The organism is Aeromonas sp. 600282 (assembly GCF_049175755.1).
Classification (GTDB): Bacteria; Pseudomonadota; Gammaproteobacteria; order Enterobacterales; family Aeromonadaceae; genus Aeromonas; species Aeromonas veronii_A.
The window spans coordinates 1-57,220 of the sequence record NZ_JAAKVR010000025.1; the positions used below are offsets into that span (position 1 = coordinate 1).

Sequence of the window (57,220 nt, forward strand, 5' to 3'; positions counted from 1 at the left end):
TTGTCGCTCGCCGGGTTGCCCGCCTGGTCGGTCACGTCCGCCTTCACGGTGAACTTGCCATCCGCCAGGCCGCTGGCCCCCAGGTCTACGGTGGTGCTGAACTTGCCGCCGCTCACGGTCGCCTCGAAGGTCACCGACTTGCCGTTCACGTCGGTCACGGTCAGGGTGACCTTCTGGCCATCTTCCACGTTGCTGGTCGTGCCCTTGAGCTCGACCGCCTTGGCTTCATCCACCGACAGGTTGCCATCGCCAATCGCCGCCAGGTCGATGCTCGGCAGGTCAGTATCCACTTCATAACCTTCGCTGTCGGTCGCGGTGGCGCTGTTGCCCGCCACGTCGGTGCTGGTCACGCTGGCATCGATGGTGCGGTCGCCATCGGCCGCCAGATCGCTGCCCGCCACCAGGATGGTGAAGCGGCCATCGGCAGCCACCTTGCCGGTGTATTCGGTGTTGTTGACGGTCAGGGTGACGGTGTCCCCTACCTTGAACTCGCCCGTCACGGTGCCGCTGACCGGGATCTGCTGACCCGCTTCAGCGGCGTTGATGACGTCGTCGGCGGTGATGTCGGCATCCAGGGTGATGGCCAGGTCAGGGGCCTTGCTATCAACACTGCCATCGTCGGTAGCGGTACCTGTGTTGCCAGACGGATCGGTGATGCTGGCCGTCACCTTATAGCTGCCTTCCGCCAGCGGAGTAGTGACATCTACGCTGTAACCACCACCCGGTTGCACGATGGCGGTCAACGTTTGTTGAGTGCCATTGGCATCGGTCACGACCAGAGTGACCGTGCTGCCAGCAGGTGCATCCGTAGTGCCCGTAATGGTCGGGGTGGTGTCATTGGTATTGTCAGGTGCATCAACAGTAATCACCGGAGCGGTTACATCCACACTGCCATCATCGGTCGCGGTGCCGGTGTTGCCGGCCGGATCGGTCACGGAAGCCGTCACCTGATAGCCCCCTTCGGCCAGCGGTGTGGCGACATCCACGGTGAAGGTGCCATTAGGTGTGACAATAGTGGTCAGGGTCTGCTGATTGCCGTTGGCATCGGTCACCACCAGGGTCACCGTGCTGCCAGCAGGCGCATCCGTGGTTCCGGTCAGGGTCGGAGTGGTGTCATTGGTATTGTCTGGCGCTACCACGGAGATGGTTGGAGGCGTAAGGTCAAATACCTCATCTTCTCCTGCAGCATCCAGCGGTGGCTCGCCATTGGTGTTGTAGGTGGTATCGAAGGTCGCTTCGGCAATGGTTGCGGAGCCGGTACGGTCGATGGTGACAAAACCGCCGTTGCCACTGGCTCCGGCGACACCACCAACCCCGCCACCACCGGCAGCAGGTGCACCGCCTGCGGCGGAGGCTTCAAAGGCCTGGGTCGGGTCAGCGCCACCCAAAATGGCTTCTTGCAGGGCACTGATATCATCGGGTGTGCCTGCGGCACTGTTTTGCGCCAGCTGGGGAGCATCTTCCTCTTCGGCAGGCTCACTCTGCTCGCTGGCAGGTTGCACATTGAAAGACTGTCCGCCGCCCATGAAACTGGCGCCATCCGGCGACATGATCACCGCCCCTTTCGGCAGCACATCCCCTTCCACCAGCAACTTGCGGCTACCATCTGCAGCCACCTGATAAACTTGACCTTTGAGCTGGGTGACGGTTACGCCCTGTTCCAGAGTAACGGAATTGGTAATCATGTTCTCTCCTGAATCCTGATTTGCATGCAAAAAGCCACAGCCTACTCTGCACAGAGAGAGAGCAAATAACCAGTTCGAAAATTCGAAAGAATAGACTGATTTGAGGCTGGACCGTTCAGCCAGACAGAAGGGTGATGAGGGGATTACCGAAAAATAAAAACTAAAATTATCAATATATTACATTATAATGGCAGGAGCATGACAAGGCATGCTCCTGTCCGGTTTAACCCTATGCACCGGCCCAGAGGATGATGGCCAGCAGTTGTGGCGAGATGATCCGCAAGAACATCACCAGCGGGTAGACAGTGGCGTATGAGAGCGCACTGGCACCACTGGTCGGGTGCATGGCGTTGGCAAAGGCCAATGCGGGAGGATCCGTCATGGAGCCAGCCAGCAAGCCACAGAGGGTGAGATAGTTCATCTTGCCATAGAGACGCGCCAGCACCCCGACCACCAGCAAGGGGATCAGGGTAATCGCTGCCCCATATAGCATCCAGGAGGGGCCATCACCGTTGATCAGGGTATCAACAAAGCCGGCCCCTGACTTGAAGCCAACCACCGCCAGAAACAGCACGATCCCGATCTCCCGCAGCGCGAGGTTGGCGCTGGGGGGCATGAACCAGTAGAGCTTGCCGATGCTGCCGATCCGCGACAGGATCAGCGCCACCACCAGCGGCCCCCCCGCCAGACCCAATTTGAGAGCGGCCGGGAATCCGGGCAGGTAGAAGGGGATGGAGCCGAGCAATACGCCGAGGCCAATCCCGATAAATACCGGCAACATCTGCACCTGTTGCAGTTTTTGTTGCACGTTGCCGACCACATTGGTCACGGCCTCGATGGCATCGAGACGACCTACCAGGTTGAGGATGTCACCAAACTGCAGACTGGTCTGGCTGGTCGGTACCAGCTCGATACCGGCCCGGTTGAGGCGCGAGATCACCACGTCATAGCGCTGTTTGATGTCAAGATCGCGGATCTTCTTGCCCAGCACCTGCTCGTTGGTCACCACGACCCGCTCCACCCTCAGGTCGGTACCGCGAGTCGATAGGGAGGTGTCGACCTCTTCACCCAGCACCAGCAACACCTTGTGCAGTGCATGGCGCTCACCAACCAGGTGCAGCAGGTCGCCCAGCTCGATACGGGAATCAGGGCGCGGCACCATCAGCTCGTCGCCACGCTTGAGGCGTGAGCAGATGACATCAGACTCGTCGAGACTCGGGATCTCGCTCAGCATCAAGCCATGCATGTTGGGGTTGCGTACCGCGATGTTGATGGTCTGCAAGCTCTCCTTGGTTTTACCTGTCTGCAACTCGAACTGGGCGGCTTCATCGTCGATCTTGATGCGAAAGAAGACCCTGACCAGCCACATGGTGAGCAAAATGCCGCAGATGCCGAATGGATAGGCCACTGCGTATCCCATCCCCATCAGCCCGGTTGAACCATGGGGAGCTCCCAGCTCCGCCAGGATCTGCTGACCCGCACCAAGAGATGGGGTATTGGTCACGGCACCGGAGAAGACCCCGAGGATCACCGGTAGCGGCACATCAAACAGTTGATGAAGTGCCGCCGCAACGATGCACCCCAGGATAACCAGCAAAGCAGCAAAGGCATTGAGCTTGAGTCCGGAGCTGCGCAATGACGAGAAAAAACCGGGGCCGACCTGAATGCCGATGGTATAGACAAACAGGATCAGGCCAAACTCTTGAATAAAATGGAGTGTTTGCTCATCGAGCGCCAGCTCTGACACCCCGGCAAAGTGACCCACTATGATGCCGCCGAACAGCACCCCACCGATCCCTAACCCAACGCCATAGACTCGCCAGTTTCCAAGCCAGAGTCCCAGCACTGCCACCAGCGACAACATGCTGATGGAAAGCGCGATTTCACTCATTTCGTGCATCCTTTGCGAATTGAACTGGCCCTAGCTTGTCAGCAAACGCTGATGCCAACTGTGTGATACCGCACGAATTTATCCTTTTACGCGCTAAAAATACCAATTAAGGGCTAGTTGCAAGACGTTAGGCGACGTAGCCGTAAATGGCCATAAAGTGACAAACGCTGCCACCCAGCACAAAGAGATGCCAGATGGCGTGGTTATAGGGGATCTGCTTGGCCACATAGAAGATGACCCCGAGGCTGTAGATAAGGCCGCCAAGCCCGAGCAGCAGCAGCCCCTCACCGGCCAGATGGATATAGAGCTGGTAGATGACCACCAGCGACAACCAGCCCAACATCAGGTAGGTAAAGAGCGACAACTTCTTGAAGCGGTTGATAAATACCAACTTGAACACCACGCCAGCCAGCGCCAGGGCCCAGATCACCACCATCAACCCCTTTGCCAGCGGCGTGTCGAGTGCAACCAGCAGGAAGGGAGTATAAGTACCGGCAATCAGCAGATAGATGGCACAGTGATCAAACACCTTGCACCAGCGTCTGGCCCGCCCTTCCGCCATGCTGTGGTAGAGGGTCGAGGCAAGATAGAGTAGCACCAGACTGCCGCCATAAAGGCTGTAGCTCACCAGCGCCTGCGTACCCTGCCCCCATCCCTTGATGAGCAACAGCACCAGCCCGACAATCCCCAGCAACAATCCCGCACCGTGACTCAGCCGGTTTGCCAGCTCCTCCCGGGGGGAGTAATCCATCACACCACTCATAACATCGACTCCACAATAACTGTGGCTCACTCTACCCAGCGCCATTTCGGAGTACAAGTGTTCGCTTAAAAAATGGAGTGGCTGTCACCCGCCCCCCTTTGGTGTATGCTCTGCCGCCGATGCCCGACAGAAGCGGCATAGACACCAACACCGGTGACCTGGTCTGGAGAACCTGATGACGTTGACTGAGCTGTTTACACAAGCGGATCCCGCCTTTGGCGAGGCGATGAACACCTTGCTGGAGAGCTTCCACCACTCCGACGACAGTCAGGCTATCTACCAGCGCGACCAGTTCACCCACCAGCTCGCTCAATCCCGAATGCCTGCGGTCGGTCTCTCCATCGATGAGTATCTGGCGCGGCTGGCCACCCTGGTACCCGGCGCATCCCATCTCACCTCGCCACGCTACATGGGTCATATGACAGCACCATTGCCGGCCTTCACTGCCGAGCTGTCGCGCCTGCTGGTGATGCTCAACCAGAATCCGATGAAGATGGAGTCCTCCCGACTGCTCAGCTTTCTGGAGCGGGAGGTGCTGGCCAAGCTGCACCGCCTCATCTATGGCAGGGACGATGCTTTCTACGGCGAGCAGATGCATGCCAAGGATGCCGCCCTCGGCGTCATGACCAGCGGCGGCACCATCGCCAACGTCACGGCGCTGTGGCTAGCCCGCAACCGTGCCTGCGGCGACAACCTGTTCGCCCTCTATGAGCAGGGCTATCGCGGCGCCGTCATTCTGGGCTCCCGGCTGATGCACTACTCCTTCGACAAGGGGATGGATCTGTTGGGACTGGGCGCCCGCAGCGTCTGGCGCCTCGAGACCGACGAACAGAACCGGCTCAGTCTGGCCGCGCTGGAGCAGGCGCTGATCCAGTGCAAAGAGCAGAAATTGAAAGTACTGGCATTGATCGGCGTGGCTGGCAGTACCGACTTTGGCTCCATCGACCCCCTGCCTGAGCTGGCCGCCATCGCCGAGCGCGAGCAGATCCACTTCCACGTGGATGCGGCCTGGGGCGGCCCGACCCTCTTCTCCCCCCGCTATCAAGGTCTGCTGGCCGGAATAGAGCAGGCCGACACAGTCACCCTCGATGGCCACAAACAGCTGCTGGTTCCACTCGGTACCGGCATGCTGCTCTGCCGCCAGCCGGACCTGATGATGGCGGTCAAGCGGGAGGCCCCCTACGCCATTCGAGCCACCTCGTTCGATCAGGGCCGCTTTACTCTGGAGGGCACCCGACCGGCCAATGCCCTCTATCTGGACGCCGCCTTCCAGCTGTTCGGCCAGCAAGGCTATGCCGAGCTTATCGAAGCCAACTACGACCGGGCCCGGCTGATGGCAGAGCTCATCGAAAGCGACCCCGCCTTTGAGTTGATGTCTGCTCCGGTGATGAACCTGCTCTCCTATCGCTGCATCCCGCCCCATCTGCAGGGCAAGGTGCTGGATGAAGCGGCCAACGAACAGATCAACGCCTTCAACGTAGCGCTGCAAAAAGCCCAGCGCGCCGAGGGGCACAGCTTTGTCTCCCGTACCCAGCGGGCCGTGGTGCGCTACGGTGCCCAGCCGCTTACCCTGCTGCGTGCCGTGCTGCTCAATCCCCTGATTGAAGAGCGCCATATCCGCGACCTGCTGGCCGATCAGCAGCGACTGGGGATCTCCATTGCACGTCTACTGTTTGGCGACAGCGCGGAACCGGCGTAAAAATGAGCGGTCTTATTCATTTGCCGTTGTCCGCCATGCAGGTAGACTGGGCGAAATTTGCAGGCCATCTTTGAGGACTAGGCGCCAACAATGAAGCAATTTATTGAATTTATTCCACTTATCGTTTTCTTCGCGGTCTACAAGTTCTACGACATCTACATGGCTACCGGCGCACTGGTAGTGGTCACCGGTCTGCAGCTCGCCTATAGCTGGATCCGCTATCGCAAAGTCGAGAAGATGCAGCTCTTTACCTTCCTGCTGGTCGGCTTCTTTGGCGGCCTCACCGTCTTCTTCCACGATGATACCTTCATCAAGTGGAAAGTGACTGTCATCAACGTACTGTTCGCACTGGGTCTGCTCATCAGCCGCTACGGCTTTGGCAAGAATCTGATCAAACAGATGCTGGCCAAGGAGCTGCAGGCACCCGATAAGGTCTGGGACACAGTCAATCTCGGCTGGGTCGGCTTCTTTACCGTCTGTGGCCTGCTCAACCTCTACGTGGCGTTCAACCTGCCGCAGGAGATGTGGGTCAACTTCAAGGTGTTCGGCCTGCTGGGAATGACGCTGGTCTTTACCCTGCTGAGCGGCGTCTATCTCTATCGCCACATCCCTGCCGAGCAGTTGTCCCAGCAAAAAGACGACCCCAAAGAATAACCCTCATCAGAAAAGGATCCTCTCATGTGGTATCTCATCTACTCCGAAGATGTCCCCGATAGCCTGCCACTGCGCAAGCAGGTTCGCCCTGCCCATCTGGCCCGGCTGCAAGCCCTGCAGGATGAAGGTCGGCTGCTGACCGCCGGTCCTAATCCTGCCATCGATGCAGAGGATCCGGCTGATGCAGGCTTTACCGGCAGCACAGTCATCGCCGAGTTTGCCTCGCAGGCGGATGCCCAAGCTTGGGCCGATGCCGATCCCTATGTGGCAGCTGGCGTCTATGCCAAGGTCACCATCAAGCCGTTCAAGAAAGTCTTTTAAAACTGCGTCAAATACAAAGAGGCCGGAATGGGTGTACAACCCGCTCCGGCCTCTTTTTATTGCGCGATGCTCAGCGCACCAACAAGGTCACGCTCTGGCGACAAACCAGGGATTGAGGATATCGGGCTTGTTGTAGGCAAGGGATGAGCCATCGAGTTGGGTGACGCTGCCCCCCGCCCCCTCCAGCACCGCCTGCGCAGCGCCGGTATCCCACTCGCAGGTGGGGGCGAGGCGTGGATAGAGCTCGGCGCCCCCCTCGGCAATGATACAGAACTTGAGGGAGCTGCCCATGGAGATCAGCTCGATCTCGCCAAAAGGAGCCAAGAAATCGAGGGTCTCCTGCGACAGGTGGTTGCGACTGCCCACCACTCGCCACGCCTCGCCTTCACGATGAGGCCGGGCCTGGATAGGCTCGCGCTTGCCATCGGCGATGCGCCAGGCACCGAGCCCCTTTCCGCCATACCAGAGCTTGTCCAGCACAGGGGCATAGACCAGCCCCCAACGCGGCGCCCCCCCTTCAATCAGCGCAATATTGACGGTGAACTCGCCGTTGCGCGAGACAAACTCCTTGGTGCCGTCGAGGGGATCCACCAGCCAGTAGCGGGACCAGCCGTGGCGCGCCGCCATCACCTCGGACCCCGACTCCTCAGACAGTACGGGAATATCCGGAGTCAGCCGTGCCAACCCCTGAACGATCACCTCATGAGCCCCCTTGTCGGCCGCGGTCAGCGGACTCTCGTCGCTCTTGTACTCCACCGCGAAGGGCTGGCTGTAGATGGCCATGATGGCCGCTCCCGCCGCGCGAGCGACAGGTTCAAGTTCGGTGATATCGGGGTGGTACATAACAGACTCGATCAGTGAGTGAGAAACCCAGTCTATCGCGTTTGTCATCAACCGCTTATAGCTGATTGTACTGGATTATATTGCCCCTACTTCTCCTGCCCCTTGCTACCATCGGCTGGTACCAACAGCACTTCGATACCGGCATTGCGCAGGCCGGAAAGGATATCGGCAGGCACGGCATCGTCGGTGATCAGGGTGTGAATACGCAGGGTATCGATGATCTTGTGCAGGCTACGCCGGCCAAACTTGCTGGAGTCGGTGACCACCACAATCCGCTCGGCCACCTGACACATGCAGCGGTTGAGGCGTGCTTCGTCCTCATGATGGGTGCTGACGCCGCGCTCCAGATCGATGCCATCCACCCCGAGAAACAGCATGTCAAAGTGGTAGTTTTGCAGGGACTGCTCCGCTTGCGCACCGTAGAAGGAGAGCGACTTGCGGCGCAGATGTCCACCCGTCATCAGCAGCTCCACCCCTTCTGCTTCGAGTAGTTCATTCGCCACATTCATGCCGTTGGTCATCACCAGGATCTCCTGATGTTCCTTCAGATGACGCGCCACCTCCAGTGTTGTCGTCCCCGAATCGAGGATAAGGCGACAACCGGAAGGCACCAAGGTCGCCGCCAGCGCGCCGATCCGCTGCTTCACCGGAGTATTGAGCACACTCTTGTCGGCAATGGTGCGCTCCGGCACTGTCTGGCCCGGTTCACACAGCAGGGCGCCGCCGTAGGCGCGCACGGCCACCCCCTGCTTCTCCAGAAAGGCCAGATCGTTGCGGATGGTCACGGTAGAGACCTGATAGTGAGTCGCCAGCTCGTTGACCTGAACGCTGCCATTGCTGCGCAGCTGCTGAATAATCCGCTCCCGCCGCTCGCTGGTTCCGAGCGCACCTTTTTCGCTTGTTTGCATAGTTCTTCTGCCGGAATGCTGTAGTGAAAGATCGCTTTCACTTCGTTACGTTTGCATATTAACGCTCAGCAAAGGTGCCAAATCAAGCCTTCATTACGCTTTACCACTACTCTCCCCATCTTTTTTCATCATTTAAATACTTTCGATGTCTTTCTTTTTGTGATCCCTTTCAAGATCTGACGACTCTTTTGTTTCGTTTTCTTTTGCTCGCCACTACCGTAAAGAAAAGAAATCGAAAGAACCTTTCCATACGCAGCAACCAAGGGACATCAAAATGAAATCCATGCTGGCACTAGTCGAAAGACACAAACAGGGAGAACAGACCGGGATCTACGCCGTCTGCTCCGCTCACCCGCTGGTGCTGGAGGCCGCGCTGCGGCTGGCCGCCGAAGGGGATGAGCTGCTGCTGGTCGAGGCCACATCCAATCAGGTGGATCAGTTTGGCGGCTATACCGGCATGACCCCCGCCGACTTTCGCGATCGCCTCTACGAGCTGGCGGCACAGTGTCACTTTCCGGCGCAGCGCCTCATTCTGGGGGGCGACCATCTGGGCCCCAACCGCTGGCAGGGGGAACCGGCCGAGCAGGCCATAGCCCATGCCAGGGATCTCATCGCCAGCTATGTCGCTGCCGGGTTCAAGAAGATCCACCTCGACTGCAGCATGTCCTGTCAGGGCGATCCCGTTCCCCTGACCGATGAGCTGGTCGCAGAGCGAGCCGCACGGCTGGCGCAGATCGCCGAGCAAACCTGTCTGGCCACTTTTGGCGAGAGCGATCTGGTCTATGTGATTGGCACCGAGGTGCCGGTGCCGGGCGGTGCCCATGAAGATCTTGCCGAGTTGGCGGTCACCACGCCGGAGGCGGCACGCCACACCCTCGAGGCCCATCAACAGGCCTTCAACAAGGCGGGGCTGGCCCATATCTGGCCGAGGGTGATCGGTCTGGTGGTGCAACCCGGCGTCGAGTTTGACCATACCCGCGTCATCGATTACCGGCCCGAAAAAGCGGCCCCTCTTAGCCGGATGATCGAAGCCTATCCCCACATGGTGTTCGAGGCTCACTCCACCGATTACCAGACTCCTGAGGCCTACCGCCAGCTGGTACGCGACCACTTTGCCATTCTCAAGGTCGGCCCTGCCCTCACCTTCGCCCTGCGCGAAGCGCTGTTTGCCCTTGCCGCTATCGAGGAGGAGCTGGTGGTGGCCAAGGCCTGTTCAGGTCTGCGCAAGGTGATGGAAGAGACCATGCTGGAGCGCCCCGACTTCTGGCGCAGCCACTATCAGGGCAGTGCCAACGAGTGCCGGCTGGCCCGTGGCTACAGCTATTCGGATCGCATTCGCTACTACTGGCCCGATAGCCGGGTCGATGAGTGCTACGCCAGATTGCTGGCCAATCTGGCGGCGGAGCCCATCCCGCTCCCCCTGCTGAGCCAGCATCTGCCCCTGCAGTATCGCAAGGTGCGTCAGGGCGCGCTCTCGGCCAATCCCCATGACCTCATTCTCGATCAGGTGCAGGAGGTGCTGCGGCACTACGCCAGCGCCTGCACTGCGGCCTCTCGCCGCCATTCCCAGCTCGACCCTGTTGCATAAGGAGTTGCAGACATGATCCTTGGTTATTCAGAAGAGATGTTGCGCAGTGCCAATGGCCTGGCGACTGCCCGTGAAATTCGCCAGCAACCCGCCACCTGGCGCGAGACCCTCGCCATGGTCGAGGAGTGCCGTCCTGCACTGACCCGTTTTCTGACACCACTGCTGGCCCGGCAAGAGCTGCGCATCATCCTGACCGGGGCTGGCACCTCCGCCTTTGCCGGTCGGGCGCTCGCCCCCTATCTCTCGGCCCACCTGCATGCCCGGGTCGAGGCGATCGCCACCACGGATATCGTCACCGATCCCGCCGAGTATCTGGCCGAAGATTGCCCTACCCTGCTTATCTCCTTTGCCCGCTCCGGCAACAGCCCCGAGAGCGTTGCGGCGGTCGAACTGACCAGCCAGCTGCTCAGCCACTGCCACCATCTGGTACTGACCTGCAACGGTGAAGGGGCGCTCTATCGCCGCTGCCAGCAAGATGCCCACTCTCTAGCCCTGCTGATGCCGCCCCAGACCAATGATCGCAGCTTCGCCATGACCAGCAGCCTGACCAGCATGATGTTGAGCTGTCTGGCTCTCTTCCTGCCAGAGCGGTTCAACAGCCAGCGCTGCGAGCAGCTGGTCGCCACCAGTGACGCCATTCTGGAGCAGGTCGTACAGCACGTACCGGTCTGGAATGAGCCGTTGCCCGAACGGGTCATCTATCTTGGCAGCGGCAGTCTGCAAGGGGTGGCGCAGGAGGCAGCACTCAAGCTGCTGGAGCTGACCGCAGGCCGTCTGGTCGCCATGTTCGACTCCCCTACCGGTTTTCGCCACGGCCCGAAATCGGTCGTCAACGAGCAGACGCTCATCGTGCTGCTCATCTCCAACGACCCTTACACCCGGCACTACGATCTGGATCTGCTGCGCGAGCTGCGAAGCGATGGCAAAGCCGCCCGGGTGATCGCCATCGCCGACCAGCACCATCCTGCCATCGAGGAGGGGGAACATATCTACCTGCCCCACACCCTGCATGGCGACGATGCCCAGCTCGCCTTCTGCTACCTGCTCTATGCCCAGTACTACGCCTTCCATACCTCGCTGGGACTGGGGATCAGCCCGGACAATCCCTGCCCCACCGGTCAGGTCAACCGGGTCGTGCAGGGAGTCAATATCTATCCGTTCCACCAAGAAGGAGTGCTGTGATGCCCAATATCGTATTGAGCCGGATCGATGAGCGTCTGATCCACGGTCAGGTCGGTGTCCAGTGGGTCGGCTTTGCCGGTGCCAATCTGGTGCTGGTTGCCAACGACGAAGTGGCAGAGGACCCCATCCAGCAGAACCTGATGGAGATGGTACTGGCCGAAGGCATTGCGGTGCGGTTCTGGCCGCTCCAGAAGGTGATCGACAACATCCACAAGGCGGCAGATCGCCAGAAGATCCTGCTGGTCTGCAAAACCCCTACCGATTTCAACACCCTGGTTCAGGGAGGTGTCCCCATCTCCCGGATCAACGTCGGCAACATGCATTACGCCGACGGCAAGCGTCAAATCCACAAGACCGTATCCGTGGACGAACAGGACATCACCGCATTTCGCGCCCTGCGGGACGCCCGTGTCGAGTGCTATGTCCAGGGCGTGCCGACCGAACCGGCACAGGACATTTTCAATTTGCTCTGATTAAGGACAATTGTGATGGAAATCAGTTTGTTACAAGGTCTGCTGCTTGGCATCCTGGCGTTTTTCGCCGGACTCGACCTGTTCAACGGTCTGACCCACTTCCACCGTCCCGTGGTGCTGGGGCCGCTGGTTGGCCTCATCCTCGGCGACCTGCCCACCGGTATTTTGGTGGGCGGTACTCTGGAGCTGGTCTGGATGGGGTTGGCCCCGCTAGCGGGGGCGCAACCGCCCAACGTCATTATCGGCACCATAGTCGGCGCCACCTTCGCCATCACCACCGGGGTCAAACCGGATGTGGCGGTCGGGGTTGCCGTTCCCTTCGCCGTTGCCGTGCAGATGGGGATCACCTTCCTGTTCTCGGTGATGTCGGGGGTGATGTCCCGCTGCGATCGCATGGCCGAAGCGGCTGACGTGCGCGGTATCGAGCGGGTCAACTACCTGGCGCTGCTGGCGCTGGGCACCTTCTACTTCCTCTGTGCCTTCCTGCCCACCTACTTCGGGGCCGAACATGCCAAGGCAGCCATCGACGTGCTGCCTGCCCGCCTCATCGACGGCCTCGGCGTTGCTGGCGGCATCATGCCCGCCATCGGTTTTGCCGTGCTGCTCAAGATCATGATGAAGAACGTCTATATCCCCTACTTCATCCTCGGTTTCGTCGCTGCCGCCTGGCTCCAGTTGCCTGTGCTGGCCATCGCCGCCGCCGCGCTGGCCATGGCCCTGATCGACTTCATGCGCACCACCACCCCGCAAGCTCGTCCTGTTCAGGAGGAAACCGAAGATGGCATCTAACAACACAGCTGCGCGGATCATCTCCAGCGCCGAACCGCACAATACCTGGCCACAATCCGACGACACCTATGAAGATCAGCAGCTTGGCGCAGAGCTGACCAAGCAGGATATCAACCGCTTTGCCTGGCGCTCCCTGCTGCTGCAGGCCTCCTTCAACTATGAGCGGATGCAGGCCTCCGGCTGGCTCTATGGTTTGCTGCCCGCACTGCAGAAGATCCACACCAATCCGCGGGATCTCTCTCGGGCCATGAAAGGGCACATGGGTTTCTTCAACACCCACCCCTTCCTGGTCACCTTCGTGATGGGGATCGTGCTGGCGATGGAGCGCTCCAAGCAGAACGTCAACAGCATCCAGAGCACCAAAATTGCCGTCGGTGCACCGCTCGGCGGGATCGGCGATGCCATGTTCTGGCTCACCCTGCTCCCCATCTGTGGCGGCATAGGGGCAGATCTGGCGCTGCAAGGCTCCATCATGGGGGCCGTGGTCTTCTTCCTGCTGTTCAACGTGGTGCACTTCGGCCTGCGTTTTGGTCTGGCGCACTACGCCTACCGCATGGGGGTAGCGGCCATTCCGGTCATTAAGGCCAATACCCGCAAGGTGGGCCATGCCGCCTCCATCGTCGGTATGACGGTGATCGGCGCGCTGGTCGCCACCTATGTGCGCCTTGGCACCACGCTGGAAATTACTGCTGGTGATGCAGTCGTCAAACTGCAGGCTGATGTGCTCGACAAGCTGATGCCCGCCTTCCTGCCGCTGCTCTACACCCTAGCGATGTACGCCCTGATCCGCAAAGGCTGGAGCCCGCTGCGCCTCATCGTCATCACGGTGGTACTCGGTATCGTCGGCAAGTTCGCCGGTTTCCTCTAATCCGGAGCCGGCAGTAAGCCGGCCCCCTTTGCAGTAAAGGAACAGACTATGTTGGGCATCATCATTTGTGGTCATGGCGGTTTCGCCAGCGGTCTGGAGCGCGCCATGCTGCAGATCCTCGGCGAACAGGAAGCGGTTATCGCCATCGACTTTCCCGAGAGCTCCACCACCGCCCTGCTGCAGGCACAGTGCGAAGCGGCGCTGGCAGAGGTCGACAAGGGGGATGGCGTGGTCTTCCTGACCGATCTGCTCGGCGGCACCCCGTTTCGGGTCGCCTCAACCCTCTCACTGCACCAGCCAGAGCGGGAGGTTATTACCGGTACCAACCTGCAACTGCTGCTGGAGATGGCGCTGGAGCGCGATGGCCTCAGCGCCCGTGAATTCCGCAGGCAGGCCCTTGATTGCGGCCACCGGGGGCTCACCTCGCTGGCAGATGAGATGAGTAAAGAGCGTCAGACAGATGTCGCTCTCGCCGAGGAGGGCATCTGATGGCCTCACGGATCCGTGCCCGTCGCCTGCTGACCGAACAGGGTTGGCTGGAACATCAGGAGCTGACCCATGAAGGGGGCATCATCACCGCTATCGACCCCATCACTGATGGCGATCCGGCGCGGGATGTCGAGCTGCTGGTGCCAGCGCTGATCGACGGTCATGTCCACGGCGGTGCCGGTGTCGATGTCATGGATAGCGAGGACAATGCCTTGGCAACCTTGTCGATGGCCAAGGCGACAGAAGGGGTCGGCGCTTTTCTTGCCACCACGGTCACCGCCCCACTCCCCGAGATAGAGCAAGCTCTTGCCCGCATTGCCGATGGCGTTGCCCGTGGCATGCCGGGCGCAGAGCTGCTCGGCTGCTATCTGGAAGGGCCCTACTTCACACCGGACAACAAGGGCGCCCACGATCAGGCGCTGTTTCGGGAGCTGGATATTGCCGAGCTGAACCACCTGCAACAGCTGGCGCGCGGCACCCTGAAGGTGGTCGCGCTGGCACCGGAAAAGCCCAACGCCATCGCGTCCATTCACCATCTTGCCGCAAACGGCGTGCGGGTAATGCTGGGCCACTCGGCGGCGGATCACAATACCACCATGGCGGCGCTGGCAGCGGGCGCCTCCGGGCTGGTGCACTGCTTCAATGGCATGCGCGGCCTGCACCACCGCGAACCCGGCATGGTCGGTGCAGGTCTTGTCCATCCCGCAGCTTGGCTGGAGCTGATCGCCGATGGCAATCATCTCCACCCGAGCGTGCTCAAGCTCTGTCACTGCTGCGCCGGCCAGCGCCTGCTCTTGATCACCGATGCGATGCGCGCCGCCGGTATGCCCGACGGTCACTATCTGCTTGGCAACTATCGGGTCGAGATGAAGAACGGCGTGGTACGCACCGAAACCGGCGGTCTGGCGGGCAGCACTCTCACCCTGCTTGGCGCCGTACGCAACATGGTGCAGCTGGCGGATGTGCCGCTCGATGAGGCCATCACAATGGCCTCGCTGGCACCCGCAAAGATGCTCGGCATTGCCGATCGCCTCGGTTCACTGGCAGTTGGCAAACAGGCCAATCTGCTCGCCCTCACCACTGAACTCAATCAACAACACATCTGGGTGGCTGGCCGGGAGATAAATCCGACCAACCTTTCCTCCCTTTTCTCAGGATCTCGCGTCAATCAGGACGCTCAGGAGTCACTATGTATCTGATCTCTTCCCATGAAATGCTCAAAGATGCCCAGCGCCGTGGCTACGCCGTACCGGCTTTCAACATCCACAACCTGGAAACCGTGCAGGTGGTGGCTCGCACCGCCGCTCGCATGCGCTCTCCGGTGATCTTGGCTGGCACCCCGGGCACCTATCGCCATGCCGGGGTCGAATATCTGGTCTCCATCTGTCAGGCAGCTGCTCATGAGTACCGCATCCCGCTGGTGCTGCATCTGGATCACCACGAAGACGAGCAGGACATCCACAACAAGGTCGAAGCGGGCATTCGCTCGGCCATGATCGATGCCTCGCACTTTCCGTTTGAAGAGAACATCGAGAAAGTACGCAGTGTGGTCACTTTCTGCCATCGCATGGGCGCCAGCGTTGAAGCGGAACTGGGCCAGCTGGGTGGTCAGGAAGATGACCTCATTGTCGATGCCGCAAATGCCAAATTTACCGATCCGCTGAAGGCTGCCGAGTTTGTCCGCCGTACCGGTATCGACTCGCTGGCCGTGGCCATCGGTACCGCACACGGCCTCTACAAGGAGGAGCCCCGTCTGGACTTTGCACGCCTCGCCGCCATTCGCGAGCAGGTAGATATTCCGCTGGTGCTGCACGGCGCCTCCGGCGTACCGGAGGCCGATGTGCGCCGCTGCATCGAACTCGGAATTTGCAAGGTCAACGTTGCGACCGAACTGAAGATAGCCTTCGCCGATGCAATGAAAGCCTTCCTTGGCTCTCATCCGGATGCCAGCGACCCGCGCCAGTATCTGGTACCCGCCATGGCCGCCATGGAGGAAGTTGTCGAGGCGAAAATCCGTATGTGCATGAGTAATAACAAGATTTGATAACAATAAAATTACGGTAACAGGTCTGGGAGATAATAATGATGGCTCGCGCATCCTTGCGAAATAAGGTATGGGAATTTGCCCAGAGTTTGGGGAAAACATTCATGTTTCCCGTCTCTTTGATGGCATTCATGGGACTACTGCTGGGGGTGGGGTCATCCATTACCAGCCCCTCCACCATAGATAATTTTCCTTTTCTTGGTGGAGAATATACCCAGCTCGTCTTCAATCTGGTGGCAACCGTAGGCAGCTTCGGCTTCACCTATCTGCCCATCATGTTTGCCATCGGTATTCCGATGGGATTGACCGAAAAGAACAAGGGTGTCGCGGCCTATTCCGGTTTCGTCGGCTATATGGCGATGAATATCGGGATCAACTTCTATCTCGCCAGTACCAGCCAACTGGCTTCGCCGGAAAATATCAAACTGGCGGGGCAAGCCATGGTGATGGGGGTTCAGACCCTCTCCATGGGTGTGCTGGGTGGCATAGTGTCGGGGATCGTAACCTACTTCATCCATCGCCGTTTTTATAACCTCAAACTGCACGACGCCTTCTCGTTCTTCAGCGGCCTGCGCTCCGTGCCCATCATCACCGTGCTGGTCATGTCGCTGATAGGTCTCGCCATGCCGCTCTTCTGGCACTATGTGGCGCTCGGTATTACTGCGGTCGGCAACATGATCATCTCTGCCGGCTCTTTTGGTGCCTTCCTCTACGGAGTGGCCATCAACCTGCTCAAACCGCTCGGTCTGCACCACATCATGCTGGCCATGGTGCGCTTTACCCCGGCAGGCGGTACCGAGCTGGTCAATGGCGAAACCATTTCCGGCGCGCTCAATATCTTCTTCGCCCAGTTGAAAGCGGGTGAACCTATCAGCCCGGCAGCAACCGCCTTCCTGTCGCAAGGGTTTATGCCGACCTTTATATTCGGTCTGCCTGCTGCAGCGTTGGCCATGTATATGGCAGCCACGCCCGGCAATCGAACCAGAATCAAGAGCCTGATTATCTCCGGGGTACTGGTCTCTATCGTGACCGGTATTTCCGAGCCCATCGAATTCCTGTTCCTGTTTGTCGCGCCGGTACTCTATCTGTTCCATGTCTTTATGACCGGCGCCGCGCTCTTTGTGGTGGCCATGTGTGGCGTCACCATCGGCAATACCGATGGCAGTGCACTCGACCTGCTTATTTTCGGCATCATGCAGGGCTGGCAAACCAAGTGGTATCTGATAATTCCCATTGGCCTTATCTGGTCTGCCATCTATTTCACCGTCTTCTACTGGTACATCAAGAAATATGACATCAAGACCCCCGGCAGGGATGAGGTCGATGATATCCAGATTGCGAAACACGACCCGGCCGTGATCCTGAGTGCCCTCGGTGGCAAGGAGAATATCGTCAGCCTGGACAACTGCGTCACACGGCTGAGACTGGTGGTACACGATATGGGCAAGCTGCAGGAGAAGATCCTGAAACAGGCTGGCGCCCTCTCCGTCGTCAAGATCGACGAGCACAGCGTGCAGGTCATCATTGGCGCTCAGGTTCAAACCGTGAAGGATAATCTCGATGCTCTCCTGTAAAGATCGGGAGGCCCTGCGCCTCCCAACCCCCTCTGCCGACTTGCAATCCTCCCGTTTCGACGAGCTGGCAGATCGCATCAGCGACAAATGCCGCAAGTGGGATATGAAAGTGATCGAGAGCCGCTTTGGCCCCGTTCCCGCCGACAGCATTCCCATGTGGATTGCCGATATGGATTTCAAATCGCCGCCGGCTGTGGCTCGCAAGTTCAGCGAAATCATCAGCTGGGGCACCTTCAGCTACACCCACTGCATCGATGATTTCTACGAGGCGGTCATCAACTTCCAGGCCCGCCACCACAAGGTCGCGGTGGAACGGGAGTGGATCACCCTCTCCTATGGTACCGTCTCCACCCTGCACTACACGGTGCAGGCATTCTGCCAGCCGGGTGACAGCATCATCATGAACACCCCTGTCTATGATCCCTTTGCCAAGGCGGCCGAAAGGCAGGGGGTCAAGGTTGTCGCCAACCCGTTAGCCCTGAACAAAGGACGATACCGGATCGATCTGGCGAAGCTGGAGGAGCAGATCATTAGCCACAAGCCCAAAATCTATTTTCTCTGCTCGCCCCATAACCCGTCGGGCAGGATCTGGAGTCAGGCCGAGCTGGAAGCCGTTGCCGACATCTGCCTGCGCCATCAGGTGTTGATGATGGTCGATGAAGTGCATGCAGAGCACATCATCCATGGCGAGTTCGTCTCCTTTCTGGCACTGGAGGAGCGTTACTGCAACAACATGATGCTGATGAGCTCGCCCAACAAGGCATTCAATCTGGGCGGATTGAAAACCTCCTACAGCATCATTCCAAATCCGCAGATAAGAAACCGCTTCAGAGCGCGCCTTGAGCAGAACTCCATCACCTCTCCCAATGTGTTCGGGCTCTGGGGAATTATCACCGCCTATAACGAGTGCGATGCATGGCTGGCCGAATTGAATCTCTATCTGAGAGAGAACTACGCCCTGCTGGCGCGCTACTTCAGGGAGAATCTGCCCGACTTCCAAGTCATGCCGATGGATGCCTCCTATCTGGTCTGGGTCAATACCAAAGGGAGCGGAATGAGCGCAAGCGAGGTGACCCGCAGGTGGGCAGTCGAAGCGGGGGTCATCATCGAAGATGGCTCCCACTACGTCAGCGATGGCGAAGAGTATGTGCGGATCAACATAGGCACCTCCCGCCAGCTGCTCGGCGAGGCGCTGCAACGTCTGGGAAGATGGGCGCAGCAGCAGGTCTGACGACTGCGATATTCCCATCGGCAGAAACAACAAAAGGGACGCCATGGAGTCCCTTTTGTTTCATATGGCCACTGTGCGTTGCCAGTGCCCGAAGCATCAGATCCCCTGACGAGCTTCCTGCATCAGCAGGCGCATGTCGCTCACGGCCTTGGCCAGGCCGTCGAAGGCGGCGCGGCCGATGATGGCGTGGCCGATGTTGAGCTCATAGAGCTCGGGGATGGCGGCGATGGCCTTGACGTTGTGGTAGTGCAGACCGTGGCCGGCATTGACCTTGAGCCCCTTGCCAGCGGCATAGGAGGCACCGGCGGCGATGCGCTTGAACTCGGCGTTGCGCTCGGCATCGGTAGTTGCATCGGCGTAACGGCCGGTGTGGATCTCGATAAAGGGGGCGCCACTCTCGGCGGCCGCATCGATCTGGATTGGGTCGGCATCGATAAAGAGGGATACCTGAGCCCCCACGGCGGAGAGACGGGCAACGGCATCAGTCACCTTGTCCAGCTGACCGGCCACATCCAGACCGCCCTCGGTGGTCACCTCGGTGCGCTTCTCCGGCACCAGACAGACGAAGTGAGGCTTGATGCGGCAGGCGATGCCGATCATCTCTTCGGTCACCGCCATCTCCAAATTCATTCTGGTCTGGATGGTCTGGCGCAGGATCTCCACATCGCGGTCGGTGATGTGGCGGCGATCTTCTCGCAGATGCACGGTTATGCCATCGGCCCCGGCCTGTTCGGCCACGAAGGCGGCCTGTACCGGATCCGGATACTGGGTGCCACGGGCGTTGCGCAGGGTGGCGATATGGTCGATGTTCACACCCAGATAGATTTCACTCATTGAGAACTCCTTGAAAGGCTTCATCTGTTGACTGCGCGGTCAGCGAATCACACCGCGCCAATATCCGTATGTCTGTAATCTGTGTCAGCCTTGCATACTAGCCTTGCGTTTTAAAAACAGCTCCCGACTCTTTAGCTGACGCTTGCCCAGATAGGGTTGCAGTGCCAATCGGCTGAAACGTTTGGCCGCCTGCAGCAAGGGAGGGGTATCGAAACGTCCCTCGGCAAAGGCGAGCAGGTGGGCACCGAGAAACAGGGTACGGGGATCCGGCGCCCGCTCGCAAGCAACAAAGCCCAATTCACGCTCGAAGCCATAGAGCAGAGTCGGCTCGATGGGCGACTCGTCGTCCGCCGTGTATTCAAAATCCACCGCATAGCCGAGCGCCTGCAACAGCAGGAACTCAAAGCGACGCAGCGGCAGCTCCGGCGTCTCGCCATCAGCCAGCGCCATGATGGCACGGGCATAGGCATCGAATACTTCGGGGAACGGGGTGTGCGCTTCCAGCAGGTAGTAAACCAGCTCGTTGAGATAGAGGCCGTAGAAGAGGCGATCGCCGCCGAGACGCAGGGAGTGATCCGGGCATTCGACCTGGGTGAGGTTCTTGAGATCCCCCTTGCCGCGCCAGGCGATGGTGAGCAGGGTAAAGGGTTGCAACAACCCCTTGAGAGGGGAGCGTGGCCCGCGAGAACCGCGGGCCACCAGAGTAAATCGGCCACTATCCTGGGTGAAGACCTCGACTAGCTGGCTGGTCTCCCGATAGGGCCGACTATGGATGACGAAAGCCGGGGTCAGCAATCAGTCGTCGCCATACCCGAGGCTGCGCAGGGCGCGCTCATCATCAGCCCAGCCCGACTTGACCTTGACCCACAGCTCGAGGTGCACCTTGTTCTGGAACAGACGTTCCATGTCGAGGCGCGCCTCGGTGCCGATGGTCTTGATCTTCTCACCCTTGTTGCCGATGACCATCTTCTTCTGGCCATCACGCTCGACCAATATCAGGCCGTGGATGTGATAGAGGCCGTTCTCTTCCACCTTGAAGCGCTCGATCTCCACCGTCACCGAGTAGGGCAACTCCTCACCGGTGAAGCGCATCAGCTTCTCGCGGATGATTTCGGAGGCCATAAAGCGGGAGGAGCGGTCAGTCACGTAATCTTCCGGGAAGAAATGGACGTTTTCCGGCAGCAGATCCTTGGCCCACTCGCGGATCTTCTCCACGTTTGTGCCCTTTTCGGCACTGATGGGCAGAATATGGGCGAAGTTCATCTGTTGGCCCAGCCACTCGAGGTGGGGCAGCAGCTCTTCTTTCTCTTTGACGTTGTCGATCTTGTTGACCGCCAGCACCACTGGGCACTTGAGATTGCGCAGCTTGCCCAGCACCATCTCGTCGTCTTTGGTCCAGTGGGTACCGTCGACCATGAACACCACCATGGCCACATCACCCAGCGAACTGGTGGCGGCACGGTTCATCAGACGGTTGATGGCCCGTTTCTCTTCAATGTGCAGACCCGGGGTGTCGACATAGATGGTCTGGTAGTTATCCTCGGTGTCGATCCCCAAAATCCGGTGACGGGTGGTCTGGGGCTTCTTCGAGGTGATGCTGACCTTCTGGCCAAGCAGCTTGTTGAGCAGGGTGGACTTACCCACGTTGGGGCGGCCCACGATGGCAACAAAGCCGCAATAGGTAGTATCTGTCATGACAGTTTTTCCAATGCTTGCTGCGCCGCGGCCTGTTCGGCCTTGCGACGGCTGGTGCCGACCCCGACGAGGGGACCATCCAGACCTTCCACGTCACACTGGACAGTGAACTCCTGGTTGTGGGCCTCGCCCTTGACGTTGGTCACAGTGTAGGTCGGCAGGGATTTGCGGCTTCCCTGCAAAATTTCTTGCAGACGGGTCTTGGGATCTTTCTGCTCGATGCCCGGCTTGATCTCTTCCAGGCGGCTGGCATACCAGCTCAGCAGCAGTGTCCGCACCGTCTCAAGATTGGTATCCAGATAGACGGCACCGATCACCGCCTCGACCGTGTCGGCCAGAATGGATTCGCGGCGAAAACCGCCGCTCTTGAGTTCGCCGGGACCGAGGATCAGGTGATCCCCGAGGTCAAACTCCCGGCCCAGTTCGGCCAGGGTCTTCTCGCGCACCAGGGTGGCGCGCATCCGGCTGAGATCCCCTTCCGCCGCTTGCGGGAAGCGGTGGAACAGATCGTCGGCAATCACCAGACTCAAAATCGAGTCACCCAGAAATTCCAGTCGTTCATTGTGACGAGAGCCGGCGCTGCGGTGAGTCAGCGCCCGGGTCAGCAGTTCCAGATCCGCAAAGACATGCCCGAGACGGGACTGCAGTCTGTTCATCTTGATATTCATTTACTTGATTCCGCCAATGCGGTTGAAGCGCACACCTGTCGGTACCCAACTTGGCAGCAGGGAGCCTTCTTCGCGCTCGAATTCAAAACTTATCCAGATAGCGACCGCCTTGCCGACCAGATTCTGCTCGGGCACAAAGCCCCAGAAGCGGCTGTCGGTGCTGTTGTCGCGGTTGTCGCCCATCACGAAATATTGCCCTTCCGGTACCACCCATTCGTCGGGGTAGGTGCCGGGCTGGCGATAGTAACGGCCAACCATGTCGGGCATCAGCGGATTGCGCAGGGTCTCGTGGGAGACATCGCCCAACTGCTCGGTATAGCGATCAAGGGGGATCCCCATCTGGGTAAATTCGCCTCTTTGTTCAAACTTGACGTCGAGCTTCTTGAAGCCCGGGCACGTTTTCCCTTCCTGCTCTTCGCACTTGGGCCGGATCATCAGCTCCTTGTTGCGATAGATGACCCGATCACCCGGCATGCCGACCACCCGCTTGATGTAGTCAACGCGCGGTTCAAGGGGATACTTGAACACCACCACGTCGCCACGCTTGGGCTCGCCAGTCTCGAGGAACTTGGTGTTGGTCACCGGGTCCCGCAGACCATAGGCAAATTTTTCCACCAGGATGAAGTCGCCCACCAGCAGGGTGGGCATCATGGAACCTGACGGGATCTGGAACGGTTCAAAAATGAACGAACGCAGGATCAGCACAAAGGTGATGACCGGGAACACCCCGGCGGTCTGCTCAATCCAGACCGGCACGGGGGCGACCTTGGCCAGGGTCTTCTCATCCAGGTGGGCACCGCCATGGGCACGAGCCACAGCAATCTTGGCGGCGCGCTGCTTGGACCAAATCATCTTGTCCAGACACCAGATAACACCGGTGATCGCGCAGACCACCACCAGGATCAGGGAAAACGTGCTTGCCATCTATTAATCCTTTCCGACGTGGAGAATCGCGAGGAAGGCTTCCTGCGGCACGTCGACACGGCCGAGAGACTTCATCCGCTTCTTACCTTCTTTCTGCTTGTTCAGCAGTTTCTTCTTACGACTCACGTCACCACCGTAACACTTGGCGGTTACGTCTTTACGCAGTGCCTTGACGGTGCTGCGTGCGATGATCTGGTTGCCGATGGCCGCCTGAATGGCGATATCGAACATCTGGCGCGGGATCAGCTCGCGCATCTTCTCCACCACCTGACGACCGCGATACTGGGCGTTGTCCTTGTGGGTGATGATGGCCAGGGCATCGACGCGCTCACCGTTGATCATGATGTCCAGACGGACCATGTCGGAGGTTTCGAAACGCTTGAAGCCGTAATCCAGCGAGGCGTAACCGCGACTGGTGGATTTCAGACGATCGAAGAAGTCGAGCACCACTTCCGCCATCGGGATTTCATAGGTCAGCGCCACCTGCTTGCCGTGGTAGACCATGTTGGTCTGCACGCCACGCTTCTCGATACAGAGGGTGATGACGTTGCCCATGTACTCCTGCGGCAGCAGGATATGACACTCGGCGATCGGCTCGCGCATCTCCTTGATGCTGGTGATGGCGGGCATCTGGGCCGGGCTGTCGATATGGATGGTGGAGCCGTCGGTCAGCTCGATCTCGTACACTACGGTCGGCGCCGTGGTGATCAGATCCAGATCGTATTCACGCTCCAGACGCTCCTGAATGATCTCCATGTGCAGCATGCCGAGGAAGCCACAACGGAAGCCGAAGCCCAGCGCAGTGGAGCTCTCCGGTTCGAAGAACAGGGAGGCATCGTTCAGGGAGAGCTTGTCGAGGGCGTCACGGAACGACTCGTAGTCATCGCTGGAGATGGGGAACAGACCCGCATAAACCTGCGGCTTAACCTTCTTGAAACCGGCCAGCGCCTTGTCGGCACCGTTCTTGGCCTGAGTCAGGGTATCGCCCACCGGCGCACCGTGGATGTCCTTGATACCGCAGACAACCCAACCTACCTCGCCGCAACCCAGCCCATCGGTGTCCACCTGCTTGGGCGTGAAGATACCGATACGATCGACACCCCACACCTGACCGGTGCTCATCACCTTGATCTTGTCGTTCTTCTTCAGGGAACCGTTCTTGATCCGCACCAGAGAGACAACGCCCAGATAGGAGTCGAACCAGGAGTCGATGATCAGCGCCTGCAGCGGCGCGTCCGGATCACCTTCCGGCGCCGGGATCTTGGCCACGATCTCTTCCAGAACCAGATCGACACCAAGGCCGGTCTTGGCGGAGCAGCGCACCGCATCGACCGCGTCGATACCGACGATGTCTTCGATCTCCTCGGCAACCCGCTCCGGCTCTGCAGCCGGCAGGTCAATCTTGTTCAGTACCGGCACCACTTCCAGATCCATCTCCATGGCGGTGTAGCAGTTGGCCAGAGTCTGTGCCTCAACCCCCTGGCCGGCATCTACCACCAGCAGCGCCCCTTCACAGGCCGCCAAAGAGCGGGAGACCTCGTAGGAGAAATCCACGTGGCCCGGGGTGTCGATAAAGTTCAGCTGGTAGGTGTTACCGTCTTGTGCCTGGTAGTTCAGGGTCACACTCTGCGCCTTGATGGTAATGCCGCGCTCGCGCTCCAGATCCATGGAGTCAAGCACCTGAGCCTGCATCTCGCGGTCGGACAAGCCACCGCAAGTCTGGATCAGACGGTCCGACAGGGTCGATTTACCGTGGTCGATGTGCGCAATAATCGAAAAGTTACGAATGTGTTTCATCGAGCAAGAGTCACTCAAAATTGGTTTAAGGTCGGTTATGGAGGCGCGATTTTACTGGATAACCCGGCTGACGGCCATTCTTTAGTCGCCAACGCCAGTGAAATAGCGCCTGTTCGGTCAGGAGAGGGTACGGACGGGAACCACAACGCCGAGCATGCGGGGGCCATAACGCCCCTCATCGAGCCGGCCGGAAAAGTAACGAACCAGTAAAAAGCCGCCAGCGCCACCCAGCAGAGAGGCCAGAATGGTAATCCCCTCCCCCCCAGAGAGCAGCGGTGCCAACCAGAGTTGCCCCAGCAGAGCACTCGCCAGCAGGCAGAACAGCGGCAGCACATAGACCAGCGCAGCCCCGCGCAGCAGACTCTCCTGCGGGATACCGAGCCTCACTTGCTGGCCAACCCGCACCTCGGCGGTCAGCCTGACTCGCAAGCGGGGGGCTTTCAGGGGAAACGCCTTGGCCACAGTGCCGGTACCGCAGTTGGATTGCTGCTGACAACCACTGCAGGCGGAGCGACGCTCGCACTCCACCCAGGCATGGTCACCCTCAATGGCCACCACGGTCGCCAGCTCTTCACTCATCTCATTCACGGCAACACCTCGGGTTCACACAATCAGGGGATCTGACCACGACTCGCCACGCTCGGCAAGCGGGGAAGAACCCCGCATCCCCCGTTACTGCAGCGCTTCGTTGCGGGCCAGCGGCTGGACCGACTCGGCGATGCGCTTGGCGGTTTCGGCAGGCACCTCGCCGACCACGGTGATCTCGACCCCTACCTCGTTGACATAGCTCACCAGCGAGGTCGCCCCCTGGCGGATCAGCTGCTGGCGCACCGCCTGCTTGGGATCGACCCGAGAGACGTAGACCGAGAGATCCACCAGGCCATCGGAGAGCATCATGTAATCCACCGGTACACTGGTGGTCACCAGCTGGTGCCGGTCTTGCGACAGCACCTTGAAGCCATCGGGCAACCAGGTGATCTGCCAGTTCAACTGCTGTTGCGGCGCCGGATAGGCATCCTCCAGCGCCAGCGCCGAGGGCTGCTTGCTGTTGGCCAGCTTTACCAGCCATGGGGACGGTTTTTGTTGCAATTGCAGATCCACCCCCAGCATCTGCTCCACCAGATTGCCCTCCCGCTCCACCATGTCGACTCGCAGCAACAGGTGACTACGTTCGTCAATCCAGAGCACAAAGCCATATTTGTCAGCTTCCTTGGGAACCAACCTGACGACTTGAGCGACCTCGCCGGCCACCCGGCTACGGCCAGCAAGCACAGGATCATAACTCTCCAGCACCTGTGCCAACGGCATCTTCACCAGGGTCGACCAGATACCGGGAAAGCGGGCATCCTTCAGGGTGTAGGGATCATGGCTGTTTTCAAAAAAAGTGTATTCATTCTGACGCTGGAGATACTCGATCGCCTTGCCATCGAGATAGCTGAGATGGGCTACCTCCTTGCCATCGATCACGGCATGGCTGATGCGGATCGGTTCAAGACGTCCCTGACGGGCCTTGACCATGGACAATTCGAAGTTCTGTTGCTGCACGGCACTCTGCATCTGCTGCAACAAGGCCTCGGCCGACTTATCGTCGGCCGAGGCCTTGGCACTGATCAGCAGGAGAGAGGCCAGTAAAATACGGCTGTACTGGCGCACGTTGATATCCCTGACGACTCGTTATTGTTGGTTCTGCCTGTCTTGCAACAGGCGTTGTTGCAACTGGTGGTCACGCAGGAAGGCGTTGATCCGCTCCCGCTGTTCCTGCATCTGCTGTTCGGTCAGACCTTGCTGACGGGCACGGGCACCATCCTGTTGCGGATAATGGACGCTCACAGGCGCCGCGCTGCCACCGATTGGAATGGTATTGAGCACCGGATTGGCCGGAACGCCATCCTGTCCCTGATAATGCTGCACTCCGAAGATAACAGCGGCGGCCACGGAGGCGGCAATGGCGTATTGCCCCAGTTGCTGACCGACACGGCGGAACAACGGAACCACATTGGAATCTGTCTTGACAGGTGCAACGACAGGTTGCAGTACGGGAGCCGTCTCGACCGGCTTGGGTGCCAGTATGGTGGGCTCATCCTCCAGCGCAGTCATGATGCTGTCACTGAGATCCAGTTGCAGATTGACCGGCAGGTCACCCCGCATGGCATCGCCGATCAGGTGGTAACGACCCCAAGTATCTTGCAAGTCGGAGTCCATCTCCAGCTCGTTCAGTACCTCTGCGTCACTCAGCTCACCATCCATCAGGGCAGAGATTTGCTCTTTATTTGCCATAAGTTAACCCGTCTTTCCCCAGTTAATTCTCGATCAGAGGTTGCAGCTTTTTATCGATTGCTTCCCTCGCCCGGAAGATACGGGATCTGACCGTACCCACAGGGCAATCCATGATTTCGGCAATCTCTTCGTAGCTCAGCCCTTCCAGTTCGCGGAGGGTGATAGCTGTCCTCAGGTCTTCCGGCAATGCCTCTATGGCTGAAAACACGGTGCGTTTGATCTCGTCAGTCAGCGCCAGGTTTTCGGGGGTTGAGACCTCTTGCAAGGCTTCACCGCCGCCATAAGACTCCGCTTCGTCAGCCTCCACATCACTGCTGGGCGGCCTGCGCCCCTGGGAGGTGAGATAATTCTTCGCCGTGTTCACGGCAATTCGGTACAACCAGGTGTAAAAAGCACTTTCGCCACGGAATGTCGGCAATGCACGGTAGGCTTTTATAAAGGCCTCTTGCGCCACATCGGGCACATCACCGGGATTGTTGACATACCTGGCAACCAGGTTGACCACCTTATGCTGGTATTTTTTTACCAACAGGTTGAAAGCTGCTTTATCGCCGCGCTGGACCCGTTCAACCAGCTGTTCGTCCAGTAGATTCTGGTCGCTCATCAGAGCCGTAAAACCCCCATCAGGTTATCGTTTTTCTTTTCCGGCCCTTCCTAAGCGCACAAGTTCAGACAGGGAGAATCAGAGAAAGTTCGCTTCAATTGAAAAAAATGTGATGCAGGCTGCATCCTCGCCCTCGCTTGGGCTACCATGGTGCCAGTTCTTAATCCAGGCCAATGATACTTATGAAAGCAAGTGTTGAATACCTTTGCGATGTACTGATCATTGGCAGCGGTGCCGCTGGTTTGTCCCTCGCGTTGCGATTGGCAGACCACGCCAAAGTCCTGGTTCTGAGCAAGGGGCCCATCAGTGAAGGGGCCACTTTCTATGCGCAAGGAGGCATCGCTGCCGTTTTCGACGAAACCGACAGCATCGAATCCCACGTGAGCGACACGCTCAACGCGGGCGCCGGGTTGTGTGACCCGGCAGTAGTCGAGTTCACCGCTCGCCACGCCCGCGAGTCCATCCAGTGGCTCATTCAGCAAGGGGTCCCCTTCGATCAGGAGGAGAATGCCGACGGCGAGTCCCAGTACCACCTCACCCGGGAAGGGGGCCACAGCCATCGCCGCATCTTCCACGCGGCGGATGCCACCGGCAAGGCGGTGCAGCTCACCCTGATCGATCAGGTTCGTGCCCACCCCAATATCCAGCTGATGGAGCGCTTCAACGCGGTCGACCTCATCACCACCCGCAAGCTCAACCTGCCGGGCAACAAGGTATTGGGCGCCTACGTCTGGAACCGCAACGCCGAGCAGGTCGAGGTGATCCGCGCCCGTTTCGTGGCACTGGCCACCGGTGGTGCCTCCAAGGTCTACCAGTACACCTCCAACCCGGATGTGAGCTCTGGCGATGGCATCGCCATGGCATGGCGGGCCGGTTGCCGGGTGGCGAACCTGGAGTTCAACCAGTTCCACCCCACCAGCCTGTTCCACCCGGACGACCCCAACTTCCTGCTGACCGAAGCGCTGCGTGGCGAGGGGGCCTATCTGCGCCGCCCGGACGGCAGCCGCTTTATGCCGGAGTTTGACGAGCGGGCCGAGCTGGCACCGCGCGATATCGTCGCCCGCGCCATCGACCACGAGATGAAGCGACTCGGGGCGGATTGCATGTATCTGGATATCAGCCACAAACCGGCCGATTTCATCATCAAGCACTTCCCGACCATTTATGAGCGCTGCCTCGCGGTTGGCATCGACATCACCAAGGAGCCGATGCCCATCGTGCCGGCCGCCCACTACACCTGTGGCGGCGTGATGATCGACAACAACGGCCAGACCGATATCCCCGGCCTCTATGCCATCGGCGAAGTGACCTACACCGGTCTGCACGGCGCCAACCGCATGGCCTCCAACTCCCTGCTGGAATGTGTGGTCTATGCCCATCAGGCGGGGGCCGACATTCTGGCCAAGCTGCCGATGAGCGTGGAGCCGCCGCGCCTGCCGGTGTGGGACGAGAGCAAGGTGGAAGACTCCGACGAACTGGTGGTGATCCAGCACAACTGGCACGAGCTGCGGTTGATGATGTGGGACTACGTGGGGATAGTGCGTACCAACAAGCGCCTGGCCCGCGCCAAGCGCCGCATCGACCTGCTCAAGCAGGAGGTGCAGGAGTACTACGCCAACTTCCGTGTCTCCAACAACCTGCTGGAGCTGCGCAACCTGTTGCAGGTGGCCGAGCTTATCGTCAACTGCGCCCTGCAGCGCAAGGAGTCCCGCGGCCTGCACTACAACCTGGATCATCCGGATATGCTGCCGGACTCCAAACCGACCGTGCTAACTCCGGAGCGGGATTAATCCCCCTTCCTGCCAAGCGTTGCAGCTATCAGTGACCCCGCCCCGGCGGGGTCACTTGTTTTCAACCGCTTTTCAGCCACAAAAAGAGCGCCACCAGCCACATGGCAGCAGCTTATCGCGATAACTCAGCACACGGTCATCACGGGGAAAACTCCGTCAGTACCGGGACGGCAGAAAGTGGATGGCTCGTGCCAGCAGGCGGTAATGTTCGGGGGGAAGGGCATCGGAGAAGAGCCACAGTTGCCGTGGCGACACGGCTCCACTCTCTTGCTGTTCGGGACAAAGCGCTAGCCTGAGCACGCCGGGCAGAATGCGGCTTTTCTTGTCAAGCTGATAGCGACTACCTTGCCACTGTAGCCACTGGCCATCCCAGACAAGCTCGAACGGGGGCGCGGCGAGCGCCCGCCAGCTCAGCCAGAGCGCCACCAGCCAGACGGGCAGCAACAGCGCCCACTGCCAACCGGCAATCAGGCCAGCCACCGGCCAGAGCAGCAACAGAAAGAGGGCCACCAGCAAATATTGCTGATAGCGGGAGGGGTGAACCGTCATGATCACCCGCTCCACGGTATTACCCCTGGCGGTCGTGGCGCGCCTGATTGCGCTCCAGGATCATCGGGATCATGGCGGCAAATGCGGGATCGGCAGGGACACCATGACCCATGCACCATTTGAACAGATCCGGATCGTCGCTCGCCAGCAGGCGGATAAAGGTCTGCTGATCGGCTTCGCTCAGGGAGTCGAACTCGTGTTCGAAAAAGGGCATAAAGATCACATCCAGCTCGAGCATACCGCGACGGCAGGCCCACTTCAGGCGGGATTTTTCAACTGGGCTCAACATGGCACTCTCCTTACAAAGACCGGGGGATGGTACCAGCTGGATTTTCCGGCTGACAAACATTAGTTACGTCTTTACCATGCAGCTCACATACTTTCTCTCTGGAATACCATCGTGAGCCTGCAACCACCTGTTTTTCCTGCCGAGCCGACCCGCTTCTCCCTGACCAAGCTGGCCATCACCCGTATCAGCGGCCAGGATCGCGTCAAATATCTGCAAGGTCAGGTCACCTGTGATGTCAACGCCCTGCACCCGGGGCAACAGACCCCGGGTGGCCACTGTGATCCCAAGGGCAAGCTGTGGAGCAATTTCCGCCTGCTCTGCCTCGACGACAGTCTGCTGCTGCTGACCAGCCCCTCGGTACTTGAGCGTCAGCTGCCGGAGCTGAAGAAATTTGCCGTCTTCTCCAAGGTCGAGATCGCCGCCGATGAGCGTCACGCCACCGGGATCGCCGGTACGGGCAGCGATGGCTGGATCACTGCCCAGTTCGGCCTTGAGCAGAGCGGTCTGATCGACGGCGGCATGGCGGTGAAGATTGAACAGGATCGCTGGCTGCTGGTGAGCAATCAACAAGCCGACGCCCTGCCGCAAGGGGACGAGTCACTCTGGTGGGGGCTCGAGATCAAGGCGGGCCTGCCGCACATGGAGGCGGTGCATCAGGGGGAGTTCATCCCGCAGATGCTCAACCTGCAGGCACTGGACGGCATCAGCTTCAACAAGGGCTGCTACATGGGGCAGGAGACGGTGGCCCGCGCCAAGTATCGCGGCGCCAACAACCGCGCCCTGTTCCTGCTGGCGGGCACCACCGGCGAGCCAGTTGCCAGCGGCGATACCCTGGAGCTGCAACTGGGTGACAACTGGCGTCGCAGCGGCATGGTGCTCAACGCCTGGCAACAGGCCGGGCAGGTGTGGCTCACCGCCGTGCTACCAAAAGATACCGAGGCTGACGCCCAATTCCGCCTCAAGCAGGACGAAGGCTCCCGCCTCACCCTGCAACCCCTGCCTTACGCCCTGACCGAGTAAGGTCGGCTAGCGAGGCACCCGCGCCAGCAGTGCCTCCTTCAGCCAGCGCCCCGCCTGCCCCAGCGGGCGGGCGCGATGCCACTGCAGTTCCAGCGCCAGCGCGTGGCTGGCGATAAAGTCCGGCTCCAGCACCACCACTTCGCCGCGAGCCAGCGGCTGATGCAGCAGAAATTCCGGGATGGCGGACCAGCCAAGGCCCCGCTTGACCAGCTCCAGCACCCCGAGATCCCCCTCGACCCACCACACCTGAGCCGAGATGCGAAAACGCTGGCGCTCGCTCCCTTCCCGTCGGCCGGTGACCATCAGCTGGCGTGCCCCCTGCAGATCGACCTCCCGCAGCGGCTGCTTGCGGGCCAGCGGATGATCCGGTGACACCACCAGCGGCATGGTAACCTCCCCCAGCGAACGGGCGACAATCTCTCGCTGGGGATGCACCTTCTGATAGCTGATGCCGAGCTGGGCCCGGCCGGTCACCAGCATCTCGGTCACATCTTCCATCAGCGGGAAGAGCAGCTCCAGCTCCACGGTCGGGTAACGAGTGGCGAATTCCTCCAGCAGGGTGCCGAGCCAGGGGAGGTGGGAGTCATCATCGATGGCCAGAGTGAGCCGCGTCTCCACCCCGGCCGCCAGCTCCCCGGCAATGGATTGCAATCGTTCACTCTGCGCCAGCAGGATCCCCGCCTCCTGCACCATGCGGGCCCCCGCCTCCGTCAGCTGCGGATAGCGGCCGCTGCGGTCAAACAGGGTGAGCGCCAGATCGATCTCCAGATTGGCGATAGCGCTGCTCACTACCGACTGCGCCTTGCCCAGCTTGCGGGCGGCAGCGGAAAACGAGCCGGTTTCGGCGGCCGCCAGCAAGATCCTCAGTTGTTCCAGTGATGGCGTCATCTTATGGCCCTCCGGCAAGCTCTCTCATCCATCTATTTTAGCGATGGATACCAACATGAATCTATCGCTAAAGATCTATAGATTAACCAGCAATCCGTGAATAAATCTGATTGAGAGAGTGACTTATGCGTACCCGTAACGATCGCCTGCGCCATGCCATTGGCTTTGAATTTATTGGCCTGCTGATTGCCGCCCCGCTGGCCAGCTGGGTTACCGGGGTCGGGCTCAACCATATGGGCCCGCTGGCACTGTTCTTCTCGGTGCTGGCCACCGTCTGGAACTACATCTACAACATCGGGGTCGACAAGCTGCTGCTCAAATATCAGGGCCATACCCACAAAACCCTGTGGCAACGGGTGCTGCATACCTTCGGCTTTGAGGGCGGTCTGCTGATCGTCGCGCTGCCGGTCATGTCCTGGTGGCTGAGCGTCAGCCTGCTGGAGGCGCTGGTGCTGGATCTGGGCTTCGTTGTCTTCTACCTGATCTATGCCTTCGTCTACAACTGGGGCTATGACAAGGTGTTTCCCATCCCCCGCGAAGTGCCGCACGGCATGCCCCAAGAGGCGCGCTAAGGCACGAATCAGTTGGATTAAAACCGAGAAGTGAAGGTCAACAAGGGAAGGCAACAGAAGAAACGGCACGGCCCCATCATGGCAGACATGATGGGGCCGCAACAGGGATCAGCGCTGGCAGGCCGGCTGATTCAGAGGTAAGGATTCAGGCCTGCCCGTCGCTCAAGCCTGGGCTTTGAGCTCTTCGCCGCTCTCGTCGGCAGCGGCAGCCTCTTCAGGCTGCGCCTGGGCAGCCTGCAGCGCTTCCAGCTCGCTCTGATAATCGCTCAGGATCTGCTGGGCAACCGCCATATCTCCCTTGTGTTTGCGCTCGAACAGATGGTGCTGCACCACGCCGTTGAGATACTCCACCGTGATGGGCTGCTCCAGGGTGGCCATCAGCTCCTCTTTCTCCAGCTCGGCATTGATTTCATCGGCGGTCGTGCGCAGCAGCCCGGCCAATTGAACCAACATGCGGCGCTCACCTTCGCGCAGCAGGCTCAACATGCGGTTTCTCTGCTGCTCATTCTGTTGGGTCATACATTTCCTTACGTCAATTGGGAACAAGCCCGCTCATTCTGCCCTGTCCCCATGACAGCGTCTATCTCATGCCCCCCACAAATTTTTGGCGCTGGCTCACAAATGGCTACAGATGCTATTTGAAGCGGCTCTGGGGTATAGTAGCCGCTGATTTTCGGGCGCTTTTTTCACCTTCATCCGCAGACAAGGATGAGACGGCAAGGGCGCCTGCCCGGTTTACCCCAACGAGGTGAAGATCCGCTTTATGACCGACGCCATTGTGGTGCTCTGCACCTGCCCAGATCAAACCAGTGCCGACCTTCTCTGCGAACAGCTGCTGAACCAGCGACTGGCCGCCTGCATCAATCAACTGCCGGGCGTCACCTCCGTCTATCGTTGGCAAGGCAAGGTGGAGCGCGCCACCGAGATCCAGCTCATCATCAAATCCCGCCAGCCACTCTTTGCCGAGTTGCAGGCATGTATTCAAGCCCATCACCCCTATGAGGTGCCCGAGCTGCTGGCCCTGCCGGTAAGTGCCGGACTACCCGCCTATCTCGACTGGCTCAATGGGGAGACCGCATGACGTTCAACCGCTTGCTCTCTCCCCTGTTGCTGCTCTGTGCCCTGTTGACGACAGCGGCGGGCAGCGCCCCTGCCCACGCCAGCGGCGCCGATCTGCTCAGCTCGCTGGGCATTGAGGCCAATGCCAAACCCAAATTTTTGCAGGTCGATGAGGCCTTTCAGATCGAGAGCGAACAGCGTGGCGATCAGCTGCTGCTGACCCTCCATATCGCCGACGATTACTACCTCTATCGCCACAGCCTGCGCTTCAAGGGGAACAACCTCACCTTCAGCGAGCCGACCCTGCCGGAAGGCACAGAGCACGAGGATGACTTCTTCGGCAAGACCCGGGTCTACTACCAGCAGGTGAGCATCGCGGTGCCGCTAAAGGAGGTGGGGGAAAATGCCACCCTGCGGGTGCGCTATCAGGGCTGTACCGACGGCCTCTGCTATCCACCGACCGACAAACTGATCGATGTGGCTCCGCTGGTCACGGCAACCACCGCATCCGCTGCTGAAACGGCACAAAGCGTCGCACCGGTTAGCCAGCAGGATCAGCTGGCCTCCGCCCTCGGCCATCAGGGATTCTGGCTCAGCATCGTCGCCTTCTTCGCGCTGGGGCTGGGGCTCGCCTTCACCCCCTGCGTCTTCCCCATGTATCCCATTCTGACCGGCATCATCGCCGGTGCCGGCCATCGCCTTTCCACCAGTCGCGCCTTCCTGCTCTCCTTTGTCTATGTGCAGGGGATGGCGGTCACCTACACCTTGCTGGGGCTGGTAGTGGCCTCGGCAGGGCTGAAATTCCAGGCGGCGCTGCAACATCCCTATGTGCTGATCGCCCTCTCGGTGATGTTCGTGCTGCTGGCCCTCTCCATGTTCGGCCTCTACACCCTGCAACTGCCGAGCAGTTTGCAAACCCGGCTCTCCGGTCTCTCCAACCGCCAGCAGGGCGGCTCGGTAGTCGGGGTCGCCATCATGGGGATGATCTCCGGGCTGGTCTGCTCCCCCTGCACCACGGCGCCGCTCTCGGGGGCGCTGATCTACGTGGCCCAGAGCGGCGATCTCTGGCTCGGCGGGGCGGCGCTCTATGCGCTGTCACTGGGGATGGGTCTGCCGCTGCTGCTGCTCGGCACCTCGGGTGGCAAGCTGCTGCCAAAAGCGGGCGCCTGGATGGATGTGATCAAGCAGCTGTTTGGCTTTGCCCTGCTGGCAGTGCCGATCCTGCTGCTGTCACGGCTCTGGAGCGATCAGATTGCTACTCTCGCTTGGCTCGGCTGGGGGCTGCTGCTGTGCGGCTATCTCTATCACCACAACCAGCACCAGCCCCACTCGGTGGCCAGAAGTGTGCGCGGCTTCGTGCTGTTGCTGGCGATGATCAGCGCCGTGGTGGTGGGCAAGGATCTGCTGCAACCGGCCGGTCCTGCTGCCGCCACGGCGGATGCCAGTCAAACGGCGCCGCAGTTTATCCGCGTCAAGACGCTGGATGATCTCAAGGTGCAGCTGGCCGCCGCCCGCGGCAAGCCGGTGCTGCTCGACCTCTACGCCGACTGGTGCGTCGCCTGCAAGGAGTTCGAGCACAAGACCTTCAGCGACCCGGCGGTGAGGGTGCGCTTCGGCCAGATGGTGCTGCTGCAGGCGGATGTCACCGCCAACGACGATGCCGATGTGGAGCTGCTCAACAGTCTCAATGTGCTGGGGCTGCCGACCCTGATCTTCTTCGACCGCGAGGGCAAGGAGCTGACAGGGCAGCGGGTCACCGGTTTTATGGGGCCTATCCCCTTTGCCAAACATCTCGAGATGGTAAGTGATGCACACTGAGTTGCGTCGGCTGCAGACAAGCGATGCACCTGCCTTGCAGCGGCTGTTCGAGCAGGCCCCCTCCTATCAGGCGGCGGTGAGCAATGACCCTCTCTCTGCACAGGCAGGAGAAGAGGAACTTGTCGCCTGCCCACCCGGCCTGCCTCTCTCCGACAAACATCTCATCGGCCGCTGGGAGCAGGGAGAGCTCACCGCTGTCATTGATCTGCTGCGCGGCTACCCCAATCCAGACACCGCCTATCTGGGTCTGTTACTGGTGGGGGAACCCTGGCAAGGGAGTGGCCGTGGTCAGTCGCTCTATCTTCACGCCTGCACGCTGGCAAGCTCATGGGGGGCTACCCGGCTTCGCCTGTCAGTGATTGCCAGCAATGAGAGTGCTCTATCCTTCTGGCTGCGCAGAGGCTTCACCGAGTGCTATCGCCGCGAGCTTGCTGATTATCGGGCCGAGGCCATCGTGCTGGAACGTTCACTGGAACCGTGAGCCGAGGTTTGCCGCCGCGCATTCGCGTGGCACAATCGCCCCTTTCGTTTTGCACTTGTCCGGAGTTTTGATGAAAAAGTGGTTCATCCCCCTGCTAGCCCTCTGGCTTTATGGCTGCAGTGCGGGGCCCGGTGAAGAGGATATCCGCCAGCAGGTCACCGCCAAGCTACTGGCCGAGACAGACGCCAACCTGTTCGATATCAGCGACTTCACCATCCTCGGCAAGGAGGAGCGGATGGAGGGGGTCTATCTGGTCAAGGTGAGTTACCAGCTCCACTTCAAGCAGGGGCTCGATCAGTTGCAGGTATTGCACGACGAGGATCTGGTCTACGACCGGGTTGGCCCCTTCCAGCAGGAGATGGGTCTGATGGAGCTCGAGCGTAAATATGGCGAGTTCGAGGCGGGCCAGGTGCTGCCGCAAGAGGCAGAGGTGTGGATGATGAAGAGCGAACAGGGCTGGCGGCTGGCGGAACCAGCGCAATAAAAGGCAACAAGCCCCTCATGTCTCTGCAACGGCGGGGCTGCCGTTGCCAACCAGCTCAAACCTGGGTATCGACCCGATACCCTTTTCGCTCGGCAGGTTCGTTCGGCAGCTTGCTGGCCAACCCTGACAGTACCTCCTTGAGGGTGACCCCGCTCTCTGCCGCACCGCTGCTCTCCAGCAGCTTGGTCAGCTGGCTCTGCAAGGGGTTCACCGCTTCGATCTCGGCTCCTGGTTCGCTCTCTTTTCCCTGCCCGCCCTGTTGATCCAGCGTCTCCAGCAGGCGCTCCAGATCCCGCTTGAGCGGATTTTCGCTGCTGTCGGCGATGGCGAGTTTGCGCTGTTCCTGCTCTTGCCGCTGTTGTTGCTGCAATGCCAACTGTTGTTCCTGCTGCTGTTGCAGGGCGCCCATCATGGTGTTGATGAACGCTTCCAGCGAATCTCTGATTGAGATGCGGCTCCCGCTGCTATCCTCCCCTTGCGGCGACAGCCCGAGCTCATCCAGCACGGCGCCAAGATCGCGTACCATACGGCTGTCACTGCCCGTTGATGGTGAGGTCACAGCCCGCTCCTGTGCCTGCGCAGCGGGAGATCCCTGCCGTTGCGCCAGCGGGGTGAGCCCGCCTGACGCGACCACATTTATCTCCATCTTGGCCCTCCTTCACATCTTTTTCGGCCAGCGAACCCGCTCTTGTTCGCCTGGCCCGGCATCACGCTCACACCTAAAAGATAGCGCCAACCAGCAGGGATTGGCGCGAATGCATCTTTTGGTCTATCAGGCGGGATAATTGTGCCAACCCGCTATAAACAAGGGGCTGGCAAGAGTGCCTCGTTCAACCATCACTACGCAGGCTGATAATCGGAGTCAGAAGATATCCTTCATCCGGTGCCACAACATTCCCAGTGCCAGCAGCGGGGAGCGCAGCGCCGGGCCGCCGGGGAAGGTGATATGGGGCACGCTGGCAAAGAGATCGAAGCCCCGGCTCTCGCCGCGGATCGCCTCGGCCACCAGCTTGCCCGCCATATGGGTGGCATTGAGGCCGTGACCCGAATAGGCCTGGGCGTAGAGCACGTTGGGGTGTTCCTTGAGACGGCCAATCTGCGGCAGCCGGTTGGCGCCGATCCCGATCATGCCTCCCCACTGAAACTCGATGGCAGTGCCAGCGAGCTCGGGGAAGACCCGCAGCAGCTTGGGCAACATAAAGGCCTTGATATCGCGAGGATCCCGGCCGGAGTAGTTGCAGGCGCCGCCAAACAGCAGGCGGCCGTCGGCGGAGAGGCGGTAATAGTCGAGCGCCACATTCTGATCGCACACCGCCATGTTTTGCGGCAGCAATCGCTGGCGCAAACGGCGATCCAGCACTTCGGTGGCGAGGATGTAGGAACCGGCCGGCAGCACCCGCCCCCCCAGCTCCGGATTGAGGTCGTTGAGATAGGCGTTGCAGCCGATCACCAGATAGTCGGCGGTGACCCGCCCATGAGCCGTGGTCACCTCGACCTGCTTGCCGTAATCGATATGGGTCACTCTGGAGTGTTCAAACAGGGAGACCCCGAGGCTGGCGGCGGCGCGCGCCTCGCCGAGCGCCAGATTGAGGGGATGGAGATGGCCGGAGCCCATGTCGATAAGGCCGCCGATGTAGCGATCCGATCCCACCACGCTATGGATATCTTCCCGCGGTACCAGCTTGAGTTCGTGCTCATAGCCGAGGCTCGCCAGATGGTCGAGATCTTCCTCGAAGCCGGCCAGATGGCGCTGACGGGTGGCCAGATCGCAGTAACCCCAGGTGAGGTCGCAGTCGATATTGAAACGCTCAACCCGCTCGCGCACCAGCTGCACCGCCTCCAGCCCCATCAGGTCGAGTTCGCGCACCCCTTCCTCACCAATCCAGCGGGCGAACTGGCTGGTATCGTGACCGATACCGCGAATAAGCTGGCCGCCGTTGCGCCCGGAGGCGCCCCAGCCGATACGGTTGGCCTCCAGCAAGGCGACCTTGTAACCGGCATCAGCCAGATTGATGGCGGTATTGAGACCGGTAAAGCCGCCGCCGATGATGCAGACGTCAGCCTTGTGCTCCCCCTCCAGCTCGGGCCACTGTTGCGAGTCGTTGCGGGTGGCCGCGTAGTAGGAGGCGACGTGCTCCTGATATCCGTTGTGCTTTCCTGCCTGCATACTCAGCATCCTGCCTTGGTTGCAAATTGTTTAATAAAATAAGCAAAGTTGTTTCGATAATACCCAGTTCCTCCTCCACTCACCAACCGGTGCGGATCACAGAAATGCAAAAGGCGCCCCGAAGGGCGCCTTTTCATGCAATCAAGGTGCTGTAACGAATTACAGTACGTCGATGGCGTTCAGGTCGGAGAATGCTTTCTCCAGACGAGCGATCATGGAAGTCTGACCTTCACGCAGCCATACGCGCGGATCGTAGTACTTCTTGTTCGGCTTGTCGGCGCCTTCCGGGTTGCCCAGCTGGCCTTGCAGGTAAGCTTCGTTCTTCTTGTAGAAGTTCAGCAGACCTTCCCAGGTTGCCCACTGGGTGTCGGTGTCGATGTTCATCTTCACTACGCCGTAGGAGATGGACTCGCGGATCTCTTCCAGAGTGGAACCTGAACCACCGTGGAATACGAAGTCCAGAGACTTGGCTGGAACGCCAAACTTCTCAGAAACGTACTTCTGGGAAGCGTCCAGGATGGACGGGGTCAGTTTGACGTTACCCGGCTTGTATACACCGTGTACGTTGCCGAAGGAGGCAGCGATGGTGAAACGCGGGCTGATCTTGGACAGACGCTCGTAAGCGTAAGCAACATCTTCCGGCTGGGTGTACAGAGCGGACTGATCCATGTGGCTGTTGTCGACGCCGTCTTCTTCGCCACCGGTGCAACCCAGTTCCAGCTCCAGAGTCATGTTCATCTTGGCCATGCGGGTCAGGTACTCGCAGCAGATGTCGATGTTCTCTTCCAGAGACTCTTCGGACAGATCCAGCATGTGGGAGGAGAACAGCGGCTTGCCGGTTTCAGCAAAGTGCTTCTCGCCCGCTTCCAGCAGACCGTCGATCCACGGCAGCAGCTTCTTGGCAGCGTGGTCGGTGTGCAGGATTACCGGCACGCCGTAGGCTTCGGCAACAGCGTGAACGTGCTTGGCACCGGAGATGGCACCCAGGATGGCAGCTTTCTGACCTTCCAGCTTCAGACCCTTACCGGCGGTGAACACGGCACCACCGTTGGAGAACTGAACGATAACCGGCGCTTTAACCTTGGCGGCAGCTTCCAGTACGGCGTTCACGGAGTCGGTACCAACGCAGTTTACGGCCGGCAGAGCAAAGCCGTTCTCTTTAGCGATGGCGAACACTTTCTGAACGTCATCACCAGTGATCACGCCGGGTTTTACGAAGTCGAAAATTTTCTTAGACATGTTTAATCGTCCTGTCTCGTATGCCGTTAATAAAAAATGGGGGGTTCATCATGAACCGGCACAGCGGGCACATGATAAACGAAACGGGAGGCTTTTGCCCCCCGTTCCGGGTCAATTAGGCTTTGGCGCGCTGTTCCAGAATCGCAACAGCCGGCAGAACCTTGCCTTCTACGAACTCCAGGAAGGCGCCGCCGCCAGTGGAGATGTAGGAGACTTTGTCAGCGATGCCGAACTTGTCGATGGCAGCCAGGGTGTCACCACCGCCAGCGATGGAGAAGGCCGGAGAAGCAGCAATGGCTTCAGCGATAACCTTGGTGCCTTCAGCAAACTGGTCAAACTCGAATACACCAACCGGGCCGTTCCACAGGATGGTCTTGGCGTTCATGATGACGTCAGCCAGGGCCTTGGCAGAATCCGGGCCGATGTCGAAGATCATGTCGCCGTCGGTCACATCGTTAACAGACTTGATGGTAGCCGGAGTGGACTCGGAGAACTCGGCACCTACAACCACGTCGGTGGTCACAGGAATGTTGGTCTCGGCAGCCAGTTTCTTGGCGGTGTCGATCAGGTCGTGCTCGCACAGGGACTTGCCGACGTTGTGACCGGCAGCAGCGATGAAGGTGTTGGCGATGCCACCACCGACAACCAGCTGGTCAGCGATTTTGGAGAGGGATTCCAGAACGGTCAGCTTGGTGGAGACCTTGGAGCCGCCAACGATGGCAACCATCGGGCGCTCGGGCTTCAGCATGGCTTTGCCCAGGGCTTCCAGTTCACCCGCCAGCAGCGGGCCGGCACAAGCGACCGGAGCGAACTGAGCCACACCGTAGGTGGAACCTTCGGCGCGGTGAGCAGTACCGAACGCATCCATTACAAAGACATCACACAGGGCGGCGTATTTTTTGGCCAGCTCTTCGGTGTTCTTCTTCTCGCCTTTGTTGAAGCGGCAGTTTTCCAGTACAACCAGCTCACCGGCAGCGACTTCTACGCCATCCAGGTAATCCTTGGCCAGGCGAACCGGGCAGGACAGAGCGTCTTTCAGATAGTTGACAACCGGAGCCAGGGAGAATTCTTCGTTGTATTCACCCTCGGTCGGACGACCCAGGTGGGAGGTGATCATCAGCTTGGCGCCCTTTTCCAGAGCCAGCTTGATGGTCGGCAGAGTCGCAACGATACGTGCATCGGAGGTGACCTTGCCGTCTTTTACCGGTACGTTCAGGTCAGCACGGATCAGAACGCGTTTACCCGCCAGATCCAGGTCAGTCATCTTGATAACAGACATATTCAGTCCTCTATATTTTCCAGGTAATGTTAAAAACAGTAACCTTTCGCCCGGGGCAGGCTCAGCCTGCGGCCATCATGGCCCGGGTGGTATCCAGCATCCGGTTTGCGAAGCCCCATTCGTTATCGCACCACATCAACATCTTGACGAGGTTGGCATCGCTCACCCGGGTCTGGGTACCATCAATGATGCAGGAGTGTGCATCATGATTGAAGTCTACGGAGACCAGAGGTTCTTCCGTGTAATCCAGAATACCGTGTAATGTACCTCTGGATGCCCGTTGCAGGGCTTGATTTACGTCAGTAACTGTCACTTTTTTACGAACAGTAATACTGAGATCCATCGCTGTTACATTGATGGTCGGCACCCGCACCGCGATCGCCTCAAACTTGCCAGCGAAGTGGGGCAGGATACGCTCCAGCCCCTTTGCCAGCTTGGTGTCCACCGGAATGATGGACTGACTGGCAGCGCGGGTTCGGCGCAAGTCACTGTGGTAGGCATCGATGACTTGCTGATCATGCATGGCCGAATGAATTGTCGTAATAGTACCACAATTTATCTCGAATTCTCGATGCAATGTTTCAATCACCGGCACCACGCAGTTGGTGGTACAGGAGGCGTTGGAGACGATCCGCTCCGCTCCGGTGAGGGTATGATGGTTGACCCCGTAGACCACGGTGGCATCCACATCGGCATCCGCCGGGTGGGAGAAGAGCACCTTGCCCGCCCCCGCAGCCAGATGCAGCTCGGCATCGGCCCGCGAGCCAAACACCCCGGTGCAATCGAGCACCACATCCACCCCCAGCGCCCGCCACGGCAGCTTTGACGGATCCCGCTCGGCAAACAGGGAGATGAGATCCTCCCCCACCAGCATGCTGTTGCCCGCCAGTTGCACCGGATGGTGGAAGCGACCGTGACTGGTATCGTAACGGGTCAGGTGCACCATGGCCTCGGGGGCCGCCAGCTCGTTGATGGCGACGATCTTGATGGTCTTGTCGCGCCCGCTTTCATAGAGGGCTCGCAACACGTTGCGACCGATCCGCCCGTAACCATTGATGGCAATCTTGATCATCGAGAATCCGTTTCCTTTAACCAGCAACAGGGCGGCACACCGGCCACCCGGGAGCCCCGGCTACGACAGCAGGGCCTCCTTGAATTCACCGCGGGCCAGCAGTGCGGCCCCGAATACCCCGGCACTGTCACCCAGGGCAGGAGCAATAATGGGGGTTGCGAAGCGGGGATTAAAGAGGAAGGGCAAAATTGTCTGCCGTCCGGCGCTGTAAAGGCTCTGCACATTGCCCACCCCACCGCCGATGACGATCACATCCGGGTCGAGAATGTTGACCACATTGGCCAGCGCCTGACCAAACAGCAGGTGCAGCCGGTCGATGGTGAGCTTGGCCACATGATCGTGAGCCGTGGCGGCCGCGATTTGGGCGAGCGAGAGGTGGCGCTTGGCCTTCGCCTCGTACCAGGCCTCCAGCGCCGGACCGCTGATCAGGGTCTCGACGCAGCCACGCTTGCCGCAGTAGCACTCGGGGCCATCAGGGGAAAGCACGTTGTGGCCCCACTCACCGGCGATGCCGTGGTGGCCGTTGAGGATCTGGCCGTTGATGACGATACCGGAGCCGACCCCGGTGCCCATGATGATGCCGAATACAACCTTGGCATCGGGGTGGTGCTGGCGCACCGCCCCCAAATGGGTTTCTGCCAGCGCGAAGCAGTTGGCGTCGTTGGCAATCAGTACCGGCACGCCCAGCTTGCGCTCCAGATCCTCCTTGAACGGCTTGCCGTTGAGCTCGGTGGTGTTGCAGTTCTTCATCAGGCCGGTCTGCGGATCCCGCGCCCCCGGCGTGCCCATGCCGATGACAGTCGGGCGCTGGCCAATCTTCTCGGCGCACTCAGCTACCAGCTTGGCGATCTGGCCGATCATGTGCTCATAACCGCCAGCCCGCTCGGTGGGGATGCGGTGGCGCAGCAGCACCTCGTCGCCATCCAGCACCACGCATTCACACTTGGTACCGCCAAGATCGATACCCCAATCCAGTGACTTGCTGCTCATCTTGCCTCCTGCACGGCCGCCACGCTCTCGTCATCGCGGCGCCATTTTTTAATGTAAAACGGGGCCTGACGGCCCCGGATTTCAAACAAACTATTCTTCTCTCACCCCGGCCTTAGCGACCGTGGTACTGGGCGGAGAGCTCGTGTACCGCGTTGACAAACACGCCAGCGTGTTCCGGGTTCACATCCTGATGGATGCCGTGGCCGAGGTTGAATACGTGGCCATTACCGTGACCGAAACCGGCCAGAATGGAGGCGACCTCTTCACGGATGCGAGCAGGAGTGGCGTAGAGCATGGAGGGATCCATGTTGCCCTGCAGCGCTACCTTGTCACCGACCCGACGCTTGGCGTCGGCAATGTCTGTGGTCCAGTCCAGACCCAGCGCATCGCAACCGGTGGCTGCAATCTGCTCCAACCACTGACCACCGTTCTTGGTAAACAGGGTGACCGGCACGCGGCGACCGTCGTGCTCGCGGATCAGGCCATCGACAATCTTGTGCATGTACTGCAGGGAGAAGTCGCGGTAATCGCGCGGGGTGAGCACGCCGCCCCAGGTGTCGAACACCATGACAGCCTGCGCACCCGCCTTGATCTGGGCGTTGAGGTAGGCAATCACGCTGTCGGCCAGCTTGTCGAGCAGCAGGTGCAGGGTTTGCGGCTCTGCATACATCATCTGCTTGATCTTGGTGAACGCCTTGGAGCTGCCCCCCTCCACCATGTAGGTGGCCAGGGTCCATGGGCTGCCGGAGAAGCCGATCAGCGGCACTTCGCCCTTCAGCTCGCGGCGGATGGTGCGCACCGCGTTCATCACGTAGCCCAGCTCATCTTCCGGATCCGGAAGGGGCAGCGCCTGCACATCGGCCATGGAGGTGATCGGACGCTCGAAGCGCGGGCCTTCACCCTGCTCGAAGTAGAGACCGAGCCCCATGGCATCGGGCACGGTGAGGATGTCGGAGAAGAGGATGGCGGCATCGAGCGGGTAGCGGCGCAGCGGCTGCAGGGTGACTTCACAGGCCAGCTCGGCGTTGCGGCACAGGGACATGAAATCCCCCGCCTGGGCGCGAGTCGCCTTGTATTCCGGCAGATAACGGCCAGCCTGGCGCATCATCCATACCGGGGTCATATCCACGTCCTGACGCAGCAAAGCGCGCAGGTATCGATCGTTCTTCAGCTCTTTCATCCCAGTTCCTGAGTTCGTATCACGCATAAAATGGCGGCCATAATACCACTTTGCCCACCGGATCGGACTGCCCAAAACGTGGCAAATGGGCGCACGGTTGCAAAGATGTGAAGGGGCGCAAACCAGATCGCCCCGTTTTTAAAAAGAAGTGCAAAAAGGTTGGCGAAAAGATAAGCGCCTCGTTACCCCTCGCCAGCCAGTGACAACTCGATCAGCCGCCGGGCAATGGTGCCGTGAGGCGGCAAACGCGGCAGCCGGTCGGCGGCAAAGAAAGCGGCAGCGACCAGTTCGTCATCCTGCACCCGGATCTCGCCGCTCTCGTAGTCGGCGGTAAAGCCCATCATCAGGCTGTGAGGGAAGGGCCAGGGCTGGCTCGCCACATAGCGCACATTGCGCACCCGGATGCCGCTCTCCTCGAACACCTCCCGTGCCACACACTGCTCGAGGTTCTCCCCCGCCTCCACAAAGCCGGCCAGCACGGTATACATGGGATCGTCCGCCTGATAGTGACGGCGATGAGCCGCCAGCAGGATCTCCGGCCCCTTGCGCACCGCCACGATAATGCAGGGGGAGATGCGCGGATAGACGCTGTGCCCTTGCTGGCACACCTGCGCCCACTCCCCCGCCTTCGGGGTCATGGGGGCGCCGCACTCGCCGCAGAAACGGTGGGTGCGGCGGAAGGTGGCGAGCTGCCAGGCGCGGCCAGCGAGACGAAAGCCCTCTTCGTCCCCCGCCACCATCAGCTGGCGCAGAGGGCTCATAGCGCTCGTGTCAGCCTCATCACCCAGATCGAGCAGATAGCAGGGCAGCCCCTGCCACTCGTCAAAACGCTCGAAAGGGGCGTCAGCCAGCGCTGCGGGCAGGCACGCTTTACTACCCTGTGGCACCTGACCCTGCTGATCGAGCAGTACCAGATGATCGCCCCCCAGCACGAACCAGCGGGCTTGTTCAGTTAATGACATCGGATAAACACTCTCGTTAAAACAGAACCCTGACCACGGCTGGCCGAGCAAGGGGCAAACGCCGCGCGAATGGCTCCCATCTTACGACCAGCACGGGTCGCTGACGACCCCGTCGTGGCCGATTGTCCCATTCGTAAAAAACGGATGGTGCAAATAAAGAGGCCGCCCGAAGGCGGCCCGTTGTTATCCGGCATCCCGTATCCGGTTTCTATCGACGCGGATCAGGCATCGCCCATCGCCAGCAGGGAGGCGTTGCCGCCCACTGCAGTGGTGTTGATGGTGCGGGTCTTCTCGGTAACGAAGCGGCTCAGGTAGTGGGGGCCGCCCGCCTTGGGGCCGGTGCCGGAGAGCCCCTGGCCGCCGAACGGTTGCACCCCGACCATGGCGCCGATCTGGTTACGGTTGATGTAGACGTTACCCACATTGATGCGGCTTGCCAGCTCCTCGGCGTGGGATTCGTTGCGACTGTGGATCCCGAGCGTCAGGCCATAGCCGGTGCCGTTGATGTCGCTGATCACCTTGTCCAGATCCCGGGTGGCGTAGCGCACCACGTGCAGGATGGGACCGAACTGCTCCTTCACCAGCTCGCGGATGGAGCCGATCTCCAGCGCGGTCGGCTGGACGAAGTGTCCCTCCATGGTCGCGGCGGGCATCGGCGCCTGGGCAATCAGGCGAGCACGCGGGATCATGTAGGCGAGGTGAGCATCGAGACCGGCCTTGGCATCGGCATCGATCACCGGGCCGACGTCGGTGTTGTGCTCGGCCGGGTTGCCCACTTTCAGCTCCTGCATGGCGCCGGTGAGGATCTCCAGCACCCGCTCGGCAATCTCCTCCTGCAGGTAGAGCACCCGCAGGGCCGAGCAGCGCTGACCGGCGCTCTGGAAGGCGGCGCTCACCACGTCGCGCACCACCTGCTCCGGCAGGGCGGTGGAATCAACAATCATGGCGTTCTGACCACCGGTTTCAGCGATAAGCGGCAGGATGGCACCATCGCGCTGGGCCAGGGTCATGTTGATGAGCTTGGCGGTCTCGGTGGAGCCGGTGAAGCAGACGCCGCCGATACGCGGATCGGCTGTCAACTTGGCACCTACGGTGGCACCGTCACCGGGCAGCAGTTGCAGCACGTCGCCCGGAATACCGGCCTGATGGGCCAGAGTCACCGCCAGATGGGCGATAAGGCCGGTCTGCTCCGCCGGTTTGGCGATGACGGTGTTGCCGGTGGCCAGCGCCGCAGCGATTTGGCCGAGGAAAATCGCCAACGGGAAGTTCCACGGGCTGATGCAGACAAAGACGCCGCGCCCCTGCAGGAACAGCTCGTTCTGCTCGCCGGTATAACCGGGCAGCAGGGTCGCCTGCCCCATCAGGCTGCGGGCCTGCACCGCGTAGTAGCGGCAGAAATCGACCGCTTCACGCACCTCATCGATGCCATCTTGCAGCAGCTTGCCCGCCTCGCGGGTACAGAGGGAGACAAACTGCTCGCGGTTAGCTTCCAGCAGATCCGCCAGCTTCTCCAGCGCGGCAGCACGCTCGCTCACCGGGGTTTCACGCCAGCGCGGGAAGGCAGCATAGGCAGATGCCAAGGCCTGCTCCACCGCCTGCTCGTCGGCCCAGTGGATCTTGCCGACGGTGAGGCTCACATCCTGCGGGCTCAGCACGGTTCGTGCCTCGCTGCGCTTGAGGGTCTCGCCATCGACGATGGGGCCCGCCAGCCACTGCTTGCTCTCCAGCTCTTTCAAGCGGGCGAAGAAGGGGCGCTGGATGGAGAGGATGTTCATGTTGACGCCGCTGGAGTTCTTGCGGTCGCTGAAGAGGTTCACCGGCTGCGGAATGCGGTCGTTGGCAAAGCCGGAGTAGCGCTTGAGGGTGCGCAGCGGGTGCTCGGCCAGCGAGTCCACCGGGGTGTTGGGGTCCACCAGCTTGTGAACGAAGGAGGTGTTGGCCCCGTTCTCCAGCAGGCGGCGCACCAGATAGGGCAGCAAGTCCTTGTGGGCGCCGACCGGCGCGTAGATGCGGCAGTGCAGACCGGGATTGTCGCTCAGCACGGCGTTGTGCAGCTCCTCCCCCATGCCGTGCAGACGCTGGAATTCAAACTGGCGATCACCGGCCATCTCCAGAATGCTGACCACGGTATTGGCGTTGTGGGTGGCGAACTGGGGAGCGATAAAGCCGCGGGTCGGCTCGCTCAGCAGGTAGCGGGCGCAGGCGAGGTAGGATATATCGGTGCCCGCCTTGCGGGTAAAAAGCGGGTAGCCGGGCAGGCCCGCCTGCTGGGCATATTTCAGTTCGCTGTCCCAGTAGGCGCCTTTTACCAGTCGCACCGGAATGAGGTCACCCTGCTCGCGGGCCAGCGCGGTGAGCCAGCAGAGTACCGGCAGGGCGCGCTTGGAGTAGGCCTGCACCACCATGCCGAGTTTGCCCCAACCACGGTTGGCGTCGGAGCGATAGAGCTGCTCGAACAGATCGAGAGAGAGCTCGAGGCGGTCCATCTCCTCGGCATCGATGCTGATGGCCACATCCTTGTCGCGGGCTAGACGCACCAACCCCACCAGCCGCTCGCACATTTCGCCGAGCACCCGCTCGCGGTTCGCCACGTCATAGCGCGGATGGAGCGCCGAGAGCTTGATGGAGATGGAAGGGGCCGGGCCGCCGTCGCTGATGCGCTCGTTGCCGACAGCCTCGATGGCGTTACGATAATCGGTCAGATACTTGTCGGCATCCTGCATGGTCAGCGCCGATTCGCCCAGCATGTCGTAGGTGTGGGTGTAGCCCAGCTCGCGGGATTTGCGGCTCGCCTTGAGCGCCTCCTTCATGTCGCGCCCCAGCACGAACTGCTTGCCCATGATCTTCATGGCGGCATACATGGCAGAGCGCACCACCGGCTCCCCCAGCTTGTTGACCATGCGCCCCAGCAGGTTGGCCGGGTTGCCGTCCAGCTTTTTGTCGAGCTTGATGATCTTGCCGGTCAGCATCAGCCCCCAGGTAGAGGCGTTGACCAGAGTGGAATCGCTCTTGCGGAAATGGGAGGACCAGTTGGCGCCGGAGAGCTTGTCCTTGATCAGGGCATCGGCGGTCTCGGCATCGGGAATCCGCAGCAGCGCCTCGGCCAGACACATCAGGATGATCCCCTCCTGGGTATCCAGACTGTACTCCTGCAGGAAGGCGTCGATACCGTCACCGGAGCCGCTCTCCTTGCGCACCTTGGTCACCAGGGTACGGGCACGCTGGGTCACCTGCTCCAGCGAGGCGCCATCTCCCGGCAGCATGGCCGACAGTTCGGCCAGATAGGCATTTTCATCCACCACGTAGTTTTGGGTGATGGCTTCGCGCAGGGCGGCCAGATCGGAGGGGATATAGTCAGCGGCAAGCACTTGAGTAGCTTTGAACATATGGGGTCTTCCTGTACGCCCTAGGGCTGATATCGACAAAGGCGGACGCGCCGCCGAAACGCCGATAATGTATACAATGTTGCACCCTATATGAAATGAATTTGTTGCCACTCTTTAACAAAGATCGCTCATTCCCCCTATGAATTCCCTTTTGAAGCCAATACGCCAGCAAGCGTGAGGGTCATCTGACTTCATTTTGTATACGATCTGCCGCTGCTCTATCGCAAAGCAGCCACGCATTCCGCCCAATGCGCCCCAAAAAAGAAGGGCCGCCACGGCGACCCTTCTCAGCAATTCATTCAGCCAGAGGCTGTCAGTTCATCCAGCGATCGCCACGACTGCGACGACGGGGCAGCATGGGCAGCAGGATACCAAGCAGGATACCGGCCCCCACCATGGCACCACCACGGATAAACCAGTCCATCTGCATGTCGTGCTCCTGGTTGTCGTAGCTCTGGGTCAGGGCATCATTCTGCTCTTTGAGATTGCTCATCTCCTCACCCTGACTGACCAACTGGGCCTTGAGAGCGGCGATCTCCTTGCTCTGGGCAGCGATCTGGCCATCCTTTTCGGTAAAGCGTTTCTCGTTGTCACCGTTGAGATTTTGCAGGCGGGCCTTGAGCTCATCCCGCTCCTTTTCAACCTGAGGGAGCCGCTCACGCAAGCTGGGCTCACTCTGTAGTTCGCTGCTTTTTATCCACCCTTCGCGGCCACGCCCGTCCACCACCTGGGTGAATCCGGCCTCGCCGTTCACCGCCTTCACCTCCAGCGGTTCACCAGCCTTGACGCTACCGAGGATCCGGTACTGGGTACCCGGACCATTGTGGATATAGGTAAAGATGTTGTCTGAAACATAACGGGTATCGGCCAGTGCCTGTTGGGCACACAAGCAGATCAAAATCCCGAGAAGGGCGCGCATGGTCGATCGGTTCTCTTTTTCTGGTGTGGACAAGAGGTTGAATGTTAAGCCGCCAGCAGGCTAAAGGACAAGCAAAGAAAAAGCACCTCCCCCGCTCTGCCACAACCGATAGCTGGGAGCTGGCTCGCAACTTGCGCTCCCGTGCGACAACCTTACTTCTTCTTGAGCTCGCGCACCTCGCTGCGCAGGGCGCGGATCTCTCGCAGCAACTCCTCTTGCTGGTTATTGTAGTGATGACGCCACTTGTCGGTCTCGCTCTCCTTGGCAGGCTGCAAAAAGATGCTGGCCATAAAACCGCTTATGGCACCAAACAGACCGACCCCGAACAGGATCAGCAGGCTGGCGACAAAACGCCCCTCCTCGGTCTTGGGTACCAGATCGCCATAGCCCACGGTCGACAGGGTCACCAGCGTCCACCAGAAGGCGTCATAGGGGGTCTCAATCTGGCTGCCGGGCTGGCCCGACTCAATCCAGTACATGACGCCGGAGCCCAATCCCAGCAGCAGGACGAAGAGGAAGAGGATGCCGGAGAGGGTGGTCTCGTTGCGCTCGCGACGGAACATGGCCCAGAGATCCGGGTGCTCCTTGAACAGTTGATAGACCCGCCACAACTGGAGCAGTCGGGCCCAACGCAGCTGCTCCACCATCGGCAGACTACCCGGCAGATAGAACCAGTTTGCCTTGAAGTAGGCTTTGCGGTCTGGAGCACGGATCCAGCCATAAGCAAAATGCGCGAGGAAGAAGTAGCAGATCAGACTGTCCAGGTCATAGAAGAGCTGCAGGGTCTGGGGAGTCAGGGTTTCGTGGCCCCACCAGCGGGCCGTCACCAGCAGAACCGAGACAATCGACAGAAATGCCATCAGCAGATCCATCGCCCGTAGATGAGTTAAGTGATGTCGCATACATTTTCCAACTTTAAGCACAGTGCGAATTAATAAAAGAGAAGATAATGCCGATAGCCTTGAGGGCAAAGGAAAAGCGATATTCAAAGGAGATTTTACGATGCAGTTGAACCTGCTGGAGAAGCGGATGAGCAACATTCGGCTGGTGCCGAAAGTGGTGTTGCTGATGGTGGTGAGTACCATTTTGCTACTGACCAAACTCTGGTTTGATACCAACAATCTGGAGACCACCCTGCTCAGCGAGGGGCTTGATCCGGACAAAGCCAACGCCATTGCCGACCGCCTGCTCTGGAGCGGCCTGATGGAGACCACCATCATGGGTCTGCTGTTCGTGATCCTGCTGATGACCGGTTCCCGCCTGATGGTCAAGCAGGTGCACTATCTGGTGGATCTGCTGGAGCGCTTCGCCAAGCGGGATCTCAGTCACAAGGTGTTGCTCAAATCTCGGGATGAATTCGGTGACATCGCCAAGGCGGTCTCCCACTCGCAGGAGAACCTCAAAGCAGTGTTTAACAACCAGCGCGCCGCCTGCAAGGAGCTCAACGACATCGCCTCTCAGGTCACCCTCTGCATGGAGGAGACCAACGAAGCGATCAACGAAGAGTTCACCCAGATCGAACAGCTGGCGAGCGCCATGAGCCAGATGGTCGGCGCCATTCGCGAAGTGGCTGCCCATGCGGATCAGGCCTCTCACGCCACCGCCGAAACCAGCCAGCTGGCGGAAGAGGGAAGCCGCTGCGTCGCCGATACCGTCAGCACCATCGACACCCTCTCCGGCAACATCCAGCGCTCCGCCACCGTGGTCAACGAGGTGGAGCAGGGGGTCGAGCGCATTGGCTCTGTGGTCGACACCATTCGCGGCATCTCGGAGCAGACCAACCTGCTGGCACTGAACGCCGCCATCGAAGCGGCTCGCGCCGGTGAAGCGGGTCGTGGCTTTGCCGTGGTGGCCTCCGAAGTGCGCGAGCTGGCCAACCGGGCTCAGGCCGCCACCGTCGAGATCCAGAAGATGATCGAACAGCTGCAGGGCAATGCCCATCAGGCTGGCGAACTGATGGCCCAAAGCGTACAGCAGGCCGACAAGGGGGTGGAACAGGTGACCCAGGCCGGTACCCAGCTCGCCACCATAGTGCAGCGGGTACAGGGTGTCGCCGACATGAACCGCCACATCGCCGCCGCCTCCGAGCAGCAGAGCTCGGTCGCCGAAGAGATGCGCGGCAATCTGGAACAGGTCAAGCAGATTGCCGAAGGCTCCGTCGTGGTGCTGCGCGAGCTGCAAGAGGCCTCCGAGCTGGTCGAACAGCACAGCAAGGAGCTCGACAGCCAGATCCACTCCTTCAAGCTCGCCTGACTGCTCGCCCTGGTCGGGCATGACCGCGTTGTGCCCTGCCGCCGCTCCCGGCCATAAAAAAATCCGAAACCAGTGGTTTCGGATTTTTTCTATCGGACAAAGGGCAGGCTCGGCTATCGCCTTGCCCACTCTTGCACAACTTACTCGGCAGCCATACGGGCTTCGATGTAAGCCAGTGCGCGGTCGATACGCGCCAGTACGCGCTCCTTGCCCACCAATGCCATTACGGCGTCGATGGCAGGGGATTGACCCAGACCGGTGACGGCCACACGCAGCGGCATACCAACCTTGCCCATGCCCTGGCCCAGCTCGGCGGCAGTGGCTTCAATCAGCTCGTGCAGCGCTTCGGTAGTCCAGCTATCCAGTGCAGCCAGCTTGGTTTTGGCCAGAGCCAGCGGCTCGGCAGCCACGCCGCGCAGGTGCTTCTTGGCAGCGGCTTCGTCGATGGCCTCGCACTCTTCGAACAGGTAGCGGCTCTGGGCGGCCATCTCGACCAGGGTGTTGCAGCGCTCGGCCAGCAGGGTGACCACGTCGGCCAGCGCCGGGCCATTGCTGGTGTCGATCTTCTGGTTTTCCATGTGCCATGCCAGATGCTTGGCAACATAGGCCGGATCCAGGCTGCGCATGTAGTGGTTGTTCAGCCACAACAGCTTGTCGGTGTTGAAGGCGGAGGCAGACTTGGAGATGGCATCCAGGCTGAACAGCTTGATCATCTCTTCCAGGCTGAAGATCTCCTGATCGCCGTGGGACCAGCCCAGACGCACCAGATAGTTCAGCAGCGCTTCCGGCAGGTAGCCGTCGTCGCGGTACTGCATCACGGAGACTGCACCGTGGCGCTTGGAGAGCTTGGCACCGTCGTCACCCAGGATCATGGATACGTGGGCAAACTCAGGTACCGGCGCGTTCAGCGCCTTGTAGATGTTGATCTGGCGCGGGGTATTGTTGATGTGGTCTTCACCACGCACCACGTGGGTGATCTCCATATCCCAGTCATCGACCACTACGCAGAAGTTGTAGGTCGGCGCGCCGTCGGTACGGCGGATAATCAGATCGTCCAGCTCGGTGTTGGCGAACTCGATGCGGCCACGGACGTGGTCATCGAACACCACGGAACCTTCGGTCGGGTTGCGGAAGCGAATCACGTGCGGCGCATCGGCCGGGTGATCGTGGGCGTGGTCGCGGCACTTGCCGTCGTAACGTGGCTTCTCGCCGTTGGCCATCTGGCCTTCGCGCAGCGCTTCCAGACGCTCTTTGGAGCAGTAGCACTTGTAGGCACGGCCATCGGCCAGCATCTCGTCGATCAGAGCGTTGTAGCGATCGAAGCGCTTGGTCTGGTAGTAGGGGCCCTCATCCCAGTTCAGCTCCAGCCATTCCATGCCCTCAATGATGGCGTCGATTGCCTCCTGAGTGGAACGTTCCAGATCGGTATCCTCAATACGCAGCACGAACTCACCGCCCTGGTTCTTTGCAAACAACCAGGAATAGAGTGCGGTACGGGCACCGCCGACATGCAAAAAGCCGGTCGGGCTGGGAGCAAAACGGGTTTTGACTTTCATCTTTAAGCCTTGTGTAGAGGGCCTTGGGCCAATTCGTTAAAAAAACCGTCGCATTTTAGCACCGACAATCACGGATGGGAAAACCATGACGCCATTGCGGGCTAAAGTAGGGGGTTAAATCTGTCGCCATTTGCATCTGTAGCCCGATATTTGAAGAGGATCGCAAAACAGAAGCCCCGTTTCCGATTTGCTATGCACAATGCTGGAGAGCTGCCTCCTCCGGTCGATACCCAAATAACGCTCACCACACTTCTCACGAACAAGGAAGAGACGATGCAGTTCCGTTCTATCCAGAATCGCATTCTAGTGATGGCCGGGATCGCCATGACCGCAGCCCTGGTCATCCTGATCCTGCTCAACCAATACTCCGGCCAACAGACCCAACAACTGACCATCAGCTCCAGCCGTGAAGCGCTGCAGCAGGAGGCATGGCAGAAGGTCAGCGCCAATGCCCGCGCCGAGGCGGCCACCATCACCCAGCTGCTGCAAAAAGGGCTCTCCTACACCCAGCAGATGGCCAGCGCCCTCGCCCTGCAACAACAGGGCAAACTACCGCTGGATCGCCAGCAGGCCACCGACCTGCTCAAGGCACAATTGGCGTTGGAGCCCCAGCTCTATGGCGCCTTTGCCGGCTTCGAGCCCAACGGTTTCGACGGTCAGGATGCCAGCTTTGCCGGTCAGACCGCGCTCGGTAGCGACAGCAAGGGGCGCTTTGTCCCCTATTTCTATCGCGACAAGGATCAAATCGGCACCGATCTGCTGCTCTCCATCGAAAAAACCGACCCGGACGAATTCGGCAATCCCGCCAACGACTACTACGCCTGCCCGAAACGGGAAGGACGGTCTTGTCTGATCGATCCCTTCAAGGTGGATATCAACGGTCAGCAGGTGCTGGTGAGCACTATCACCACCCCCATCATGGTGGATGGTCAGTTCAAGGGGATCGCCGCGCTGGATCTGGCGGTGGACTCCATCAGCCGTCAGGCACAGTCCCTCAACAGCAACATCTATGACGGCAAGGGGGAAACCCTGATCGTCAGCGCCGCCGGTGTCATCACAGGCACCAGCGGTGATGCCAGCCTGCTCGGCAGCAGCGCAAGTAAGGTGCTGGGCAACCAGTGGCAGCAGTACCTGAAACCGGAAGTTCAGCGTCAGGAGCTGGACGAGTCATTCCGTATTTCCGTCCCCATCATGGTGCCGGGAATGAGCCGCAACTGGGCCATCATCGTCACCCTGCCCTACAAGGTGGTACTGGCGGGGGCCGATCAGCTGGAGAGCCAGCTCAATGAGATGAACCGGGCCGCGGTGACCCAGCAGCTGGTCGGTGCCTTTATCGTACTGGTACTGGCGCTGGCCACCATGCTGGTGATTGCACGCAGCATCACAGGCCCCATCCGTCAGATGGTCAGCCTGGTGGATGACATCGCCGATGGTGAAGGGGATCTCACCAAACGCCTCACGACCCGCTCGGTGGATGAGCTGGGGGATCTCGCCAAGGGGATCAACCGCTTTATCGACAAGCTGCAAGGGTTGCTCGGGGATGTGCTCAAGACTGCCAGCGAGGTGAACCGCTACGCCGGTGACACCGATCGCATTGCCGGTCAGACCGACAACAATCTGCAGCATCATCAGGCCGAGATGGAGCAGATGCTGACCGCGGTACAGGAGATGTCCTACGTCAGTCAGGAGGTCGCCACCCACGCCAACAATACCGCCGACTCGGCCAAACAGGCGCAAAGCGCTGCCGATCAGGGCAAGGAGCGCTTCCAGCAGGTGATCCAGTCGATGCACAAGGTCGCGGCAGAAGCCGGTAAAGGGGCCGAAGTGGTGGAAGGGCTGGCTCACGACAGCGCCCAGATCACCAGCATCCTCACCGTCATTCAGGGGATTGCCGACCAGACCAACCTGCTGGCCCTCAACGCCGCCATCGAGGCTGCCCGGGCTGGCGAACAGGGCCGCGGCTTTGCGGTGGTGGCCGACGAGGTGCGCAAACTGGCGGGTAATACCCAGCAGGCGGTGCAGAACACCCAGGAGTTGATCGAGAAGATCCGCCTCAGCTCTACCAATGCAGTCAACGCCATCACCCAGAGCCAGCAGCTGACCCATCAGGCGGTGGGCGAGGCGGATCTGGCGGAAGAGGCGCTCGGCAGCATCTACCAGGCCATCTCCACCATCAACGACATGACCTATCAGATCGCCTCCGCCGCCGAAGAGCAGAGCTCGGTCTCAGAAACCGTCTCCGGCAACCTGTCAAAAACCAACGCACTGGCCAACGACATTGCTCAGGATGCGACCGAAACGGCCAAAGCCAGTCAGGCATTGCGTCAGGCGGCCGACAAATTGCAGCAATTATTGGGTCAATTTCGTCTCAGCTGATAATTTTCCGCCTCAGGACTCTCCCCCTCGGGGGCGAGTCCGTTTACCATAGGCGACGAATTTGCCTGATGGCAGGCAATGTAGTGAGAGGTAAATGCCGTGCCCACCCCGGACCGTCGCCCACGAGGCCATAACAGACGAGCCCAGCAGCGTCGCCAAGACGAATCACAAGGATCCCTGCTCCATCGCATCAATGCCGCGACCCTGTCCCTGCGCCAACGTTTTGGCCAAGGGATGAGCAACCTCGGCCAACGCCGCCAGGATGCCAAAGCAGGCAAATTCAAGCTGTCCAGCCCGCTGCCCCGCAAAAACACCATAGGTCTGCTGATCCTGATCCCGCTCTGGTTGCTGGTACTGGCCTGGGAGCCGGCACCATCCGTTCCCAAAGCAGCCCCTTCCGGCTCGCTGGAAGTGCCGCTGGCCGTACCTGCTCAAGCTCTAACTGTCGGTAATGGCGCGGCAGGCAGTGCCCCCGCGGCAGCCAAGCCGGTCGAAGAGAAGGTCAACGGTACCTGGCTGCAACACGATGTGCAGGCGGGTGAGACCCTCTACTCCATCTGGCGTAAATTCGAGTTGCCGGGTGCCGAGCTGAGCCGCCTGATCGCCATCGAGGGACCGGATCGCCCCCTGACCCGCCTGCAATCGGGCCGCTCTATCTTCATCCTGGTGGACGACACCCGCCGCATCCAGCGGGTGGAGATCCGCTCCTACGGTCAGGCGGTTTATCGCTACGACCGGCAGGGCGAAGGGTTCGCCCTCAAGGAATAATAAAAACGGGAGGCGCTGGCCTCCCGTTTTTTTCAGTCAAATATCTTCAAATAAGCTACTGACTTCACAATATTTTTAGCTTGTTCAAAAAACGAAAGGGGTCAAATTGACAAGGATCGGCGCTAACGTACAATCGTTTGTGCTTTAGACAGGGATTGTTCTACGTGCTACTGGGACAAAGAGACGTGGTCAGTCATGAGCCAACCCCTGCTTGCAAGGCAAATGCAGCCCAGCACGGGCTTAGTTTCATTTTGTTATTGATAGGATTTAGCACATGTCTGACATTCGCACCGGCCAGGTAAAATGGTTCAACGAAACCAAG

The 57,220-nt window shown here is 60.0% G+C and carries 55 protein-coding genes (1 of these 55 cut by a window edge); 24 read left to right on the top strand and 31 right to left on the bottom strand.

The annotated features are described in order from the left end of the window. From G5137_RS19140 to trhA, 3 genes are all read right to left on the bottom strand, one after another. On the bottom strand, nt 1–1,685 hold a 1,685-nt coding region (locus tag G5137_RS19140), incomplete at its 3' end, for a retention module-containing protein (RefSeq protein ID WP_421255818.1). Nucleotides 1,686–1,914: 229 nt separating this feature from the next. Then, nucleotides 1,915–3,576, bottom strand: a complete 1,662-nt coding sequence (locus G5137_RS19145; RefSeq protein ID WP_216952965.1) for a putative transporter — start codon at nt 3,574–3,576, stop codon at nt 1,915–1,917. Nucleotides 3,577–3,703: 127 nt separating this feature from the next. After that, on the bottom strand, nt 3,704–4,339 hold the full coding sequence (trhA, locus tag G5137_RS19150; protein ID WP_005335337.1) for a PAQR family membrane homeostasis protein TrhA: 636 nt from the start codon (nt 4,337–4,339) through the stop codon (nt 3,704–3,706). Between the two features lie 175 nt (nt 4,340–4,514). Between trhA and G5137_RS19155 the strand changes: the two genes are divergently transcribed. The 3 genes from G5137_RS19155 to G5137_RS19165 all read left to right on the top strand — a co-directional run bounded on the left by G5137_RS19155 (nt 4,515) and on the right by G5137_RS19165 (nt 7,013). Continuing rightward, nucleotides 4,515–6,038: an aminotransferase class V-fold PLP-dependent enzyme gene (locus G5137_RS19155; protein WP_421255819.1), complete on the top strand. Its 1,524-nt coding sequence runs from the start codon at nt 4,515–4,517 to the stop codon at nt 6,036–6,038. A 90-nt stretch (nt 6,039–6,128) separates the two neighbouring features. Further along, the gene (locus G5137_RS19160; RefSeq protein ID WP_421255820.1) at nt 6,129–6,692 is read left to right on the top strand and encodes a septation protein A; all 564 of its coding nucleotides are present in this window, start codon (nt 6,129–6,131) and stop codon (nt 6,690–6,692) included. Nucleotides 6,693–6,716: 24 nt separating this feature from the next. Beyond that, nucleotides 6,717–7,013, top strand: coding sequence for a YciI family protein (locus G5137_RS19165; protein ID WP_005354350.1), 297 nt, complete (start codon nt 6,717–6,719; stop codon nt 7,011–7,013). 87 nt (nt 7,014–7,100) lie between these two features. Here G5137_RS19165 and cysQ read toward each other — a convergent pair whose 3' ends face one another. Further along, complete coding sequence (gene cysQ, locus G5137_RS19170) at nt 7,101–7,856, bottom strand: 3'(2'),5'-bisphosphate nucleotidase CysQ (protein ID WP_421255821.1); 756 nt, start codon at nt 7,854–7,856, stop codon at nt 7,101–7,103. An 86-nt stretch (nt 7,857–7,942) separates the two neighbouring features. Next, a complete protein-coding gene (locus G5137_RS19175; RefSeq protein WP_421255822.1) occupies nt 7,943–8,764 on the bottom strand; it encodes a DeoR family transcriptional regulator in 822 nt (273 codons plus the stop codon). Nucleotides 8,765–9,038: 274 nt separating this feature from the next. Here G5137_RS19175 and kbaZ point away from each other — a divergent pair, with 274 nt between their 5' ends. From kbaZ to G5137_RS19225, 10 genes are all read left to right on the top strand, one after another. Further along, a complete protein-coding gene (kbaZ, locus tag G5137_RS19180; RefSeq protein WP_421255823.1) occupies nt 9,039–10,352 on the top strand; it encodes a tagatose-bisphosphate aldolase subunit KbaZ in 1,314 nt (437 codons plus the stop codon). 12 nt (nt 10,353–10,364) lie between these two features. Beyond that, nucleotides 10,365–11,534, top strand: a complete 1,170-nt coding sequence (locus G5137_RS19185; RefSeq protein WP_421255824.1) for an SIS domain-containing protein — start codon at nt 10,365–10,367, stop codon at nt 11,532–11,534. Then, nucleotides 11,534–12,007, top strand: a complete 474-nt coding sequence (agaV, locus tag G5137_RS19190; RefSeq protein WP_159157552.1) for a PTS N-acetylgalactosamine transporter subunit IIB — start codon at nt 11,534–11,536, stop codon at nt 12,005–12,007. The genes G5137_RS19185 and agaV overlap by 1 nt, the downstream gene beginning before the upstream one ends. A gap of 15 nt (nt 12,008–12,022) precedes the next feature. Next, nucleotides 12,023–12,796 carry a PTS N-acetylgalactosamine transporter subunit IIC gene (gene agaW, locus G5137_RS19195; RefSeq protein WP_005354369.1) on the top strand — a complete coding sequence of 258 codons (774 nt, stop codon included), beginning with the start codon at nt 12,023–12,025 and terminating at the stop codon, nt 12,794–12,796. Then, a complete protein-coding gene (agaE, locus tag G5137_RS19200; protein ID WP_421255825.1) occupies nt 12,786–13,664 on the top strand; it encodes a PTS N-acetylgalactosamine transporter subunit IID in 879 nt (292 codons plus the stop codon). Before agaW ends, agaE begins: the two co-directional genes overlap by 11 nt. Nucleotides 13,665–13,712: 48 nt before the next feature. After that, nucleotides 13,713–14,153 carry a PTS galactosamine/N-acetylgalactosamine transporter subunit IIA gene (gene agaF, locus G5137_RS19205; RefSeq protein ID WP_115522006.1) on the top strand — a complete coding sequence of 147 codons (441 nt, stop codon included), beginning with the start codon at nt 13,713–13,715 and terminating at the stop codon, nt 14,151–14,153. Then, nucleotides 14,153–15,352, top strand: a complete 1,200-nt coding sequence (nagA, locus tag G5137_RS19210; RefSeq protein WP_421255826.1) for an N-acetylglucosamine-6-phosphate deacetylase — start codon at nt 14,153–14,155, stop codon at nt 15,350–15,352. Before agaF ends, nagA begins: the two co-directional genes overlap by 1 nt. Further along, nucleotides 15,343–16,197, top strand: a complete 855-nt coding sequence (locus G5137_RS19215; RefSeq protein WP_421210083.1) for a tagatose bisphosphate family class II aldolase — start codon at nt 15,343–15,345, stop codon at nt 16,195–16,197. The genes nagA and G5137_RS19215 overlap by 10 nt, the downstream gene beginning before the upstream one ends. Nucleotides 16,198–16,301: 104 nt before the next feature. Then, complete coding sequence (gene malX / locus G5137_RS19220) at nt 16,302–17,771, top strand: maltose/glucose-specific PTS transporter subunit IIBC (protein ID WP_232354435.1); 1,470 nt, start codon at nt 16,302–16,304, stop codon at nt 17,769–17,771. Continuing rightward, a complete protein-coding gene (locus G5137_RS19225; protein WP_323928053.1) occupies nt 17,758–19,002 on the top strand; it encodes a MalY/PatB family protein in 1,245 nt (414 codons plus the stop codon). The genes malX and G5137_RS19225 overlap by 14 nt, the downstream gene beginning before the upstream one ends. A gap of 96 nt (nt 19,003–19,098) precedes the next feature. Here the strand turns inward: G5137_RS19225 and pdxJ are convergent, their stop codons facing one another. The 10 genes from pdxJ to rpoE all read right to left on the bottom strand — a co-directional run bounded on the left by pdxJ (nt 19,099) and on the right by rpoE (nt 27,801). Beyond that, nucleotides 19,099–19,836: a pyridoxine 5'-phosphate synthase gene (gene pdxJ, locus G5137_RS19230; RefSeq protein WP_005335389.1), complete on the bottom strand. Its 738-nt coding sequence runs from the start codon at nt 19,834–19,836 to the stop codon at nt 19,099–19,101. Between the two features lie 84 nt (nt 19,837–19,920). Then, complete coding sequence (recO, locus tag G5137_RS19235) at nt 19,921–20,631, bottom strand: DNA repair protein RecO (RefSeq protein ID WP_005335391.1); 711 nt, start codon at nt 20,629–20,631, stop codon at nt 19,921–19,923. After that, on the bottom strand, nt 20,632–21,531 hold the full coding sequence (era, locus tag G5137_RS19240; protein ID WP_204384048.1) for a GTPase Era: 900 nt from the start codon (nt 21,529–21,531) through the stop codon (nt 20,632–20,634). Next, the gene (rnc, locus tag G5137_RS19245; protein WP_005335394.1) at nt 21,528–22,199 is read right to left on the bottom strand and encodes a ribonuclease III; all 672 of its coding nucleotides are present in this window, start codon (nt 22,197–22,199) and stop codon (nt 21,528–21,530) included. Before rnc ends, era begins: the two co-directional genes overlap by 4 nt. Next, nucleotides 22,200–23,123, bottom strand: coding sequence for a signal peptidase I (gene lepB, locus G5137_RS19250; RefSeq protein ID WP_005335395.1), 924 nt, complete (start codon nt 23,121–23,123; stop codon nt 22,200–22,202). Between the two features lie 3 nt (nt 23,124–23,126). Beyond that, nucleotides 23,127–24,920 (bottom strand): translation elongation factor 4, encoded by a 1,794-nt coding sequence (gene lepA / locus G5137_RS19255; protein WP_033112792.1) that lies wholly within the window; start codon nt 24,918–24,920, stop codon nt 23,127–23,129. Nucleotides 24,921–25,037: 117 nt separating this feature from the next. Continuing rightward, complete coding sequence (locus tag G5137_RS19260) at nt 25,038–25,499, bottom strand: SoxR reducing system RseC family protein (RefSeq protein WP_421255833.1); 462 nt, start codon at nt 25,497–25,499, stop codon at nt 25,038–25,040. Nucleotides 25,500–25,592: 93 nt separating this feature from the next. Continuing rightward, on the bottom strand, nt 25,593–26,573 hold the full coding sequence (locus G5137_RS19265) for a MucB/RseB C-terminal domain-containing protein (RefSeq protein WP_421255827.1): 981 nt from the start codon (nt 26,571–26,573) through the stop codon (nt 25,593–25,595). A 21-nt stretch (nt 26,574–26,594) separates the two neighbouring features. Further along, nucleotides 26,595–27,197, bottom strand: a complete 603-nt coding sequence (locus tag G5137_RS19270) for an RseA family anti-sigma factor (RefSeq protein ID WP_421205956.1) — start codon at nt 27,195–27,197, stop codon at nt 26,595–26,597. A gap of 22 nt (nt 27,198–27,219) precedes the next feature. Further along, nucleotides 27,220–27,801, bottom strand: a complete 582-nt coding sequence (gene rpoE / locus G5137_RS19275; protein ID WP_005335411.1) for an RNA polymerase sigma factor RpoE — start codon at nt 27,799–27,801, stop codon at nt 27,220–27,222. Between the two features lie 182 nt (nt 27,802–27,983). On the opposite strand from rpoE, the gene nadB reads away from it, so the two are divergent. Continuing rightward, on the top strand, nt 27,984–29,591 hold the full coding sequence (nadB, locus tag G5137_RS19280; RefSeq protein WP_005335413.1) for an L-aspartate oxidase: 1,608 nt from the start codon (nt 27,984–27,986) through the stop codon (nt 29,589–29,591). 156 nt (nt 29,592–29,747) lie between these two features. Here nadB and G5137_RS19285 read toward each other — a convergent pair whose 3' ends face one another. Beyond that, on the bottom strand, nt 29,748–30,140 hold the full coding sequence (locus G5137_RS19285; RefSeq protein WP_421255828.1) for a protein YgfX: 393 nt from the start codon (nt 30,138–30,140) through the stop codon (nt 29,748–29,750). A 19-nt stretch (nt 30,141–30,159) separates the two neighbouring features. Further along, entirely contained in the window at nt 30,160–30,429 is a 270-nt protein-coding gene (locus tag G5137_RS19290) for a succinate dehydrogenase assembly factor 2 (protein ID WP_005335417.1), read from the bottom strand. Nucleotides 30,430–30,540: 111 nt separating this feature from the next. On the opposite strand from G5137_RS19290, the gene ygfZ reads away from it, so the two are divergent. Continuing rightward, a complete protein-coding gene (gene ygfZ / locus G5137_RS19295) occupies nt 30,541–31,449 on the top strand; it encodes a tRNA-modifying protein YgfZ (protein WP_421255829.1) in 909 nt (302 codons plus the stop codon). Between the two features lie 6 nt (nt 31,450–31,455). Here the strand turns inward: ygfZ and G5137_RS19300 are convergent, their stop codons facing one another. Next, nucleotides 31,456–32,337 carry a LysR family transcriptional regulator gene (locus G5137_RS19300; protein ID WP_058053237.1) on the bottom strand — a complete coding sequence of 294 codons (882 nt, stop codon included), beginning with the start codon at nt 32,335–32,337 and terminating at the stop codon, nt 31,456–31,458. Between the two features lie 125 nt (nt 32,338–32,462). Here G5137_RS19300 and G5137_RS19305 point away from each other — a divergent pair, with 125 nt between their 5' ends. Continuing rightward, on the top strand, nt 32,463–32,909 hold the full coding sequence (locus G5137_RS19305) for a PACE efflux transporter (protein ID WP_047436069.1): 447 nt from the start codon (nt 32,463–32,465) through the stop codon (nt 32,907–32,909). A 162-nt stretch (nt 32,910–33,071) separates the two neighbouring features. Here the strand turns inward: G5137_RS19305 and G5137_RS19310 are convergent, their stop codons facing one another. Then, on the bottom strand, nt 33,072–33,428 hold the full coding sequence (locus G5137_RS19310) for a hypothetical protein (RefSeq protein ID WP_005362699.1): 357 nt from the start codon (nt 33,426–33,428) through the stop codon (nt 33,072–33,074). A gap of 244 nt (nt 33,429–33,672) precedes the next feature. Between G5137_RS19310 and cutA the strand changes: the two genes are divergently transcribed. The 4 genes from cutA (at nt 33,673) to G5137_RS19330 (ending at nt 36,751) form a co-directional block, all read left to right on the top strand. After that, entirely contained in the window at nt 33,673–33,990 is a 318-nt protein-coding gene (cutA, locus tag G5137_RS19315) for a divalent-cation tolerance protein CutA (RefSeq protein WP_193861441.1), read from the top strand. Beyond that, on the top strand, nt 33,987–35,786 hold the full coding sequence (locus tag G5137_RS19320) for a protein-disulfide reductase DsbD (RefSeq protein WP_421255830.1): 1,800 nt from the start codon (nt 33,987–33,989) through the stop codon (nt 35,784–35,786). Before cutA ends, G5137_RS19320 begins: the two co-directional genes overlap by 4 nt. Next, a complete protein-coding gene (locus tag G5137_RS19325) occupies nt 35,776–36,267 on the top strand; it encodes a GNAT family N-acetyltransferase (protein WP_139477557.1) in 492 nt (163 codons plus the stop codon). The genes G5137_RS19320 and G5137_RS19325 overlap by 11 nt, the downstream gene beginning before the upstream one ends. A 70-nt stretch (nt 36,268–36,337) precedes the next feature. Further along, the gene (locus G5137_RS19330; protein WP_064341340.1) at nt 36,338–36,751 is read left to right on the top strand and encodes a hypothetical protein; all 414 of its coding nucleotides are present in this window, start codon (nt 36,338–36,340) and stop codon (nt 36,749–36,751) included. A gap of 55 nt (nt 36,752–36,806) precedes the next feature. Here the strand turns inward: G5137_RS19330 and G5137_RS19335 are convergent, their stop codons facing one another. The 11 genes from G5137_RS19335 to G5137_RS19385 all read right to left on the bottom strand — a co-directional run bounded on the left by G5137_RS19335 (nt 36,807) and on the right by G5137_RS19385 (nt 50,847). Further along, on the bottom strand, nt 36,807–37,397 hold the full coding sequence (locus tag G5137_RS19335; protein ID WP_266135361.1) for a hypothetical protein: 591 nt from the start codon (nt 37,395–37,397) through the stop codon (nt 36,807–36,809). 216 nt (nt 37,398–37,613) lie between these two features. Continuing rightward, on the bottom strand, nt 37,614–38,918 hold the full coding sequence (locus G5137_RS19340; protein WP_266135362.1) for an NAD(P)/FAD-dependent oxidoreductase: 1,305 nt from the start codon (nt 38,916–38,918) through the stop codon (nt 37,614–37,616). Nucleotides 38,919–39,077: 159 nt separating this feature from the next. Continuing rightward, entirely contained in the window at nt 39,078–40,157 is a 1,080-nt protein-coding gene (gene fbaA, locus G5137_RS19345) for a class II fructose-bisphosphate aldolase (RefSeq protein WP_005340963.1), read from the bottom strand. 115 nt (nt 40,158–40,272) lie between these two features. After that, nucleotides 40,273–41,436 (bottom strand): phosphoglycerate kinase, encoded by a 1,164-nt coding sequence (locus tag G5137_RS19350; protein WP_421255831.1) that lies wholly within the window; start codon nt 41,434–41,436, stop codon nt 40,273–40,275. A 61-nt stretch (nt 41,437–41,497) separates the two neighbouring features. Then, the gene (gene epd / locus G5137_RS19355) at nt 41,498–42,508 is read right to left on the bottom strand and encodes an erythrose-4-phosphate dehydrogenase (protein WP_005335438.1); all 1,011 of its coding nucleotides are present in this window, start codon (nt 42,506–42,508) and stop codon (nt 41,498–41,500) included. Between the two features lie 60 nt (nt 42,509–42,568). Further along, the gene (locus G5137_RS19360; protein WP_201908573.1) at nt 42,569–43,498 is read right to left on the bottom strand and encodes an ROK family protein; all 930 of its coding nucleotides are present in this window, start codon (nt 43,496–43,498) and stop codon (nt 42,569–42,571) included. A 112-nt stretch (nt 43,499–43,610) separates the two neighbouring features. Further along, nucleotides 43,611–44,678 (bottom strand): uroporphyrinogen decarboxylase, encoded by a 1,068-nt coding sequence (hemE, locus tag G5137_RS19365; protein ID WP_201908575.1) that lies wholly within the window; start codon nt 44,676–44,678, stop codon nt 43,611–43,613. 182 nt (nt 44,679–44,860) lie between these two features. After that, nucleotides 44,861–45,640, bottom strand: coding sequence for an NAD(+) diphosphatase (gene nudC / locus G5137_RS19370; protein ID WP_201908576.1), 780 nt, complete (start codon nt 45,638–45,640; stop codon nt 44,861–44,863). 221 nt (nt 45,641–45,861) lie between these two features. Then, entirely contained in the window at nt 45,862–49,026 is a 3,165-nt protein-coding gene (gene putA / locus G5137_RS19375; protein ID WP_421205963.1) for a bifunctional proline dehydrogenase/L-glutamate gamma-semialdehyde dehydrogenase PutA, read from the bottom strand. Nucleotides 49,027–49,339: 313 nt separating this feature from the next. Continuing rightward, entirely contained in the window at nt 49,340–49,945 is a 606-nt protein-coding gene (locus G5137_RS19380) for a TIGR04211 family SH3 domain-containing protein (protein WP_216952951.1), read from the bottom strand. A 152-nt stretch (nt 49,946–50,097) separates the two neighbouring features. Next, a complete protein-coding gene (locus G5137_RS19385) occupies nt 50,098–50,847 on the bottom strand; it encodes a potassium channel family protein (RefSeq protein ID WP_421203755.1) in 750 nt (249 codons plus the stop codon). Nucleotides 50,848–50,947: 100 nt separating this feature from the next. On the opposite strand from G5137_RS19385, the gene G5137_RS19390 reads away from it, so the two are divergent. Beyond that, nucleotides 50,948–52,198, top strand: coding sequence for a methyl-accepting chemotaxis protein (locus G5137_RS19390; RefSeq protein WP_421203753.1), 1,251 nt, complete (start codon nt 50,948–50,950; stop codon nt 52,196–52,198). Between the two features lie 140 nt (nt 52,199–52,338). Here G5137_RS19390 and gltX read toward each other — a convergent pair whose 3' ends face one another. Next, complete coding sequence (gene gltX, locus G5137_RS19395; protein ID WP_421205964.1) at nt 52,339–53,754, bottom strand: glutamate--tRNA ligase; 1,416 nt, start codon at nt 53,752–53,754, stop codon at nt 52,339–52,341. Nucleotides 53,755–54,027: 273 nt separating this feature from the next. Here gltX and G5137_RS19400 point away from each other — a divergent pair, with 273 nt between their 5' ends. The 3 genes from G5137_RS19400 to G5137_RS19410 form a co-directional block, all read left to right on the top strand. After that, nucleotides 54,028–56,130, top strand: coding sequence for a methyl-accepting chemotaxis protein (locus tag G5137_RS19400; RefSeq protein ID WP_421255832.1), 2,103 nt, complete (start codon nt 54,028–54,030; stop codon nt 56,128–56,130). A gap of 99 nt (nt 56,131–56,229) precedes the next feature. After that, nucleotides 56,230–56,898 carry a LysM-like peptidoglycan-binding domain-containing protein gene (locus G5137_RS19405; protein WP_005349384.1) on the top strand — a complete coding sequence of 223 codons (669 nt, stop codon included), beginning with the start codon at nt 56,230–56,232 and terminating at the stop codon, nt 56,896–56,898. A gap of 274 nt (nt 56,899–57,172) precedes the next feature. Continuing rightward, nucleotides 57,173–57,220, top strand: the start of a protein-coding gene (locus G5137_RS19410) for a cold-shock protein (RefSeq protein WP_005338972.1). The gene runs 162 nt beyond the window's last position; only the first 48 of its 210 coding nucleotides appear in the window; the start codon lies at nt 57,173–57,175; its stop codon lies off the right edge, out of view.

Coding starts and splice junctions, on each gene's coding strand:
- G5137_RS19145 (WP_216952965.1), bottom strand. CDS start 3,576: ATGAGTGAAATCGCGCTTTCCATCAGCATGTTGTCGCTGGTGGCAGTG.
- trhA (WP_005335337.1), bottom strand. CDS start 4,339: ATGAGTGGTGTGATGGATTACTCCCCCCGGGAGGAGCTGGCAAACCGG.
- G5137_RS19155 (WP_421255819.1), top strand. CDS start 4,515: ATGACGTTGACTGAGCTGTTTACACAAGCGGATCCCGCCTTTGGCGAG.
- G5137_RS19160 (WP_421255820.1), top strand. CDS start 6,129: ATGAAGCAATTTATTGAATTTATTCCACTTATCGTTTTCTTCGCGGTC.
- G5137_RS19165 (WP_005354350.1), top strand. CDS start 6,717: ATGTGGTATCTCATCTACTCCGAAGATGTCCCCGATAGCCTGCCACTG.
- cysQ (WP_421255821.1), bottom strand. CDS start 7,856: ATGTACCACCCCGATATCACCGAACTTGAACCTGTCGCTCGCGCGGCG.
- G5137_RS19175 (WP_421255822.1), bottom strand. CDS start 8,764: ATGCAAACAAGCGAAAAAGGTGCGCTCGGAACCAGCGAGCGGCGGGAG.
- kbaZ (WP_421255823.1), top strand. CDS start 9,039: ATGAAATCCATGCTGGCACTAGTCGAAAGACACAAACAGGGAGAACAG.
- G5137_RS19185 (WP_421255824.1), top strand. CDS start 10,365: ATGATCCTTGGTTATTCAGAAGAGATGTTGCGCAGTGCCAATGGCCTG.
- agaV (WP_159157552.1), top strand. CDS start 11,534: ATGCCCAATATCGTATTGAGCCGGATCGATGAGCGTCTGATCCACGGT.
- agaW (WP_005354369.1), top strand. CDS start 12,023: ATGGAAATCAGTTTGTTACAAGGTCTGCTGCTTGGCATCCTGGCGTTT.
- agaE (WP_421255825.1), top strand. CDS start 12,786: ATGGCATCTAACAACACAGCTGCGCGGATCATCTCCAGCGCCGAACCG.
- agaF (WP_115522006.1), top strand. CDS start 13,713: ATGTTGGGCATCATCATTTGTGGTCATGGCGGTTTCGCCAGCGGTCTG.
- nagA (WP_421255826.1), top strand. CDS start 14,153: ATGGCCTCACGGATCCGTGCCCGTCGCCTGCTGACCGAACAGGGTTGG.
- G5137_RS19215 (WP_421210083.1), top strand. CDS start 15,343: ATGTATCTGATCTCTTCCCATGAAATGCTCAAAGATGCCCAGCGCCGT.
- malX (WP_232354435.1), top strand. CDS start 16,302: ATGTTTCCCGTCTCTTTGATGGCATTCATGGGACTACTGCTGGGGGTG.
- G5137_RS19225 (WP_323928053.1), top strand. CDS start 17,758: ATGCTCTCCTGTAAAGATCGGGAGGCCCTGCGCCTCCCAACCCCCTCT.
- pdxJ (WP_005335389.1), bottom strand. CDS start 19,836: ATGAGTGAAATCTATCTGGGTGTGAACATCGACCATATCGCCACCCTG.
- era (WP_204384048.1), bottom strand. CDS start 21,531: ATGACAGATACTACCTATTGCGGCTTTGTTGCCATCGTGGGCCGCCCC.
- rnc (WP_005335394.1), bottom strand. CDS start 22,199: ATGAATATCAAGATGAACAGACTGCAGTCCCGTCTCGGGCATGTCTTT.
- lepB (WP_005335395.1), bottom strand. CDS start 23,123: ATGGCAAGCACGTTTTCCCTGATCCTGGTGGTGGTCTGCGCGATCACC.
- lepA (WP_033112792.1), bottom strand. CDS start 24,920: ATGAAACACATTCGTAACTTTTCGATTATTGCGCACATCGACCACGGT.
- G5137_RS19260 (WP_421255833.1), bottom strand. CDS start 25,499: ATGAGTGAAGAGCTGGCGACCGTGGTGGCCATTGAGGGTGACCATGCC.
- G5137_RS19270 (WP_421205956.1), bottom strand. CDS start 27,197: ATGGCAAATAAAGAGCAAATCTCTGCCCTGATGGATGGTGAGCTGAGT.
- rpoE (WP_005335411.1), bottom strand. CDS start 27,801: ATGAGCGACCAGAATCTACTGGACGAACAGCTGGTTGAACGGGTCCAG.
- nadB (WP_005335413.1), top strand. CDS start 27,984: ATGAAAGCAAGTGTTGAATACCTTTGCGATGTACTGATCATTGGCAGC.
- G5137_RS19285 (WP_421255828.1), bottom strand. CDS start 30,140: ATGACGGTTCACCCCTCCCGCTATCAGCAATATTTGCTGGTGGCCCTC.
- G5137_RS19290 (WP_005335417.1), bottom strand. CDS start 30,429: ATGTTGAGCCCAGTTGAAAAATCCCGCCTGAAGTGGGCCTGCCGTCGC.
- G5137_RS19300 (WP_058053237.1), bottom strand. CDS start 32,337: ATGACGCCATCACTGGAACAACTGAGGATCTTGCTGGCGGCCGCCGAA.
- G5137_RS19305 (WP_047436069.1), top strand. CDS start 32,463: ATGCGTACCCGTAACGATCGCCTGCGCCATGCCATTGGCTTTGAATTT.
- G5137_RS19310 (WP_005362699.1), bottom strand. CDS start 33,428: ATGACCCAACAGAATGAGCAGCAGAGAAACCGCATGTTGAGCCTGCTG.
- cutA (WP_193861441.1), top strand. CDS start 33,673: ATGACCGACGCCATTGTGGTGCTCTGCACCTGCCCAGATCAAACCAGT.
- G5137_RS19320 (WP_421255830.1), top strand. CDS start 33,987: ATGACGTTCAACCGCTTGCTCTCTCCCCTGTTGCTGCTCTGTGCCCTG.
- G5137_RS19325 (WP_139477557.1), top strand. CDS start 35,776: ATGCACACTGAGTTGCGTCGGCTGCAGACAAGCGATGCACCTGCCTTG.
- G5137_RS19330 (WP_064341340.1), top strand. CDS start 36,338: ATGAAAAAGTGGTTCATCCCCCTGCTAGCCCTCTGGCTTTATGGCTGC.
- G5137_RS19335 (WP_266135361.1), bottom strand. CDS start 37,397: ATGGAGATAAATGTGGTCGCGTCAGGCGGGCTCACCCCGCTGGCGCAA.
- G5137_RS19340 (WP_266135362.1), bottom strand. CDS start 38,918: ATGCAGGCAGGAAAGCACAACGGATATCAGGAGCACGTCGCCTCCTAC.
- fbaA (WP_005340963.1), bottom strand. CDS start 40,157: ATGTCTAAGAAAATTTTCGACTTCGTAAAACCCGGCGTGATCACTGGT.
- G5137_RS19350 (WP_421255831.1), bottom strand. CDS start 41,436: ATGTCTGTTATCAAGATGACTGACCTGGATCTGGCGGGTAAACGCGTT.
- epd (WP_005335438.1), bottom strand. CDS start 42,508: ATGATCAAGATTGCCATCAATGGTTACGGGCGGATCGGTCGCAACGTG.
- G5137_RS19360 (WP_201908573.1), bottom strand. CDS start 43,498: ATGAGCAGCAAGTCACTGGATTGGGGTATCGATCTTGGCGGTACCAAG.
- hemE (WP_201908575.1), bottom strand. CDS start 44,678: ATGAAAGAGCTGAAGAACGATCGATACCTGCGCGCTTTGCTGCGTCAG.
- nudC (WP_201908576.1), bottom strand. CDS start 45,640: ATGTCATTAACTGAACAAGCCCGCTGGTTCGTGCTGGGGGGCGATCAT.
- putA (WP_421205963.1), bottom strand. CDS start 49,026: ATGTTCAAAGCTACTCAAGTGCTTGCCGCTGACTATATCCCCTCCGAT.
- G5137_RS19380 (WP_216952951.1), bottom strand. CDS start 49,945: ATGCGCGCCCTTCTCGGGATTTTGATCTGCTTGTGTGCCCAACAGGCA.
- G5137_RS19385 (WP_421203755.1), bottom strand. CDS start 50,847: ATGCGACATCACTTAACTCATCTACGGGCGATGGATCTGCTGATGGCA.
- G5137_RS19390 (WP_421203753.1), top strand. CDS start 50,948: ATGCAGTTGAACCTGCTGGAGAAGCGGATGAGCAACATTCGGCTGGTG.
- gltX (WP_421205964.1), bottom strand. CDS start 53,754: ATGAAAGTCAAAACCCGTTTTGCTCCCAGCCCGACCGGCTTTTTGCAT.
- G5137_RS19400 (WP_421255832.1), top strand. CDS start 54,028: ATGCAGTTCCGTTCTATCCAGAATCGCATTCTAGTGATGGCCGGGATC.